Source organism: Xanthomonas sp. 3307, from assembly GCF_014199735.1.
Classification (GTDB): Bacteria; Pseudomonadota; Gammaproteobacteria; order Xanthomonadales; family Xanthomonadaceae; genus Xanthomonas_A; species Xanthomonas_A rydalmerensis.
This window is the reverse complement of record NZ_JACHOG010000003.1, coordinates 516,998-573,911: the sequence shown is the minus strand read 5'-3', so window position 1 is coordinate 573,911 and position 56,914 is coordinate 516,998. Positions and strand designations below refer to the sequence as shown.

Sequence of the window (56,914 nt, the reverse complement as noted above, 5' to 3'; positions counted from 1 at the left end):
CCCGGCAGCTGCGCGATCTGGTCGGCGTAGTGGACCATGCCGGTGCTGTTCTCGTGCGCGCGGATCGCCGGATCCAGGGTGCGGTAGTCCGCGGGACGGAACTTGGCGTACAGGCGCGTGGTCTCCTGCAGCACGAACGGGTTGAGGTCGATCGCGTACAGGCGCCGTCCCTGCGTATCGGTGCGCGGCATGGTCGCTGCCTGCAGCATGCGCTTGGCCGGGAACTTGCCGCCGCCGGCGGCTTGCGGCTGCGCGTGCGCGGAGGCGACGGCCAGGCTCGCCAGCAGCGCGGCCAGCAGCAGCTCGGTCGATGTCTTCTTCATGGACTCATCCTTTGACTGGGAGATGCCCCGCGCGTCGGGGCACCGGAACAGGGGTTCCACCATCAAGGACGAGGAGCGCATGCGCCTCCCCTACCGAGTGCGCGGCATCGTCTACTCAGGCAGACGCTGCGCGCTGTGCATCACAGTCCGCACGTTCGTCGCATCGATGCGGCAGCGTCGGCAAGGCGATATGGGGTGGGCACCGATGTCGCGATGCAACGACGCAACTCACGCGTTCATGCACACGCGCGGAGCGCACAAACCCAAGGCGCGCGCCGCCGCACCCGCGTGTGTGCGGGCACGGCACGCGGCGCATCACGCGACGCGGTCTGCCGGCGTCTCGCTGCTCCACAGCAGCATCGCGTCGCCGTAGCTGAAGAAGCGGTAGCGCTCGGCGATGGCGTGGCGATAGGCGGCGAAGATGCGCTCGCGGCCGGCGAAGGCCGAGACCATCATCAGCAGCGTGCTTTCCGGCAGATGGAAATTGGTCACCATCGCGTCGACGCTGCGGATGCGGTAGCCCGGCAGGATGAAGATCTGCGTCTCGCCGGCGAACGGATGCAGTTCGCCATCCTTGGACGCGCTTTCCAGCGCGCGCACCACGGTGGTCCCCACGGCGATCACGCGGCCGCCGGCCGCGCGCGTGCGCCGCACCTGCTCGACCAGGCTGGCGCCGACGTTGAGCCACTCGCGGTGCATCTGGTGCTGCTCCAGCGCTTCCACCCGCACCGGCTGGAAGGTGCCGGCACCCACGTGCAAGGTCACATGCCCCACCTCGACCCCGCGGTCCTGCAGCGCCTGCAGCAGCGGCGCGTCGAAATGCAGTCCGGCGGTCGGTGCGGCGACTGCGCCGGCCTCGCGCGCGAACACGGTCTGGTAGCGCTCGCGGTCGTCCAGGCCCGGCTCGCGGCGGATGTACGGCGGCAACGGCAAGCGCCCGGCCTGCTGCAGCCAGTGCTCCAGCGCGCCGTCCACATGGAACTGCAACTGGTAGAACTCGCCGTCGCGGCCCAGCACCTCGGCCTCGCCGCCGGCGTCCAGGGCGATGCGCGCACCGGCCTTGGGCGACTTGCTCACGCCCAACTGCGCCCGCGCGCGCTGGCCGCCGAGCAGCCGCTCGATCAGGATCTCGACCCGCCCGCCGGTGCGCTTCTGCCCGAACAGCCGCGCCGGGATCACCCGCGTATCGTTGAAGATCAGCAGATCGCCGGCACGCAGCAGCTCCGGCAGATCGCGCACGTGCCAGTCGGCGAAGGGCGCCGGCGCCGGCGGTACCAGCAGCAGCCGGCTGGCCGAACGCTCGGCCAGCGGCGCCTGCGCAATCAGCTCTTCGGGCAGGTCGTAGTGGAAATCGGACTTCTTCACGGCGCCGGGAGAGATCGGGAATGGGGCCGGCCATTGTAGCGGCGCCAGGATTGGGGATTCGGGAGTGGAGATTCGCCAAGGCAGGCAGGACCGCGCTCTTGCGAATCCCCAATCCCCAATCCCGAATCCCAGCCCCTCAGCGCTCGAACTTGGTGGACAGAATGATCGACGACGTCGTGCGCTCCACCCCGTCCAGCGCACCGATGCGGTCGGTCAGTTCGTCCATGTCGTTGACGCCCGGCACCACGCCGAGCGCGATCAGGTCGAAGGAACCGCTGACCGAATGCAGCACGCGCACCGCCTCGATCTCGCGCAGCGCCTTGACCACCGAGGTCATCTTCTTCGGCAGCACGGTGATCAGGATGTGCGCACGGATATGGCCCTGCTCGTAGTCGTCGCGGGTGCGCACGGTGTAGCCGCAGATCACGCCCTCGCGCTCCAGGCGCTCGATCCGGCTCTGCACGGTGGTCCGCGACACCCCCAGGCGACGGGCGATCTGGGCGGTGGAGGCGCGCGCATCCTCGCGCAGCAGCGACAGCAGGGCGTCGTCGGAAGCGGTGATCTTCATGGCCGGGGATTTTCGTCGAATCGACGAAATTGCGTCAATTCCTGCACGGATTCACGCTGCCATTCGACGATCCTGTCCTGATAATAGACAGGATCGTCGCCAGACAGCCCGCCTTCAGGAGATCCCTCATGACCGTACTCGGCCCCCTCGCCCCGCTCCGTGCCCACGCCGGCGACCGCCTGACCCACGGCCTGGATGACGCCAGCATCGAGCGCCTGGCCGCCTCGCACCCCGCGTTGCGCGCGGCGATCGAGGCGGCGGGTGCGGAACATGCACGCATCGCCACCGAGTTCGCCGACCTGCTCGACCTCGACGAGGCCGAGCAGATCCGCCACCTGCAGGCCGGTTTCGTCAATTTCTACGCCGACGACGCGGTGACCCCGTACGTGGCGCTGAGCGCGCGCGGCCCATGGGTGGTCACGCTGAAGGGCGCGGTGCTGTACGACGCCGGCGGCTACGGCATGCTCGGCTTCGGCCACACACCCGAGGCGGTGCTGGAGGTGATGGCGCGGCCGCAGGTGATGGCGAACGTGATGACCCCCAATCTGTCGCAACTGCGCTTCGAGCGCGCGCTGCGCGCGGAGATCGGCCACCGCCGCGGCGGCTGTCCGTACAGCCGCTTCATGTGCCTCAACTCCGGTTCCGAAGCGGTGGGCCTGGCCGCGCGCATCGTCGACATCAACGCCAAGCTGCAGACCGATCCGGGCGCGCGCCACGCCGGCGCCAAGATCAAGCGCCTGGTGGTCAAGGGCAGCTTCCACGGCCGTACCGACCGGCCGGGCATGTATTCCGATTCCAGTCGCAAGACCTATCAGCAGCACCTGGCCAGCTACCGCGGCGACGACGCGCTGATCGCCATCGCGCCCTACGACGTGGACGCGCTGCGTCGCGCCTTTGCCGAGGCCGAGCAGCACGGCTGTTTCATCGAGGCAGTGTTCCTGGAGCCGGTGATGGGCGAAGGCGACCCCGGCCGTGCGCTGCCGCCGGCGTTCTACGCCGCCGCGCGCGAACTGACCCGCAGCCACGGCAGCCTGCTGCTGGTCGACTCGATCCAGGCCGGCCTGCGCGCGCACGGCGTGCTGTCGGTGGTGGACTATCCCGGCTTCGAGCAGCTCGACGCACCCGACCTGGAAACCTACTCGAAGGCCCTCAACGCCGCGCAGTACCCGCTGTCGGTGCTGGCGGTGACCGAGCATGCGGCGCAGGTGTACCGCAAGGGCACCTACGGCAACACCATGACCAGCAACCCGCGCGCGCTCGACGTGGCCACCGCGACCCTGGCGCAACTGACCCCGCAAGTGCGCGCCAACATCCGCGAGCGCGGCGCCGAGGCGGTGCAGAAGCTGGAGAAGCTCAAGGCCGAGCTCGGCGGCGCCATCACCCAGGTGCAGGGCACCGGCCTGCTGTTCTCCTGCGCGCTGGCCCCGCAGTACAAGTGCTACGGCGCCGGTTCCACCGAAGAGTGGCTGCGCCAGCACGGCGTCAACGTGATCCACGGCGGCGAGAACTCGCTGCGCTTCACCCCGCACTTCGCGATGGACGGCGAAGAGCTGGACCTGCTGGTCGGCCTGATCGGCCGTGCGCTGCGCGAAGGTCCGCGCGTGGCGCAGGCTGCTGCGGCCTGAACCACACTGTCAGCGGCGCCGAAGGACGGCGCCGCGAAGCGGCCGATCTCCGGGAGCACAGCCGCTTGCCGGCACTGGCACAGAGGGCGTGCACCGGCCGACTTGATGGTCGCCGATGCCGGCGCCTCTGGCGGCATGTCGTGTGACACCCCACCCGTTCCCTCGGTGTATGTCGAAGCGCCCGTAGTAAGCGCGTCCGGCTACGGCAATGTGCCGTCGCCACCATGGCGTCTTCGGAAAGCATCGGCAGCCTGACACCGGCGCCCTTCGCCCTCGCCCCTGCCTCCCCGGACGTCGCCGCATCCGCCTCGCTGGCGTCCGGCGTCGCACGCCTGCACAGACCCGCATCTCTCACCTCGGCGCCCGGTCATCGGGCCGACAGCGTGCCTCCGTAGCCCCGTGCTGTTCCTGACGAATCACGGCGTCCGAACAGTGGCGGATCTGCTTCGACGACAAAGATATTGCAAACAATTCGCATTTGCATGGAAAATGAACGTACTGCCCGCATCGCACTCGCGGCAGACACCCTTTCGCACTGCCGCCCGACCCCGGCGCCGCGCCCGCTCCTGATGAGGGACGGCCGGTGGTCGCGGCCGGGGCGTCATCCATCCTGCAAATCGAACCGCCCATGACCTCTCCGATCAAGCGCCGCAAACACCCCGTCACCCGCCAGGCCGCCGCACCGACCCTCACCACGGCCATGCTGCTCGGTGGGCTGAGCCTGCTCTCCTCCGCGCACGCGGCGGCGGCGGATCAGCCGACCACCCTGGACAAGGTCGACGTGCAGGCCCAGCGCGCCAAGCGCTACCTGGTGGAAACGCCGGATTCGCCGAAGTTCACGCAGCCGCTGATCGACACCCCGCAGACCCTCAACATCATCGGCAAGGACCTGTTCAACGAGCAGGGCGCCACCACCCTCACCGAAGCGCTGCGCAACAGCCCGGGCGTGGGCACGTTCTATGTCGGCGAGAACGGCAACACCAGCACCGGCGATGCGCTGTACATGCGCGGCTTCGACAGCTCCAGCAGCATCTTCGTCGACGGGCTGCGCGACCTCGGCTCGATCTCGCGCGACGTGTTCAACATCGAGCAGATCGAGGTCGAAAAGGGCCCTGCCGGCACCGACAACGGCCGCAGCGCGCCGACCGGCGCGATCAACCTGGTGAGCAAGCAGGCGCACCTGGAGGATGCCAGCAGCGGCACCCTGTCCGGCGGCGACCATGGCCAGCGCCGCGCGACCGCGGACTGGAACCAGCACCTGGGCACCAGCAGCGCGCTGCGGGTGAACGTGATGGGCCAGGACAGCGACGCCATCGGCCGCGACCATGTCGCCAACAAGCGCTGGGGCCTGGCCTCGTCGCTGGCGTTCGGCCTGGGCACCGACACGCGTTACCTGCTCGACCTGCTGTACGTGAAGCAGGACAACGTGCCCGATGGCGGGGTGCCGACCATCGGTCTGCCTGGCTACAGCTCGCCCGATCCCGCGCGGCCGTGGCTCGGTGGCGCCGCGCGCGTGGACAGCGCCAATTTCTACGGCACCCGCGACGACCACGACGACGTGACCGCGAAGATGGCGACCTTCCGCATCGAGCACGACGTGTCCGACACGGTCAAGCTGACCAATACCGCACGCTGGGGCCTCAACGACCAGGACTACCTGCTGTTCGCGTTCATGCCCAACGCCGCCAACCTGCGCACGCCGAATCCGGCGGATCCGTCGACCTGGACGGTGCTGCGCAGCCTGCCGACCTTCAAGGACCAGCAGTACACCACCCTCGCCGATCAATTGAATCTACGTGTGGACTTCGCCACCGGCGCGGTGCGGCACAACCTCAGCACCGGCGTGGAAGCGTCGCGCGAGGAACTGCGCAGCTGGGGCCACAACATCGTCGACCGCGCGGCCTGGCTGGCGGCCAATCCGGCCAACCTGTACGCGCCGGACTGGAACACCACGCCGCTGCGCACCGCGCGCAACGGCGCGCGCAGCCATGGCACCACCACCACCTACTCGGCCTATGCCTTCGACACGCTGAAGTTCGGCGACAGCTTCCTGGTCACCGCCGGCGTGCGTGCGGACCGCTACAAGACCGACTTCGACAGCCTGGTGTGCAACTCCGCCACCTCCACCGCCGCGCCCTGCACCACCGTAGTCGGCCTGGACACCGATATCGCCGACACGCTGTTCAGCTGGAAACTCGGTGCGGTCTACAAGGCCAACGAGGACGTGAGCGTGTACGCGAATTTCGCCACCTCGCAGCAGCCGCCCGGCGGCAGCACGCTGGAACTGAGCAGTTCGGCCAACAACGCCAACAATCCGCGCTTCGACCCGCAGAAGGCCAAGACCGCGGAGGTGGGCACCAAGTGGAACTTCCTCGACGATGCGCTGTTCGCGACCCTGGCGCTGTTCCGCACCGACGTGGACAACGAGATCGTGCAGGGCAGCGACGGGCTTTACTACCAGAGCGGCGCCAAGCGCGTGCAAGGCATCGAACTGTCGGCAGTCGGCAAGCTGACCGAGCGCTGGTCGCTGTCCAGCGGCTACACCAAGCTGGATGCGCGGGTGCGGCAAGGCACGACGGTCTCGCAGGACGGCAGCCAGGACCTGGCCTACACCCCGGACAGCGCGTTCACCGCCTGGAGCACCTATACCCTGCCGTTCGGGCTGACCGTCGGTGGTGGCGTCCGCTATTCGGGGCAGATGCAGCGCGGCCGCGACAGCGCGGTCGGCACGCCGGCGTTCGTGAAGTCGTACACGGTGTGGGATGCGGTGCTGAGCTACCCGGTCAACGATCACGTGGCGCTGCGCCTGAACGCCTACAACCTGTTCGACAAGGACTACGTCGCCGCGATCAACAAGAGCGGCTTCCGCTACACGCCCGGCGCGCCGCGCTCGGTACTGCTGACCGCCGAGGTCCGGTTCTGACCGACCGCGCCTGCCAACGTGCGGTGGACGCCCTATCCTGGGCGTCCACCGCCGGAGCGCCCCATGCTGTTGCACATTCCCGACATCCTCACGGCCGATGAGGTCGCGCGGTTCCGCCAGGCACTGCAGTCCGCCGACTGGGTGGACGGCCGCGAAACCGTCGGCGCGCAGGGCGCGCAGGTCAAGCGCAACCTGCAGCTGGCCGACGCGTCGCCACTGAAGCAGGAACTCGGCCAGGCGGTGCTGAGCGCCCTGGCGCGCAGCCCGCTGTACTTCGCCGCGGCGCTGCCGCTGCGCACCATCCCGCCGCGCTTCAACCGCTATACCGGCGGCGGCAGTTATGGCCTGCACGTCGACGGCGCGGTGATGACCCAGGCCGCCAGCGCCGCACAGCCGGCGCTGACCGTGCGCAGCGATCTGTCCTGCACCCTGTTCCTGAGTGCGCCGGAGGAGTACGACGGCGGCGAATTGCTGATCCACGACACCTACGGCGAGCACGAGGTCAAGCTGCCCGCGGGCGACCTGATCCTGTATCCGTCCAGCAGCCTGCACCGGGTGGCACCGGTGACCCGCGGCGCGCGGCTGGCCTCGTTCTTCTGGGTGCAGAGCCTGGTGCGCGACGCCGGACGGCGGCAGACGCTGCTCGACCTGGACACCGCGATCCAGGCGCTGACCGCCAGCGGTGCCGACGCAGCGGCGTTGCTGCGCCTGACCAACGTCTACCACAACCTGCTGCGCGACTGGTCGGAGACATGAACCGACTCGGCGACCAAAGCGCCGAGCACTCGGCCCACGCACGGCTGCGTAGCACCGCACGCCTCCGCCCTGGCGTGGTAACGCCGCGCCCAGTCGACGCGTGAACCACCCTGCTTCACCCACCGCATCGCGCTCCAGCGCCGGCATCGCCACGCTGCACGGCAGCAGCATGGGCACGCGCTGGAGCGTCAGGCTATTGCCACCCCTTGGCAGCGACCTGCACGCACTGCGCGACGCGATCCAGGCGCAGCTCGATCTGGTCGTCGCGCAGATGAGCACCTGGGACGCGCAATCGGACCTCAGCCGCTACAACCGCGCCGATACCGACACCTGGCACGCCTTGCCCGCCGCGCTCGACACGGTGCTGCGCTGCGCACTGGACGTGGCACAACGCAGCGGCGGCGCCTTCGATCCCACCATCGGCGCCCTGGTCGGCGTGTGGGGGTTCGGCGCCATGGCAGGAGATCGGCGCGTGCCCGACGCGGGGGCATTGCGCCAGGCGCGCGCTGCCGGCGATTGGCGGCGGCTGCGCGTCGATGACGATGGCCGTTGGCAGCAGCCCGGCGGGCTGCACCTGGATCTGTCGGCGATCGCCAAGGGTTATGGCGTCGACCTGGCAGTCCGAGCACTGCAGGCACGCGGCGTGGAAAGCGCGCTGGTGGAGGTCGGCGGCGATCTCTACGGCTATGGCCGCAAGCCGGATGGGCAGGCGTGGCGTGTGCTGCTCGAGGCGGCCCCGGAGGACGGCCTGCGTGGCGATGCATCCCCGCGCACGCTCGCGGTCGACGGCTTGGCCGTGGCAACCTCCGGCGACCGCTGGCAGCACTTCGAACAGGACGGCCACCGCTACGGACACCTGCTGGATCCACGCAGCGGCCAGCCGATCGCCGCGACGCTCGCCGCGGTCAGCGTCGTGGCCGCCGATACCATGCGCGCCGATGCCTGGGCCACCGCGCTCAGCGTGCTGGGCGCCGACGCTGGCATGGCCTGTGCCGAACGCGAAGGGCTGGCGGTGCGCTTCGTGCTGCGCCAGCGCGGCGGCCTGCAGGAACGGGTCAGCCGCGCGTTCGCTGAACTGCCAGAGGCGTGACGGCCGAGCACTGCTCCAGGATCTGCGGTCGCGGAGACCGGCCAGTGCACCGGGCGACACAACGCGGCGGTGAGCGGGACGACGAGCGGGCGTGGCACCGCTGACCGCCCGCAGCTGCGGCGGCTACGGCTACGGCTACGGCGGCGATACGGTGCGACACGCAAGGGAATGCTTATCGGCCCAAGGACAAACGCTTGCCGCAGGGTGAGGGCCACATTGCGAGGAAGCCTTCGGCAACACGACGGTGTGCGATCGGTCATCCGGCTGCGTTACGCATGCACTCGGCGATGAAGATGCACATTGGAAGGTGCGAACGGACCGCCTCGCGGCCAGGCCGTTTTCGGTAAAGGCACGGTGTGCAATCGGCTACCCGGTCGCGTCGCGCATGCGCTTGGCGATGACGATGCGCGTCGGAAGGCGCGAACGGAGCGACGCGACCTGAGGCAGTGCCTCGCCAGGCGCTACCGCGCCCAAGCGACGATCTGGAACACGCGCTGTCGAGACGCACCAGCCATTCGGCGGACAGGGCACACGCGTCGCCTTGCATCCCGCGCGTGGCCGGGCATATGCGGACGCGGCGTCCGCCGCGACGGGCATGGCAGGAGCGCCCGAGCCCGACCGTCACGCCATCAGCGCGCGGTCGGCAACCCCATGCGCTGCAGCTCGAACACATAGCCCTTGCCGCGCACCGTGCGGATCCATTGCGGCACGAGCGGGTCGTCGCCGAGCTTCTGGCGCAGCCGCGAGACCTGCAGATCGATGCCGCGGCTGCTCGGCGGCACGCTGGCCTCGCCGTCGCCCAACGCCGTCCGCAGCACCTCGCGGCTGAGCACTTCGCCGGGCTGTTCGAGGAACACCGCCATCAGTCGCAGTTCGCCAGGGGACAGCGGGATCGTCCGCCCGTCCGGCGCCACCGCCTGGTGACGCGCGGCATCGACCTGCCAGCCACCGTGCGCAGCCGGCGGCGGCTGCGTCGCACGCACCCGGCGCAGCACCGCGTTGAGCCGCGCCACCAGTTCGCGCAGATCGGGCGGCCGCACCAGGAAATCGTCAGCGCCCAGGTCCAGGCCGATCACCCGGTCCACCGGCTCGGCGCGGTCGCCCATCATCACGATGGCGATGTCACCGCGGTCGCGCAGCTGCCGGCACAGGCGCAGGCCCTCGGCGCCGTCGAGGCCGGCGTCGAGTACCACCGCGTCGTAATGCCCGGCCGCCAGTTGCGCCTGCAGTTGCGGCGCGCTGTCGGCGTCGTGCGTCTGCAGGTTGAAACAGGCCAGGTAATCGCGAACCCGGCCGCGCAAGGCCGCGTCCGCGTCCGCCACCAGAATTTTCGCCAACCACCTGTTGTCCGAGACCACCTGTCGGCTTCCGCTGTGCGACCCGGATGGCCGCGTTCGCGCATTGGACGCGGTCGGCGCCGACGCCGCAAGACCCGCGCGCGCGGTCGCGCAGGCTCAGTCCGCGGACGTCGGTGCGGCCTCGATGCGCATCGCCAACAATTCCCCGCCCCCGCTCAAAGCGAAGCGGCGTCTGCCATCGGCGGCCAGCCAGGCGCTGTCGCCGGCCGCCAATGGCGGCAGTCCGCTGGCCGCATCGAACTGCGCTTGCCCTGCCAGAAGATGAACGGCCCAGGCGACACCCGGTTCGGCGAAGAACAACATCGGCCCGACCAGTGGCCGGTGCAGCAGTTGCGTGCGCAGCCGGTCGCGACGCCACATGAGGTTGAAATCGTGGGTCGGCCCATCGAACAGCTCGCCGCGCAGCGGCCGCTCGCCGGCAAAGCGCAGGCGCGCGTACGGGTCCTGCAGCACCTGCTCCTCGCCATCGTCGAAACGCAGACGCACACCGTTGCCACGCAACAGCACCAGTTCGCGGTCGATCCCGGGAAAAGCGGAGAACGCGGCGTCCTGCTCGATCTCGGCGATGGACAGGCGCAGCAGCCAGTCGTCGCCGGACATCGGCAAGCGCAGGATCTCCCGGGTCCAGCCCAGGCCGTTGCGCCAGCGTTCGCGGCGGTACTCGTTGGCGGGAATCACCCGCGCGGGCAGCGTGTGCAAATCCATGCGCGCATTCTGCACGATCATGGCAACGGCGCCTGTCCCTGGCGCGCCCGCGGTTGCCAGGCAAGACGCACCTTGGCCCAAAAAAAACATCGCCCGGCTGCACGTCACTGTGCAACGCCGGGCGACGATGTACCTCCCTGTCGGCTTCCTGCCTTCCCCCCTCGCATCCTGCTCAGTGAGGCTGCGGCCGCGCGTCCAGCGCCGGCCCTATCCTTTCGTTGCAAATCCCTTTAACGCCTTTCCACCGGCTTGGCAGCTGCCTGCTTGGCGGCTGTCGGCGCGGGTGCCTTCGTGGCGCCCACTTCGATCCGGTCGCGGTTCCGTTCGACCGTCTTGAGTCCGATGCCTTTCACCAGTGCCAGTTCCTCGGCGCTCTTGAAAGGTCCGTGCGCCTGCCGGTAGTCGACGATCGCCTGAGCCTTGGAGGCTCCCACGTTCACCAACACCTGGTCGATTTCCTCCGCTCCAGCGGAGTTGATGTTGACCTTGTCCGCGGCGAGCGCGGAACCGGACAGCATCAGGGCAACGACCAGCGACTTCAGGACCACGATAAAAGACTGCATGGCAACGCTCCTTGTGACTTGGATGGGGACTTCGCCGGCCTTTCCTGCCGGCGTTGTCAGCATCGCTCGCCACATGGGTACAGCCTATCGTCGGAGCGCGTCACAAACAGCAGGTAAACGGCGCGTCGCCGTGTAGGAAAAACCCTACACGGGCACCGGGGCGTAGAATGGATGCACACGTGTGCAATCACCTCGGAGTTTTTCATGGACAGTGCCAAGATCGACCGTTTCCTGAGCGAAAAGTGGGATGACGACATCGTCCCGCAACTGGTCGATTACATCCGCATCCCCAACAAATCGCCGATGTTCGACGCCGATTGGGTCGCACACGGCTATATGGCCGATGCGGTGGCGCTGATGGAGCGCTGGGCGCGGGCCCAGGCCATCCCCGGCCTGCAGGTGGAGGTGGTGCAACTGGAAGGCCGCACCCCCTTGATCTACCTGGAGGTGCCGGCCAGCAGCGAGGCGACCGGCGAGGACACCGTGCTGCTGTATGGGCACCTGGACAAGCAGCCCGAAATGACCGGCTGGGACGCCGATCTGGGCCCGTGGACGCCGGTGCTCAAGGGCGACCGCCTGTACGGCCGCGGTGGCGCCGACGATGGCTATGCGCTGTTCGGTTCGCTGGCGGCGATCCAGGCGCTGCAGGACCAGGGCATCCCGCACGCGCGTTGCGTGGTGCTGATCGAGGCCTGCGAGGAATCGGGCAGCTACGACCTGCCTGCCTACGTCGATCACCTGGCGGCGCGGATCGGCAAGCCGTCGCTGGTGGTGTGCCTGGATTCGGGCTGCGGGAACTACGAACAACTGTGGTGCACGACCTCGCTGCGCGGCCTGGCCGGCGGCAACTTCAGCGTCAAGGTGCTCAGCGAAGGCGTGCATTCGGGCGACGCCTCCGGCGTGGTGCCGTCGAGCTTCCGCGTGCTGCGCGACCTGCTGTCGCGGCTGGAGGACGAGGCCACCGGCAAGATCAAGGTCGAGGGCCTGTATGCCGACGTCCCCGAGGAGCGGCTGGCGCAGGCGCGCAAGGTCGCCGAGGTGCTGGGCGATGAGGTCTACAGCAAGTTCCCGTTCCTGCCCGGCATGCGGCCGATGCACGAGGACCTGTCCGAGCTGGTGCTCAACCGCACCTGGCGCCCGGCGCTGTCGGTGACCGGTGCCGACGGCCTGCCGCCGCTGGCCTCGGCCGGCAACGTGCTGCGCCCGGAGACCGCGGTGAAGCTGTCGCTGCGCCTGCCGCCGACGCTGGACGGCAAGCGCGCCGGCGAACTGCTGAAAGAGGTGCTGCTGCGCGACCCGCCGTATGGCGCCGAAGTGTCGCTGGCGCTGGAGAAGTCCTCCTCCGGCTGGAACGCGCCGGCGCAGTCGCCGTGGCTGACCGACGCGATCGAATCGGCCTCGCAGGCGGCGTTCGGCAAGCCGGCGATGTACATGGGCGAAGGCGGCTCGATCCCGTTCATGGGCATGCTCGGCGAGAAGTTCCCCGGCGCGCAGTTCATGATCACCGGCGTGCTCGGCCCGCATTCCAATGCGCACGGTCCGAACGAGTTCCTGCACATCCCGATGGGCAAGCGGGTCACCGCCTGCGTGTCGCGGGTGATCGCCGCCCACCATGCCGCCAGCCTGCGCGGCGAGACTACCGGCAGCGCGGCGGTGGCCGGCGGCGAGCAACATGGCGGGCACGGTTGCTGTTGATGGGGCCGGGATTTGGGAGGCGGGATTGGGGATTGGCGAAGCCGGTTTCCTGAGTGCCTGACGCCCTGTTTGCGCTGGGACGGGCGTCGGCTCCGACACGGCGCCTTCCGATGGGCGTGATCGCTGGGTAGCGCGGGCGGCCGGCCTTCCATGGCTGTGCCGCCTGCATCGTGCACGCAAGCATCGACGCCGTGACGGTCGATCTGGCACGATCCGACGCTGATCTCCCCTCCGCGCTCGGAACGCTCTCCATGCACACTCTGTTCGGCAGTGACAGCTGGCTCTACATCATCCTGGTGGGCTTCGTGGTCGGCCTGCTGGCGCGGTTCCTCGGCCCCAGCAGCGGGCGCTCCGGCTGCCTGTTCACCGTGTTGCTGGGCATCGCCGGCGCGCTGCTGGCCGGCTGGTTCGGCCACTACATGGGCTGGTACAGCCGCGGCGAGCCGGCCGGCTTCCTCGGCGCGCTGCTCGGCGCCATCGCCCTGCTCGCGCTGTTGCGGCTGTTCTCCAGCAAGCGCTGAGGCACGTGGCGCCGCTCGCCACGGCGGCGGCGCCCGTTTACGCTGTGCGGCTCGTTTCCGCCGCAGCCTGCCGATGAGCGCCAGTCCGACCGTTCCCGATGTCCTTGCGGCACGCGCCGCGCACCGCCTGGCCTGGGCGCGCATGGCCCTGGACGATGCGCAGGCGACGCTGGAGCGCGCCTCGGTGGACGCCGGCCAGCGCAGCTACTGGCGCAGCCACGGCCGCGGCATCAGCCGCATCGTGATGGATTCGCCACCGGACCTGGAAGACGTGCGGCCGTGGCTGCGCATGCACGCCCTGCTGCACGGCGGCGGCGTGCGGGTGCCGGCGATCCTGGCGCAGGACGCGGAGGCCGGCTTCCTGCTGCTGGAAGACCTGGGGCAACCGACGCTGGCGCAAAGCCTCGATACGACCACCGCGGACGCGCACTTCGACGCCGCGCTCGGCCAGTTGCTGCGCCTGCAGGCGATCGCGCCGCCGCCGGGCATGGGCGTGTTCGGCGAGGCGCTGCTGCAGCGCGATGCCGGGCTGTTCGAGGAGTGGTTCCTGCAACGCCACCTGGGAATCACTCTGGGGGACGACGAGCGCGCGGCCCTGCACGGGGTGCAGCGCCAGCTCATGGACAACGCGCTGGCACAGCCGCAGGTGCTGGTGCACCGCGACTTCATGCCGCGCAACCTGATGCCGGCAGCCGACGGCCCGGCGGTGCTGGATTTCCAGGACTGCGTGGTGGGGCCGGTGGCCTACGACCCGGTGAGCCTGTTCAAGGACACCACGGTGAGCTGGCCGCTGGCGCGGGTGGACGCCTGGCTGGCCGGGTACCACGCACGGGCGTTGCAGGCTGGGATCCCGGTGCCGCCGCTGGCGCAATTCCTGCGCGACGCCGAATGGATGGGCGTGCAGCGCCATCTGAAGAACCTGGGCATCTTCGCGCGGCTGAACTACCGCGACGGCAAGGCCTGGTACCTGGACAACGTGCCGCGCTTCATCGCCTACCTCGACGAGGCATTGCCGCGGCACCCCAGCCTGCAGCCGTTGGCGCAGCTGCTGCAGACGCGGATCAAGCCGGCCCTGGCGCAGCGCGCGGCGGCCGACGCATGAAGGCGCTGATCTTCGCCGCCGGCCTCGGCGAGCGCATGCGTCCGTTGACTGCGCACACGCCCAAGCCGCTGCTCGCGGTGGGCGGCACGCCGCTGATCGTCTGGCACCTGCGCAAGCTCGCCGCATTGGGCGTGCGCGAGGTGGTGATCAACACCTCGTGGCTGGCCGAACAGTTCCCGCAGACGCTCGGCGACGGTAGCGCGTTCGGGCTGCGCATCGCCTATTCCTACGAAGGCGCCACGCCGCTGGAGACCGGCGGCGGCATGCTGCACGCGCTGCCGCTGCTCGGCGAGGCGCCGTTCCTGCTGGTCAACGGCGACATCTGGACCGACTTCGATTTCGCTCGGCTCGCGCCGGAGCCGCCCGGCCTGGCGCAACTGGTGCTGGTGGATCCGCCGGCCTATGCGGCGCGCGGCGATTTCGCCCTGCGCGACGACGGACACGTGCACAACACCGGCGAACCGCTGCTGACCTATGCCGGCATCGGCATGTACCGCCCCGCCCTGCTGCGCGACTGGCAGACCATCGCCGCCCCGGCGCCCACCGCGCCGGGCGTGCCGCCACGCTTCTCGGTGGTGCCGCTGCTGCGCGCACAGGCCGAACACGGCCAGCTGCACGGCCTGCATCATCGTGGCCGCTGGACCGACGTGGGGACGCCGCAGCGGTTGGCGGAATTGAATGAGGTGCTGGGATTGGGGAGTGGGGATTCGGGATTGGTCAAGCGCTGAGCGCTCGAACTCTTTGCCAAATCCCGCAAACGCGTGCGCCAGCCAGGCCGAGCGACCGCCTAGCTCTTCTCGAATCCCGAATCCCCACTCGCCAATCCCCGCCCCTCCAACACCCTGCGCAGGAACGGCACCGTCACCCGCCGCTGCGCCGCCAGCGATTCGCGGTCCAGGCGCTCCAGCAGGCCGATCAGGCCGGCCAGGTCGCGTCCGGCGTGGGTGAGCAGCCAGTCGATCGCCGCATCCTCCAGCACCAGGCCGCGGCGCTGGGCGCGTTCGCGCAGCACGGCGGCGCGGCCGGCGTCGTCCAGCGGCGCCAGCGCGATGCGGGTGCACTGCGAGAGCCGCGAGCGCAGATCCGGCAGGGACAGGGCGAGACCGTCGGGCATGGCCTGCGCGGTGTACAGCAAGGTCACCCCGGCGCTGCGCGCACGGTTGTGGAAATCGAACAGCGCCACCTCGTCCTCGCGCTGCCCGGCGATCGCGTCCAGGCCGTCGAGCGCGACCAGATCGCGACCTTCCAGCGCTTCCAGCGCATCGCGCAGGCGGCCGGCGGCGGCCTGCAGCGGCAGGTAGGCGGCGCTGCGCCCGGCCTGTTCGGCGGCCGCGCACAGCGCCAGGGCCAGGTGGGTCTTGCCGGTGCCGGCGGGGCCGGACAGGTACACCCAGTCGTCGGCGGTGCCATCGGCGACTGCCTGCAGCTGCGCCAGCAGCCCGTCCGGCGCGCCCAGATAACGGTCCAGGCGCTGTTCCGGCGGATAGCGCAGGGCCAGCGGCAGTTGCGGCACGCTCACGGCTGATCGGGGCTGCGCGGCGGCAGTTCGATGATGGTGGTGCGCTCGGTGACCGTATCCAGCAGGATCGCCGACTTCTCGCCCGCGTACAGGTCGCTCTGCCGGTACTGCTCGTGCAGGTAGTGCAGCAGCACATTGGCCACCGCCGCCACCGGCAGCGCCAGCAGCATGCCGAGGAAGCCGAACAATTGGCCGCCGGCCATCACCGCGAAGATCACCGCCACCGGATGCAGGCCGATCTTGTCGCCGACGATGCGCGGGGTCAGCACGTAGCTCTCCAGCAGCTGGCCGACGGTGAACACCACGCCGACCAGGATCAGCAACTGCAGGTCGAAGCCCTTGGCCTGCACCAGCGCGGCCAGCACCGCCAGCAGGATGCCGGTGGTCGCGCCCAGGTAGGGAATGAAGCTGATCAGGCCGGCGACGATGCCGATCAACAGGCCGAGCTTGAGGCCAACCAGGGTCAGGCCGCCGGCGTAGATCACGCCCAGCGCCAGCATCACCAGGAACTGGCCGCGGATGAACGCGCCCAGCACCTCGTTGGACTGCTGCGCCAGGCGGGTGATGGTGCCGACATGGTTGCGCGGGATGGTGACCGCCACGCGCGCGACCAGCAGGTCCCAGTCGCGCAGGAAGTAGAAGGTCAGGATCGGCAGCAGCACCAGGTTGACCACCCAGGTCACCATCGCGAAGCCCGAGCGCGACAGGTAGCCGAAGAAGGTCGCGGCGACGCCGCCGGCCTGCTGCCAGTGCCCGCGGATCCAGTCGATCAGCCGCTCTGGATCCAGCCAGGTCATCAGCTCCAGCCCGGTCTTCTGCTCGGCCCACGGGATCGCGGTGCCGATGAACCAGTCGCGCGCCTGCGGCAACACGTCGATGAAGGTGACGATCTGCCGCTCCAGCATCGGCACGAGGATCACCAGCGCCAGCACCAGCAGCAGCACCATCAGCACGAACACCAGGGTCACCGCCATGTTGCGCGAGCGCCCGGCGCGCTCCAGGCGATCCACCAGCGGGTCGCCGAGCCAGCCGAGCAGCAGCGCCAGCACGAACGGGGTCAGGATCGGCGCCAGCAGCCACACCACCCACAGCACGCCGAGGATCACCGCCGTCCATTTCAGGCGGCGCAGGAACAGCGCGATCTCGGCTTCGGGCGACAACGTCATTTCAGGCGGTACTCCGTCGGCTCGCTGTTGAGGATCACCGGACCCTCGACCGGCGCGACCACCGGCTGCAGCGCGCCGTCCGGGCCGAGCATGCGGTTCAGCCCGGACACGCCGCTGAGCAGGTCCAGGTCCAGTTCCAGGCGATCGCCGTCGGCGCGGATCGGCACGATGCGCCTTACCACCGAGGCGTTCTGCAGCGCGGCGGAGGCGCGCAGGTAGTCGTCGGCGCTGCGGATGCCGGTGATCACCACCCGGTAGATGCCGGCCGGGCCGGCGCTGACCGCCTTGGCGTAGCGCTTGACCAGGGCATCGGCGGCGCCATCGGCACCGCTGGCCATCGCGCGACGCGCGTCGGCGTCGCTGGACGACCAGGTCGACAGCACCTTGCCGCCGTCCACGAAGGTCCAGTCCGCGGTCCAGCCACCGGCCTTGCCGCGGTACAGCTTGCCGATCAGTTGCATCGGCGGGCTGTAGCGCGACGAGGCGCTGGCCACCGCGGCGGTGTCCTGGCGCCAGATCGCGCCGGCCAGCGCCTGCTCGGCGGCGCTGCCGGTCGGCAGGCCGAGGCGGAAACCGCGCTCGATCGCACGGTCGAGCAGGCTGCGGGCGGCATTGGACTGCTGCACACCGACCAGGCGCGGGCCGCTGCCATCGTCGATCGCCAGCCACACCACCGGCTTGGGCCGCGGCTGCGGCCACACCGGCAGGCCCAGCGCCGCGGCCAGGCCATCCACGTCCTGCGGGCGGAAGCGCGCCACCAGGATGGTGCGGAAGGTCGGGGCGCCGCTCGTCGAGGTGCCCTGGTCCTGGCGGTAGTCGAAGGTGTCGACCAGATTCTTGGCGTTGCGCAGCGCCTGGCTCACCCCCGGCCGCGACATCACACCCTTGTCGCCGGAGATCTTGCCCAGCACCACGCCGAGCGCGCGGGCCAGGGCGCCGTTGCGGTCGCCCTCGCTCTGGCTGTTGACCGGCACCTCGGCATCGTAGGGGCCGGTGGCGCCGGCCACGTCGCCCTCGGTGCGCAGATCGGCCTGAGCCAGGGCGCTCGCGGCAGGCAGGCACAGTGCGAAAGACAGGAGGAAGGCAAGGCTGCGGCGCATGAAGGGTCCAGTACTCGGCGTATCCGGGGCGAATTGTTGCCCGAATGCGGGCCTAGCGCCAATGCGGCCTGTTAAAATCGCCGCCTTTCCGCCCGACCCCGCCGCCCGTGACCACTTCCCAGCCCCCCGCCGCCGCCCCGTTGACCTACCGCGACGCCGGCGTCGACATCGATGCCGGCAATGCCGTCGTCGAACGCATCAAGCCCCTGGTCAAGCGCAGTTTCCGCCCCGAGGTGATGGGCGGGCTGGGCGGCTTCGGCGCGCTGTTCGACCTGTCCGGCAAGTACCGCGAGCCGGTGCTGGTGTCCGGCACCGACGGCGTCGGCACCAAGCTGAAGCTGGCGCAGCAGCTCGGCCGCCACGACACCATCGGCATCGACCTGGTCGGCATGTGCGTCAACGACGTGCTGGTGCAGGGCGCCGAGCCGCTGTTCTTCCTGGACTACTTCGCCACCGGCAAGCTCGACGTGGAGACCACCGTGGCGGTGGTCGGTGGCATCGCCCGCGGCTGCGAACTGGCCGGCTGCGCGCTGATCGGCGGCGAGACCGCGGAAATGCCCGACATGTACCCGCCGGGCGAATACGATCTGGCCGGCTTCACCGTCGGCGCGGTGGAGAAGTCGCAGCTGCTCGACGGCGCCAAGGTGCGCCAGGGCGACGTGTTGATCGGCATCGCCTCCTCCGGCCCGCACTCCAACGGCTACTCGCTGATCCGCCGCATCTACGACCGCGCCGGGCGCCCCGACGCGCTGCAGGTCGGCGGCGTGGCCCTGGCCGACGCGCTGATGGCGCCGACCGCGCTGTACGTCAAGCCGATCCTGTCGCTGCTGCGCGAACAGGGCGACGGCATCCACGCCATGGCGCACATCACCGGCGGCGGCCTGACCGAGAACATCATCCGGGTGATCCCCGACGGCCTGGGCCTGGACATCCGCGCCAGCGCCTGGACCCTGCCGCCGGTGTTCGAGTGGCTGCAGCGCGAAGGCGCGGTGGCCGACAGCGAGATGTGGCGCACCTTCAACTGCGGCATCGGCTTCGTGCTGGTCGCCGCGCCGGAGCAGGTGGCGGCACTGGAGCGCAGCCTGGACACGCTGGGCCTGGCGCACTGGCAGATCGGCGCGGTGACGCCGGCCGGCGCCGGCGAACGCGTGCACATCGGCTAAAGGCGCATGGCGGCGGCCAAGCGCGCCTGGCTGGCACTGGCGCTGGCGGTGTTCGCCGCCAGTTGGATACGGCCGCTATGGCCGGCGGAACAGGCCATGCACAGCTCCCTGGCGGTGCTGGGCCTGGCCTGGCTGGTCTGGCACGACCGGCGCTGGCCGCTGCGCACCGGCCACTTCGCCGCCATCTGCATGTTCATCAGCGTGCACAACGTCGCCGCGCACTGGCTCTATTCGAATGTGCCCTACGACCAATGGTTGCGCACGCTGACCGGCGGTTGGTCGCCGAGCGCGGCCTTCGGCTGGCAGCGCAACCACACCGACCGGCTGATCCACCTGCTATTCGGCGTGTGCGTCGCGCCGGCGCTGCGCGAGCACGCGCGCCAGCGCTGGCCGGCGTTGTCGGCGCGCCAGGCCTTCGTCCTGGCGACGATGGCGATCATGTGCGTCAGCCTGGTCTACGAATGGCTGGAATGGCTGATCGCGCTGCTGCTGTCGCCGCAGCAGGCCGAGTCCTACAACGGCCAGCAGGGCGATCCCTGGGATGCGCACATGGACATGCTGCTGGCCACCCTGGGCTGCGCCAGCGCCTGGCCGTGGCGGCGCGCCGCGCCCCCGCTTCCTTCCGCGCCGCGCTGAGACCGACGATGTCGCTGCCACCGCCCCTCCCCGTCTCCGGCGGCCGTGCCGCCGAAGTGACGCGTGCCACCACCGACCTGGACAATCTGGCGAGGCTGTACGCGGTGATGGCCGGGCTGCAGTTCTTCGTGGTGCTGTTGGTGGGCGCCGTGCTGGGCTACGGCGTGCACGAGGAGGCGCGGCTCAACGCCGTCGGCCAGAGTCCGGACCAGGCCCAGGGCGGCGTCATCGCGATCGTGATGCTGTCGGTGCTGCTCGGCTTCGGCCTGCTTTCACTGGTAATCAAGGTGCTGCTTGCGCGCGCCTTGCGCCAGCGTCGCCAGTTGGGGCTGTGCTACACCGGCGCCGCGATCACCTGCCTGGGCTTTCCGCTGGGCACCGCGCTGGGCATCGCCACCTTGCTGACACTGCAACGCCCTGGCGTGGGCGACCTGTTCCGGAACCCTGCCCGATGACGCTTCGCCTCGCTGTGCTCGCCTCCGGCCGCGGTTCCAACCTGCAGGCCATCCTCGCCGCGATCGCCGCCGGCACCCTCGATGCCGAGGTGGTCGGCGTGTTCAGCGATCGCCCCGAGGCGCCGGCGCTGACGATGGTGGCGCCGGAGCGGCGCTGGTCGGCGCGGCCCAAGACCTTCCCCGACCGCGCCGCGTTCGAGCAGGCGCTGGGCGACGCAGTCGCCGCGGCACGGCCGGACTGGGTGGTCTGCGCCGGCTACATGCGCATTCTCGGCGCCGCCATCGTGCAGCGCTTCGGCGGGCGCCTGCTCAACATCCACCCCTCGCTGCTGCCCAAGTACCGTGGCCTGCACACGCATGCGCAGGCCTTGGCTGCGGGAGACGCCGAGCACGGCGCCAGCGTGCATTTCGTGGTGCCGGAGCTGGACGCCGGCGCGGTGATCGCGCAGGTGCGGGTGCCGGTGCAGGCCGGCGACGGCCCCGACGAGCTGGCGCAGCGGCTGCTGCCGCGCGAACACCGGCTGCTGTGCGCGGTGCTGCGGCTGGCCGCGGCGGGTCGCCTGGCTGAACGGGACGGCAAGGTCTTGCTGGACGGTCAGTGCCGGTTTAGTCCGCTACGCCTAGATTGCGACGACGTGCTGCTTCCCTGAATGCGCTGCGGCACCTTCCGCGACCCCTCCCCTCTTCCCTCCCGCCCACGCCAGCCGATCCCATGAAGCTCGCTCCGCGTCCGTTCGCCCTCCTCGTTGCGTCCGGCCTCGGCCTGCTGGCGCCCATCGTCGCTGCGCAGGTCGCGCCGGCGCCCGCCGCGCAACCGGCCCCGCAGACCGTCCCCGCTCCGACCACGCCCGCACCGGCCGCCGCGGCGTCGCCGGCGCTGCCCGCAGAGGCGTGGACGCCACCTCCGCTGCAGCCGTTCGTGGCCACCTACGACGCCCTGTACAAGGGCAAGCCGGCCGGCGACGCGCGCATGGACGTGGTGCACACCGGCGGCGACCAGTGGCGGGTCGACCTGGGCGTGCATGGACGCAGCGGTTTCGCCAGCATCCTCGGCCTGAACATCGAGCAGAGCACGGTGTTCACCGTGCAGGACGGCCGCTACGTCCCGCAGAGCCAGAGCACGGTCAAGAAGGCGGTGTTCTTCGGCAAGAAGGTCACCGGCGTGTACGACTGGAAACAGGGCGTGGCGCGCTGGGACGGCGACCTGAAGAAGGACCGGCAGGCGCCGATCCCGCTGCAGCCCGGCGACCAGAGCGCGCTGCTGCTCAACCTCTCGCTGATGCGCGACGCGCAGCCGGGCAAGACCATGACCTACCGCTTCGTCGACGTCGGCCGGGTGCGCGAACATATCTACCGCGCCGCCGACCAGACCGAGACCGTGCAGGTGGGCGACATCAGCTACGACGCATTGCGGGTGTCGCGTACCAACGGCGGCCGCAATGAGACCATCCTGTGGATCGCCAACGGCGTGCCGACGCCGGTGCGCATCCTGCAGCGCGAAGACGGCGAAGACCGCATCGACCTGCGCCTGACCGAATACCAAGGAGCCTGACCATGACCCGCATCGCCCGCCCGCTGACCGCCCTCGCTGCCGCCCTGCTGGCCACGGCGAGCCTGCCCGCCCTGGCCCTAGAGCCGTTCACCGCGGACTACCAGGCCAGCTACATGGGCATGCAGGCCAACGGCGTGATGACCCTGGCCAAGCAGGGCGGCGACCGCTGGCGCTACAGCCTGGCGATCAAGAACCAGGTCGCCGACCTCAGCCAGAGCACCGTGTTCGAGGAAAAGGGCGGGCAGCTGCGTCCGCTCAGCAGCGACGACCGCTCGGTGTTCCTGATCAAGAAGAAGGCGGTGACCGCCAACTATGACTGGAGCACCGGCCAGGCGACCTGGGGCGGCGACCTCAAGGCCGACCGCCGCGGCCCGGTGAAGCTGCAGCCGGGCGACATGGACGCACTGTTGATCAACCTGGCGATCGCGCGCGACGTCAATGCCGGCAAGACCCCGAGCTACCGCATGGTCGACGAGGGCCGCGCCAAGCCGATGACCTACCACGTCGCCGGCAAGGAAGCGGTCACCGTCAACGGCAAGACCGAGCAGGCGACCAAGGTCACCCGCACCGACGGTTCCAAGGAGATCGTGGCCTGGATCGTGCCGGACATGCCGGTGCCGGTGCGCATCCTGCAGCGCGAGAACGGCCAGGACGCGCTGGACCTGACCATCAAGTCGTTGCGCTGAGGGGCTGGGATTGGGGAATCGCAACGGCGGTTCCGCCGTGGGAATGGGGAATTGGGATTGGGGAATCGCAAAAGCGGCTCCCCGCTCGTGGCGGTTCCCATGTAGGAGCGGCTTCAGCCGCGACCCGGTGAGCCGGGATTGGGGGACCGCAACAGCAGCCCGCCAGCGCGTGGTGTCCCCATGTGGGAGGGGCTTCAGCCCCGACGCGAGGATGCAAATCGTCCTACGGAAACCGGCCGGCGATTTGCAGCAGACCCCAAAGCCAAGGCGCGCGTCAATTCCTCTCCATGAAACATGGAAGTATGGCGACCGACGCGCGTTGCTGATGCACTCCCAACGCGGGCGCCACCCATGCAGCGCCCTGCCCCACGCCCTTACTTCTTCTCCGCCGGCGCGGCCTTGAACGTGGTGCGGCAATCCACGCGGATCTGGGCGCCGCTGCTGCGCCAGTAGAACGTACTGCACTCGCGCGGGCCGTTCTGGGTGCGGCTCACGCCGACCGCGTAGAACGATTGCCAGATCTCGTCGCGGGTGACCTGGCCGTCGCCGTTCCAGTCCATGTCGCGCTCCTCGATGCCCTGGGTGATGGCGATGCCGGTGTACCAGGCATAGCCGACCCAGGCCAGCAGCACCACGACGATCGCCAGCAACACCTTGCGCCGACGGGTGAAGCGGCCGCTGAGGATCATGCGACGCGCCGGATGGACGCGCCCAGCGCCCCCAGCTTCTCCTCGATGTTCTCGTACCCCCGATCCAGGTGGTAGATGCGGTCGATGGTGGTGTCGCCGTCGGCGACCAGGCCGGCCAGGATCAGCGAGGCCGAGGCGCGCAGGTCGGTCGCCATCACCGGCGCGCCGCTCAGCCGCTCGGTGCCGCGCACGATCGCGGTGTGCCCTTCGATCTGGATGTCCGCGCCCAGGCGCAGCAGTTCGTTGACGTGCATGAAACGGTTCTCGAAGATCGTTTCGTTGATCACGCCGACGCCGTCGGCCACGCAGTTGAGCGCCATGAACTGCGCCTGCATGTCGGTGGGAAACGCGGGATACGGCGCGGTGGTCAGGCTGACCGCACGCGGGCGCTTGCCGTGCATGTCCAGGCGGATCCAGTCCTCGCCGGTCTCGATGCTGGCGCCGGCCTCGGTGAGCTTGTCCAGCACCGCGTCGAGGGTGTCGGCACGCGCGCGGCGCACGGTGACGCTACCGCCGGTCATCGCCGCGGCGACCAGGAAGGTGCCGGTCTCGATGCGGTCCGGCAGCACCGCGTGGCGGCCGCCGGACAGGCGTTCCACACCGTGCACGACGATGCGCGAGGTGCCCGCGCCTTCGATCTTCGCGCCCAGCGCGATCAGGCAGTCGGCCAGGTCGCTGACCTCCGGCTCCATCGCCGCGTTCTCCAGCACGGTGGTGCCGTCGGCCAGGGCTGCGGCCATCAGCACGTTCTCGGTGCCGGTGACGCTGACCATGTCGAACACGTAGCGGCCGCCCTTGAGCCGGCCGTTGCTGCTGGCCTTGATGTAGCCGTTCTCGACGCTGATCTCCGCGCCCAGCGCCTGCAGGCCCTTGATGTGCTGGTCGACCGGCCGCGAGCCGATCGCGCAGCCGCCGGGCAGCGACACTTCGGCCGCGCCGAACTTGGCCAGCAGCGGGCCCAGCACCAGGATCGAGGCGCGCATGGTGCGCACCAGCTCGTACGGGGCGACGTGCTGGTGGACCTTGCGCGGGTCGACGGTGATGGCGCTGCCGCGCGACAGCGTGCCTTCGTCGATGGTGACTTCCGCGCCCAGCTCGCCGAGCAGCTTCACCGTGGTGATCACGTCGTGCAGTTGCGGCACGTTGGTGATCTCCACCGGCGCATCGGCCAGCAGGGTCGCGCAGAGGATCGGCAGCACGGCGTTCTTGGCGCCGGAAATGTTCACTTCACCGTGCAGCGCGTTGCCGCCGGTCACTACGATTTTGGCCATGGGTCTCGTGGGGGAAGGAAAGAAGGGGAATGACGGGCACGCGGCGGCTCAGCCGGCGACGCGCCCGGCCTGCTCGGGGGTCAGGGTGTTCAGCGCCAGCGCGTGGATCGCGCCGCCCATCAGGTCGCCCAGGGTGGCGTAGACCATGCGGTGGCGGGCCAGCGGCAGCTTGCCGGCGAAGGCGGCGCTGACCACGGTGGCTTCGAAGTGCACGCCGTCGTCGCCCTGCACCTGCACCTGCGCGTCCGGCAGGCCGGCCTCGATGAGTTTACGGATGGTTTCGGCGTCCACCGGGCTTTCCTCATAAAATGATCGGCCATTCTACCCTCCGACCGGCACCCGCATGGATGTATCGCCCCTGTCTCCCACGACGCCCGACGACGCCGGCCTGGTCGCCAGCGGCCGCCGTGTGGTCGAGATCGAGCAGGCCGCGCTGGCGGCGGTCGGCGCCCGCATCGGCGCCGACTTCGCCGCCGCCTGCCGGCTGATCCTGGGTTCGCACGGGCGCGTGGTCGCCACCGGCATGGGCAAGTCCGGCCACGTGGCGCGCAAGATCGCCGCCACCCTCGCCTCCACCGGCACCCCGGCGTTCTTCGTGCACCCGGGCGAGGCCGGGCACGGCGACCTGGGCATGATCACCGATGCCGACGTGGTCCTGGCGCTGTCCTATTCCGGCGAATCCGACGAGATCCTGATGCTGCTGCCGGTGCTCAAGCGCCAGGGCAACGCGGTGATCGCGATGACCGGCCGCCCGCAGTCCACGCTGGCGCGCGAAGCCGACCTGCACCTGGACGTCAGCGTGCCGGCCGAGGCCTGCCCGCTGGACCTGGCGCCGACCTCCAGCACCACCGCCTCGCTGGCGCTGGGCGATGCGCTGGCGGTGGCGCTGCTGGACGCGCGCGGCTTCACCGCCGACGACTTCGCCCGCTCGCACCCGGCCGGCAGCCTCGGCCGCCGCCTGCTGCTGCACATCACCGACATCATGCATCGCGGCGACGAACTGCCCAAGGTGCGCGAGGACGCCAGCCTCAGCGAGGCGCTGGTGGAGATGAGCCGCAAGCGCCTGGGCATGACCGCGGTGGTGGACGCCGACGACCGCCTGCTCGGGCTGTTCACCGACGGCGACCTGCGCCGCGCCCTGGACAGCGCGCTGGACGTGCGCCAGACCCGCATCGCCGAGGTGATGACCCGGCAGCCGCGTACCATCGGCGCCGACCAGCTCGCCGCCGAGGCCGCACGGCTGATGGAGACCCACAAGATCACCGGCCTGATCGTGGTCGATGCGGCCGGCCGCGCGGTCGGCGCACTCAACATTCACGACCTGTTGCGCGCCAGAGTGGTTTAACAGGCTGAACCCGTTCACCGCCCGCCGGCGTCCCCACGCCGCTGGCCCTGGCCGCTGGAAAGCCGGCCTCCCCGCCCCGATATCCCGAACATGCCCTATTCCCCGCTGGCCGACCTCCCCGCCGACCTGATCGACCGCGCCGCCCGGATCCGCCTGGCGTGCTTCGACGTGGACGGCACGCTGACCGACGGCCGCCTGTACTACGACCGCGACGGCAACGAGAGCAAGGCCTTCAACGTGCTCGACGGCCAGGGACTGGTGCAGTTGCGCCGGCACGGCATCGACGTGGCGCTGATCACCGCCCGACCCAGCCTGGCCGCGGAGAAGCGCGGCCAGGAGCTGGGCCTGCTGGTGCAGATCGGGGTCAAGGACAAGCGCGCCGGGGTGCAGGCGCTGTGCGACGAGCGCGGCATCGGCCTGGAGCAGGTCTGCTTCATGGGCGACGACCTGCCCGACCTGGCGCCGCTGCGCGTGGTCGGCCTGGCGGTGGCCCCGGCCAACGCCCACCCCTGGACCGCCGAACACGTGCACTGGACCACCCGCGCCCGCGGCGGCGAAGGCGCGGCGCGCGAACTGTGCGACGTGCTGCTGGCCGCGCAGGGCCACGTCCCATCCCTGCTGCAGGAGCATGGCGCATGAACTGGCGCACCACCCTTGGCACCCTGTTGCTGGTCGGGGCGCTGATCAGCGGCTGGTCGGCCTGGAACCAGCGCAGCAAGCCCACCCGCAATCCTTCCGACGAAGCCAGCGTGGACTACATCGCCCGCGACTTCGAGATCGTCAGCCTGGACAAGCAGGGCAAGGAAGCGATGACCCTGCGCGCGCCGCAGATGGAACGCAGCCGCGCCGACCAGACGATGTCGATCGTGACCCCGCTGTTCCTGCTGCCCGACGCCAACGGCCAGCACTGGGAGATGCGCAGCAAGACCGGCTGGGTCAGCGCCGACGGCGACGAACTGCGCCTGCGCGACGACGTCGCCGGCGACAGCCCAAAGGTGCCCAGCATCCCGCCCACCACCTTCCGTACGCAGAGCCTGGACGTCTTCCCGCAGACCAACAGCGCGCGCACCGCCGCCCCGGTCACCATGACCCGGCCCGGTATGATGCAGACCGGCGTCGGCTTCGAAGTCGACTTGAAATCCCGGCAGTACAAGCTCCTTTCACAGGTCAAGACCCGTTATGAACCGAATGCTGCCCGCTAAGCTCGCCCTGCTCGCCCTGCTGCTGCCGACCCTGGCGCTGGCCAAGTCGACCGACCGCAACCAGCCGATGGATATCAAGTCCGACGCGCAGGACGGCAACATGATGGCCGACGATGGCAAGGTCCGTTTCTTTGGAAACGTCGTCATCATCCAGGGCACGCTGGAAATCCATGCCGATACCGCCGACCTGTTTCGCAGCAACGGCGATATCGACCGTGTCGTGCTGACCGGCAAGCAGGCGACGCTGAAGCAGGAGCTGGACGACGGCTCGCCGATGGACGCGGTCGCCGACAACATCGACTACAAGGTGCCGACCGACACGGTGATCCTCACCGGCAACTACCGCATGACCTCGCCCAAAGGCACCAACGCTGGCCAGCGCATGGTCTACAACACCAAGACCGGCGACATGCAGGGCGGCGGTGATGGCAGCCGCGTGCACACGGTGATCCAGCCGAAGAATGCCGCCGCGGCGCCGGCCGGCACGCCCGCGAACGGCGCCAAGCCCGCCGCCAAGCCGGCCGCGACGCCAGCCAAGCCCGCCAAGCCGACCAAGCAAGGAGGCCAGTGATGCTGCTCGCCGAAGGCCTGCGCAAGCGCTACAAGCAGCGTGAAGTGGTGCGCGACTTCGCGCTGACCCTGGAGGCCGGCGAAGTGGTCGGCCTGCTCGGCCCCAACGGTGCCGGCAAGACCACCTGCTTCTATATGATCGTCGGCCTGGTCGATGCCGATGCCGGGCGCATCGTGCTCGACGGCAACGACATCACCGCGCTGCCGATGTACAAGCGCGCCAAGCTCGGCGTCGGCTACCTGCCGCAGGAACCGTCGGTGTTCCGCAAGCTCAGCGTCGCCGACAACATCCGCCTGGTGCTTGAACTGCGCGAGGATCTGGACAACGCCGGACAGGAACGCGAACTGGCGGCGCTGCTGGACGAACTGCAGATCAGCCATGTCGCCGACCAGCTCGGCGCCAGCCTCTCCGGCGGCGAGCGCCGCCGCTGCGAGATCGCCCGCGCGCTGGCGGCCAAGCCGCGGCTGATGCTGCTCGACGAACCCTTCGCCGGCGTCGACCCGATCTCGGTCGGCGAAATCCAGCGCATCGTCACCCACCTCAAGCAGCGCGGCATCGGCGTGTTGATCACCGACCACAACGTGCGCGAAACCTTGGGAATCTGCGACCGGGCGTATATCCTCAACGAGGGCAGCGTGTTGGCGCAGGGGGCGCCGGAAGCGCTGCTGGCCAACAGCGACGTGCGCCGCGTCTACCTCGGGGAAACCTTCAGGCTCTGACCGCGCACGCGCCGGCTACGCTCCTTCCGCGCTCGGTACAGGCATGAAAGCACGGCTGCAGACATCGCTGGGACAGCACCTGGTCATGACGCCGCAGTTGCGGCAGGCGATCAAGCTGTTGCAGATGTCCAGCGCCGAGCTGGAGGTGGAGATCGCCGAGGCGGTGGAAAGCAATCCGCTGCTGGAATGGTCCGAGGACGCTGCGCCCACCCTGGATGTGACCAGCCACGGCAGCGCCGAGGGCGAGGTCGAGGTCACGCCGCCGGCCGGCGACACCCTGGACGACGTTCCGCAGCACAACGGCGACGAATGGTCCACTGCCGAATCGGCCTGGAGCGGCGGCAACGGCGGCTCGTTCGATGACGACGACCTGGGCAGCGCGGCCGAACGCGTGGCCGAACCGGACACCTTGATCGACCACCTGCTGTGGCAGTTGCACCTGTCGCCGCTGTCCGCGCGCGACCGCAGCATCGGCGCGGCGCTGATCGACGCGCTCGACGACGATGGTTACCTGCGCGAGCCGCTGACCGCGATCGCCGAGACCCTGCGCCCGGACATCGCCGCCGAGGAGGACGAGATCCTCACCGTGCTGCACCAGATCCAGCGCTTCGACCCGGCCGGCATCGCCGCGCGCAGCCTGGGCGAGTGCCTGACCCTGCAGCTGGACACCCTGCCCGAGGACACGCCGGGGCTGGCGCTGGCACGCACCATCGCCAACGGACCGCTGGAACGGCTGCCGCGCAGCGGCGTGGCCGGCCTGGCGCACGAACTCAAGCGCCCGACGGCGGAGGTCGACACCGCGGTCGCGCTGCTGCGCTCGCTGGACCCGCGCCCGGGCAAGCAGATCGGCGAGCTGGGCAGCGACACCTATGTGGTGCCGGACTGCGTGGTCTGGCGCCAGCGCGGGGTGTGGCATGCGGCGCTGTCCGCGCACGCCCAGCCCAAGGTCACCATCCACCGCGGCTACGAGCGGCTGATCCGCCAGTGCGGCGAAAGCGACGCCGGCTATCTGCGCGGGCAACTGCAGGAAGCGCGCTGGCTGCTGAAGAGCCTGGAGGCGCGCGGCGAGACCCTGCTCAAGGTGACCCGCTGCCTGCTGAAGCAGCAGGCCGGTTTCCTGGAGTTCGGCGAACAGGCGCTGCGGCCGCTGACCCTGCGCGAGATCGCCGGCGAACTGGGCCTGCACGAGAGCACCATCTCCCGCGCCATCGCCCGCAAATACGTGCGCACCCCGCGCGGCACCATCCCGCTGCGCGCCTTCTTCGCCTCCGGCATCGACACCGACAGCGGCGGCGAAGCCTCCAGCACCGCGATCCAGGCGATGATCCGCCGGCTGATCGATGCGGAGAATCCGCGCAAGCCGCTTTCTGACGCCAAGCTGGCCGACCTGCTGAAAAGTGCCGGCGTCCCTGTAGCGCGCCGCACCGTGGCGAAGTATCGTGAGGCCATGAACATTTCCGCCTCCCACGAACGCGTCCGGATCGGCTAGCGGCGGCGGCAATGGTTCATAGGTGAAACCCGAACCAAGGAGTATCCGATGCGTATCGAGACCTACGGCCAGCAGATCGAAGTCACCCCCGCCCTGCGCGAGTATGTGGAGACCAAGCTGCAACGGCTGAAGCGGCACTACGAGGAAACCATTGAGGTCCGCGCCCAACTGGCGCTGCGCAAGCCCGACCATCACGTCGAGGCCACGGTCAACGTCCCCGGCCGCACCCTGCACGCCGACGCCAGCGCACAGACCATGTACGCGGCGATCGACCTGCTCGCCGACAAGCTGGACCGGCTGATCATCAAGCACAAGGAAAAGAAGCACGACCACCATGCGGCCGAGGTGCGCGACAATCTCGCGTGATCCTCCCCACGTTGCGCCACCATGCCCTTGACCGATCTGATGGCGGCCGTCAGCACCCAGGTGCTTCCGGCCGCCGATCGCGACACCCTGCTGCACACCGCCGCCGGTCTGCTGGCCTGCCAGCAGGCCGGCGCCGATGAACTCTTCGCCAGCCTGCGCGAGCGCGAACAGCTCGGCAGCACCGCCATCGGCCACGGCATCGCCATCCCGCACGGCCGCGCGCCGGACCTGGACGCCCCACGCGGCGCGCTCCTGCGCCTGCACCAGCCAATCGATTTCGACGGCCAGGGCACCCAGGTCGATCTGATCTTCGCCATGGCCGTCCCGGCGCACTACACCCACCAACACCTGATGCTGCTGTCCGAACTGGCCGAGCAGTTCTCCATCGAGGAATTCCGCGACGCCCTGCGCAATGCGCCGGACGCCGCCGCGCTGTATGCGCTGCTCGGCGGCGCGCCACGGGCCGCCGCATGAACACCAGCATCGACGCACGCGAACTGTTCGACCAGCAACGCGACCGCCTGAGCCTGCGCTGGATTGCAGGGCACAAGGGCGAACACCGGGTGCTGGAGGCCGGCAATGCGGTCTCGCGGCGCCCGTCGCTGGCCGGGTATCTCAACACCATCTACCCCAACAAGGTGCAGATCCTCGGCACCGAGGAACTGGCCTGGCTGGACTCGCTGGACGCGCGCCAGCGCTGGGAGACCATCGAGAAGATCGTGCAGGTGCGGCCGCTGGCGCTGGTGGTCACCAAGAACCAGTCGTGCCCGGAAGACCTGCGCGCGGCCGCCGACGAATCCGACACGCCGCTGTGGATCTCGCCCAAGCGCGGCCACGAACTGCTCAATCACCTGTCCTACCACCTGGCACGCACGCTGGCGCCGCGGGTGATCCTGCATGGCGTGTTCATGGAGATCTACTCGATCGGCGTGCTGATCACCGGCGAGGCCGGCTCGGGCAAGAGCGAGCTGGCGCTGGAACTGCTCAGCCGCGGCCACCGCCTGGTCGCCGACGACGCCCCCGAATTCACCCAGATCGCCCCCGACGTGCTCGACGGCACCTGCCCGGAACTGCTGCAGGACCTGCTGGAAGTGCGCGGGCTGGGCGTGCTCAACGTGCGCGAGATGTTCGGCGATACGGCTGTAAAGAAGAACAAGTACCTTCGGCTCATCGTGCACCTGACCCGGCCCATGACCGAGCCCACGCCCCACGGCTACGAGCGCCTCACCGGCGATTCCGGTACCCGCCACGTGCTGGACCTGGACGTGCCGCTGATCACCCTGCCGGTGATGCCGGGCCGCAACCTGGCGGTGCTGACCGAGGCCGCCACGCGTCTGCACATCCTGCGCACCAAGGGCATCGACCCGGCGGCGATGTTCATCGCCCGCCACAGCAACCTGCTGGAGCGGCGCAGCCCATGACCACCGGCGCCAACACCTCCACGCTGGTCATCGTCAGCGGCCTGTCCGGCTCCGGCAAGTCGGTGGCGCTGAAGACCTTCGAGGACCTGGACTACTACTGCGTCGACAACCTGCCGGTGGAACTGCTGCCGGCCTTCGTCAAGAGCCTGGTGCGCGAGGATGCCGGCCCCAGCAAGCTGGCGGTGGGCATCGACGTGCGCAGCCGCCACAGCGACCTGACCCAACTCTCGCGCTGGCGCGAGGCGGTGGCGCAGTTCGGCCTGGACGCACGGCTGTTGTTCTTCGACGCCAACGACGAGGCGCTGATCAAGCGCTACGCCGACACCCGCCGGCGCCACCCGCTGTCGCGCCAGGGTCTGTCGCTGCCGGAAGCGATCGAGCGCGAGCGCGCCCTGACCGAGCCGCTGCGCGAAGCGGCCGATGCGGTGATCGACACCAGCGCGCTCAACGTGCACCAGCTGCGCCGGCGGGTCACCACCGAGTTCGCGCTGTCCGCCGAGAACACGCTGTCGCTGCTGTTCGAGTCCTTCGCCTACAAGCGCGGCGTCCCGGCCGAAGCGGATTTCGTGTTCGACGCGCGGGTGCTGCCGAATCCGCACTGGGACCCGGAGCTGCGCCCGATGACCGGCCGCGACAGCGGCGTGCGCGAGTACCTGGATGCGCAACCGGACGTGCAGCGCTACACCGCGCAACTGATCGATTTTCTCGACACCTGGCTGCCGCGGCTGCGCAACGACACCCGCAGCTACGTGACCATCGCCTTCGGCTGCACCGGCGGCAAGCACCGCTCGGTGTACCTGGCCGAACGCCTGGCCCGCCATGCCCGCGAACAAGGCTGGCCGGAAGTGGCGACCTTCCATCGCGAGCAGGATTGATCGAAACGCCGGGATTGGGGATTGGGGATTGGGGATTGGCAAACGTGGGGCATTGCTCTGGCTCTTGCTAATCCCCAATCCCAAATTCCCAATCCCCGCTCCCCACAGCCATTCCCTGCGCCCTGCCTGACCTGTTAACGTTCTCCCATGGCCTGTGGCATTCTCCTCATCACTCATCCCGGGATCGGCGCGGCGCTGCTGAGCGTGGCGACCCGGCTGTTGCGGCAGTTGCCGCTGAAGACCGAAGCGTTCGAAGTGCCGTTCGATGCTGATCTGGAGGCGCTGCTGCCGCAGGCGTCGGCCGCGTTGCGGCGGGTGGACGACGGCGATGGCGTGCTGGTGGTGACGGATCTGTACGGAGCCAGCCCGAGCAACCTCGCCGCACGCCTGGCACGCCTGGGCACGCCGGTGCGGCGCGTTTCGGCGTTGAGTCTGCCGATGCTGCTGCGGATCATGAATTATCCCGAACAAGGACTGGAGCAGTTGCCCGCGACCGCGGCAGCCGGCTCGCGCAACGGCGTGGTGATCGACGATGCTTGAACGCGAATTGCTGGTCTCCAATCGCCTCGGCCTGCACGCCCGCGCCACTGCCAAGCTGGTGCAGACGCTGTCCTCGTTCCGTTGCAACGCCACGCTGGCGGCCAAGGGCCGCGAAGTCAACGCCAAGAGCATCATGGGCGTGATGCTGCTGGCCGCCGCACAGGGCACCCCGGTGACGGTGCGGGTGGACGGCGCCGACGAAGCCGAGGCACTCAAGGCCGTGGTCGACCTGTTCGAGCGGCGCTTCGACGAGGACAGCTGAGCATGCGCCGCCGGCGGCCGCAGGCAGGGACGCGGTGCCGCCGCACGGGGCACGCGCGGTGAGCGTGCGCATCGCCGGCCATGGCGCCTCGCGCGGCAATGCCCTGGGCCGCGCGCGGGTGCGCCTGCCGCATGCGCTGGAGGTGGCCGAGCAACGCATCGCCGCCGCGCAGATTCCCGAGGAACTCGATCGCCTGCACCGGGCGGTGGACGCCGCGCGCGAGGAGATGCACGGCCTGCGCCAGCGCCTGCACGGCGCCCTGGCCAAGGAGGTCGGCGAATTCCTCGACCTGCACGCGCTGCTGCTCGACGACCCGGAACTGCTGCATGGCCTGGACGAACTGATCCGCACCGGCCGCTACAGCGCCGACTATGCGCTGCGCCTGCAGCGCGACCGCCTGGCGACCGTGTTCGACGACATGGAAGACGCCTACCTGAAGAGCCGCATGGACGATCTGGACCATGTGATCGGGCGGATCCATGCGTTCCTGCAGAAGCGTCAGCCGGACAGCGAAGGCCTGGCCGGCGAGATCCTGGTGTGCGAAAACGTGGCGCCGTCGGAGCTGGCGCAACTGCAGGCGCAGGGCGTGGTCGGCATCGTCACCAGCGCCGGCAGCACGCTGTCGCACAGCGCGATCCTGGCGCGCAGCCTGCACCTGCCGCTGGTGGTCGGTGTCGCCGACGCATTGCAGAAGATCAACGACGGCGACGTGCTGATCATCGACGGCACCCAGGGCGCGGTGCTGGTCGATCCGACCCCGGACGACCTGCGCGACTATCGCAGCCGCGTGCGCGAGCAGGCCAAGCTGCAGCGCAGCCTGGGCAAGCTGCGCTCCAAGCCCAGCCGGACCCGCGACGGCGTGGACATCACCCTGCTGGCCAACGCCGAGTCGCGCGACGACGTCACCCGCGCGCACGCGCTCGGCGCCGACGGCCTGGGCCTGTACCGCACCGAATTCCTGTTCCTGCAGCGCGACGCCCTGCCCGACGAGGAAGAACAGTTCCACACCTACCGCGACGCGGTGCTGGGCATGAGCGGCCGACCGGTGACCATCCGCACGCTGGACCTGGGCGCGGACAAGGCCGATCGCACCGGCCTGACCATGAGCAACGAAGAAAACCCGGCGCTGGGACTACGCGGCGTGCGCCTGTCGCTGGCCCGGCCCAAGGTCTCCGATACGCAGTTGCGTGCGCTGCTGCGCGCCTCCGCCTACGGCCCGGTGCGGGTGCTGGTACCGATGGTCAGCGCGCGCGAGGAACTGCTGGCGATGCGCCGGCATCTCAAGCGCATCGGCGCGCAGTTGCGCCGCGACGGCCATGCCATCGCCGAGCAGGTGCCACTCGGCGCGATGATCGAGGTACCGGCGGCGGCGCTCGCCCTGGACACCTTCATCGACGTCATCGACTTCCTGTCGATCGGCACCAACGACCTGGTGCAGTACCTGCTCGCCGCCGACCGCAACAACGAGGCGGTGGCCGACCTGTATTCGCCGCTGCATCCGGCGGTGCTGCGGCTGATCGCGCAGGTGATCGCCACCGGCCAGGCCCACGGCAAGCCGGTGGCGGTGTGCGGCGAAATCGCCGGCGACCCGGCGCTGACCCGCATGCTGTTGGCCCTGGGGCTGCGCGAGTTCAGCCTGCATCCGGCGACGATGCTGGAAGTGCGCCAGGTGATCCGCGACAGCGACCTGCAGACCCTGCGCCAACGCGGCGCCAAACTGCTGCAGGCGCGCGACCGCAAGGGCATCGAGCGCTGGCTGGCGTGAGAGCCGGGATTGGGGAGTCGGGATTGGGGATTGGGATGAAGCCGTTCGGCTGCGGAACGCAGGGATTCGATTGAAGGATGCCGGTTGCGGCATCCTGCGCCGCGCGCTTCGATGAAAAAATCGCCAACCCTCTGGGCAGCAACCGCACGGTTCCGACAGCGCCTGCCCCGCCGCTTTTTTGTGGCAGGGGCTTCAGCCCCGCCCACAGAGGAGCGCAGCGCCTCACGCTCGCGCAGAAGCATCGACTCCCCAATCCCGAATCCCCAATCCCGGCCTTCCACTGTGCTTCCAGCAACATGCAGGCGATAATGTTGGGATGAACATCTGACCGACCGCGTTTCTCCGGAGCGCGGCCTCTACCGAAGGGAGCAGCGCATGGCCGACGCCGTCCGCCACGACAAGACCGCGCGGCAGCTGCGCATGCTGTCCGATGCGCTGGACAGCGGGCGCCTGGGTCCGGTGCGGCGACTGGTCAATACGCTGGCGCCGGCCGAGATCGGCAACCTGCTGGAGTCGCTGCCGCCGGGCAAGCGCGAGGTGGTGTGGGGCCTGGTCGATCCGGAGGACGACGGCGAGGTGCTGGTCCACGTCGGCGAGGAAGTGCGCGAGAGCCTGCTCGCGGACATGGACCCGGACGAAATCGTCGCCGCGGTCGAAGACCTGGACATCGACGATCTCGCCAACCTGGTCGAGGACCTGCCGGACACGGTCATCGACGAAGTGCTCAAGTCGATGGACCGCGAGAACCGCGAGCGGCTGGAACAGGTGCTGTCGTATCCCGAAGACAGCGCCGGCCGTCTGATGAACCCGGACGTGGTCACCGTGCGCGCCGACGTCAACGTCGACGTGGTGCTGCGCTACCTGCGCCTGCGCGGCGAACTGCCGGACCACACCGACCACCTGTTCGTGGTCAGCCGCCGCCACCAGTACCTGGGGCGGGTGTCGCTGGCGGCGCTGGTGACCCACGAGGACTCCACCCCGATCAACCGGCTGATCGACGACGAGCAGCCGGCCATCGACGTTGGCGAAGGCGCCGACGAGGTCGCGCGGCAGTTCTCCGACCACGACTGGATCTCCGCGCCGGTGGTGGACGACAACAACATCCTGCTCGGCCGCATCACCATCGACGACGTGGTCGACATCATCCGCGATCAGGCCGAGCACCAGGCGATGAGCGCCGCCGGCCTGGACGAGGACGAAGACCTGTTCAGCCCGGTGCGGCGCGCGTTCCGGCGCCGCCTGATCTGGCTGACGATCAACCTGGGCACCGCCTTCATCGCCTCCAGCGTGGTCAGCCAGTTCGAGGGCACCATCGCCAAACTGGTGGCGCTGGCCGCGTTGATGCCGATCGTGGCCGGCATGGGCGGCAACGCCGGCACCCAGGTGCTGGCGCTGATGGTGCGCGGCCTGGCGCTGGGCCAGATCGGCGCGTCCAACGTCGGCGTGCTGCTGCGCAAGGAGCTGACGGTGGCGCTGATCAACGGCCTGTCTCTGGGCATCGGCCTGGGCCTGATCGTGCTGCTGTGGTTCAAGCAGCCGCTGCTGTCGCTGGTGATCGGTTCGGCGCTGACCATCAACCTGCTCACCGCCGCCCTCGGCGGCGTGCTGGTGCCGTTGACGCTCAAGCGCCTGGGCTTCGATCCGGCGCTGGCCGGCGGAGTGATCCTGACCACGCTGACCGACGTGATGGGCTTCCTCAGCTTCCTCGGCCTGGCCACCCTGGTCCTGCTGTAGGGCGTGTCCGTGCGGCGGGGGCGGTTCCGCCGGCCCGCCGTGCGACACAGCAACGGTGATCCGCGCGGCGCAGATCCCGCCATCCGCCCGGTACGCGGCAGGCCCGCCGCACCAGCACGCGCCGCGGCCGGCGGCTGACTGGCGCATGTCCGCTCCCCCTGCCCGGGTTGTGGTGGAGACGCCCAGCCCACGATACTGCGGCCTTCCCATCCGAGGGCCGGCCATGTCGATGCGTTCGTTGCTGCTTCTGCTGTGCCTGTCGATGGTCGGATGCAGCAGCTTGCCCAGCGACCCGGCCACCGGCCACTTCGTCAGCCGCCAGCTCACCCTCGACGGGCGCGTCTACCGCTACCAGGTGTTCGTGCCGGCGCCGGCGCATCGCCAGGGCCCAGTGCCGGTGGTGCTGTTCCTGCACGGGTCGGGCGAGCGCGGCGACGATGGCCGCGACCAGACCACGGCCGGACTGGGTCCGTACCTGCGCCGCCACCTGGCCGATTTCCCGGCCCTGGTGGTGATGCCGCAGGCGCCCGACGGCGAGGAATGGAACGGCGCCAACGCGACCATGGCACTGCAGGCACTGGACGACAGCAGCGCCGAGTTCAACGGCGACCCGCAGCGCACCTACCTCACCGGCATGTCCATGGGAGGCTACGGCACCTGGGAAATCGCCTTGAAGCAGCCACAACGCTTCGCCGCGCTGGTGCCGATCTGCGGTGCGATCCTGTCCCCGCACGAGGACCGTGAATACCTGGTGGTGACGCCGGTGGCGTATCTGGCCGATCCGTACAGCGCGCTGGCGCAGCGCCTGCGGCACGTGCCGGTGTGGATCTTCCATGGCGCCCAGGACGACGTGGTGCTGCCGCACGACGACCGCAAGATCGTCCGTGCGTTCAAGAACCTCGATGCCGACGTGCGCTACACCGAGTACCCGCAGGGCAACCACAACGCCTGGGATGCCACCTATCGCGATCCGAAGATGTGGCAGTGGCTGTTCGCGCAGAAGCGCAACGACGCCGGCAATGAGACCACCGCCGACAAGTAAGCCGTTTCCAGGAAAGGCTGCGCGATCGGGTAGTCAGCTCGCGCTTACGGCGTTCTGCCCTCAGTCCTACGCCGCATCCTTACGGGAGGAACTTTAGTCCCGACGTCTGACCCCAACCGCGTCGGGACTGAAGTCCCTCCCACAAAAAAACCCGTGGCGCTCGGCATGCGACGCGGCGCGCGGCCAACGCCAGGCTATGCAAGCCAGGCTGCATCGACGCCAGGCTCAGCGTTCGCCGACAGGGGCGTCCACGGCGATTGGCGCCAACGCGTCGTCGCTGCCTGCGCAGCACCCCACCAAACCGCGTACAGTCCGCGCTTTCGTGCACAGGTTAGGCATGTCCACCGCCCTTCCCTCATCGCAGTCCGTTTTCCACGCCCACCTGCGCGGCCTGGACCCGAGCGCCGCGGCTATCGCCGGCGCGGCGATTCCACCGCTGCTGGTGCCGGCACGCGACGACCCCGCGGCACTGCAGCTCAGCGACAGCGGACGCTGGCTGTTGCAGGTGCTGGATGCGCTGGATGCCGTGGACCACGCCACCCAGGCCACCGGCCTGTCCGCCGACGCGCTGCGCCGCGACCAGAAGTTCGCGCCGCCCGGGCGGCCCTCGCTGCACTTGGTGCAGTTGCGCCAGCAGCAGGCAGCCGCGCAGCAGGCCCTGCGCCGCGCCAATCAGGCGCTGGCCCAAGCCGCCACCGGCTTCGTGCGCAGCGCCGGGCTGACGCCGCCGCCACGGATCGGGCCGGTGGCGTTCGTGCAAGGATGGATTGCGCGCCATCTGGGATAGCCGCACCGCAGTGCGACGCGTGTCTGGCGTCCCTTGGGCGGCGCACCGAGGATGAAGCGGGCGAACGTCAAGGAGATCTCGCATCGCGCCATTCGGAATCAGCCACGATCGCGGCTGGCAAAGGACGATGCCAGCCACTCGCCTACCGGCATGCGACGCGCGTTGGCCGCACTGCATCGCGTCGCGAAGCCGATGTGCAAACACGCCACGCCGCGCGTCTACGCAAGCTAAACCGCGAGCGCCAGGCCGCTCACACGGGCCAGGGTTGCGCCTGTCCCGCTGCTATCCTGCACGCCCCTCGGACTCCGCTGCCCGACGCCCCATGCCCGCGCCCTCCCTCACTGCCCTCCCCTGCCCCACTCCCGCGGCACCTTCGCGCATGTGCCTTCGCGCCCGCGCCAAGGCAGCGGCGGCATGAGCATGCCCGGCGCGAACACGGCCAATCTCGCCACCTGGGGCATCTGCGCGCTGGCCACCGCCGGGGTGATCACGCGGCCGTTCAAGCTGCCGGAGGCGTGCTGGGCGGTCGGCGGGGCGCTGCTGCTGATGGCGCTGGGGCTAATGCCCGGCGGCGAGGCCTGGCACGCGGTACTGAAGGGCCTGGACGTCTATCTGTTCCTGATCGGCATGATGCTGCTGTCGGAAACCGCACGCGCCGAAGGCCTGTTCGACTGGGTGGCGATGCATGCGGTGAACCTGGCCAAGGGTTCGACCCAGCGCCTGTTCGCGCTGGTGTTCGGCGTCGGCATCGTGGTCACCGCGTTCCTGTCCAACGACGCCACCGCGGTGGTGCTGACCCCGGCGGTGTACGCGGCCGCACGCAAGGCCGGGGCCAAGCCGCTGCCGCTGCTGTTCGCCTGCGCGCTGATTGCCAACGCCGCCAGCTTCGTGCTGCCGATCTCCAACCCCGCCAACCTGGTGCTGTACGGCGGAAAGATGCCAACGCTCGGCGCGTGGATGGCCGCGTTCGCGCTGCCGTCGCTGCTGGCGATCGGGGTGACCTTCGTGATGCTGCGCTGGGCCGAACGCAAGGACCTGACCGGCCGCTGCGCCGCGCGCGTGGACACGGTGCCGCTGACCCGCGGCGGCACCTTCGCCCTGGTCGGCATCCTCGCCACGGCGGTGCTGCTGGTCGGCGTCTCCGCGCTCGGCCTGGACCTGGGCCTGCCGACCTGCCTGGCCGGCCTGGCCACCCTCGGCGTGGTCTGCCTGGGCGGCCGGCAGTCGCCGCTGCCGATGGCCAAGGCGGTGTCGTGGTCGGTGCTGCCGCTGGTGGCCGGGCTGTTCGTGCTGGTGGAAGCACTGTCGCGCACCGGCGTGATCGGCCTGCTCGCGCGCACCCTGGCCGACGCCGCCGCGCACTCGCCGCAGGCCACCGCCGGCATCGCCGGCACGCTGCTGGCGTTCGGCTCCAACCTGATGAACAACCTGCCGGCCGGCCTGATCGCCAGCACCACCGTCGCCCAGGCGCAGCCGCCGCAGCTGGTGGTGGACGCGCTGCTGATCGGCGTGGACCTGGGCCCGAACCTGTCGATCACCGGCTCGCTGGCGACCATCCTGTGGCTGACCGCGATCCGCCGCGAAGGCGAGGACGTGGGCTTCTGGCGCTTCCTCAAGGTCGGCGCGCTGGTGATGCCGCCGGCACTGCTGTGCGCGCTGGGCGCGCGGCTGCTGCTGGGCTGAGTAGCGCGCGCCCACGTCGTGGATTGCCCATGGCGGTCAAGCCCGCGGGATGGGCGCCCAGGCTCCGCCTGCAGCGATCGCGGATCGGTCGCGGTGTCTTCCATCGCAACGCGTCGCGGCTGAAGCCGCTCCTACAAGGGCATGCCTGCGAGCTGTCGGTGCCGTTGTAGGAGCGGCTTCAGCCGCGACAGGCCTTACCGTGGACACCTGCCGCGGTTGATCCATGAAAGGCAACAAGCGCCACTGCTACGGCAGCACACGTGACGCGCGCGGAGCCCCCTCTTGTGGGAGCGACTTCAGTCGCGACGCGCGACGCCACCGGCCATCGGCACCCCGTCGGGACTGAAGTCCCTCCCACCAAGGCACGACGCTCCCGATGGAGCGCGCGCGCCCTACCCCGCGCGCAACCGCCGCGCCACGCCGCTGACCAGGGCGATGGCCGCAGTCAGCGCCGCCATCGACAGGAACTGCGTGCGGGTGTCCGGCGAGGCCACCAGCAGGCCGAAGATCAATGCCAGGATCGCCAGCGCCAGCACGGTGAGCACCGGATAGCCGCGCATGCGGAACGGCAGGCGGGTGCCGGCGCGGTCGGCACGCGCGCGCAGGATCAGCTGCGACAGCAGCGAGATCGTCCACACCAGCAGGCAGGTGGCGCCGACGATGTTCAGCAGCACCGGCAGCACCCGGTTGGGATACAGCAACTCCAGCACCGCGGCGACGAAGCCGAACAGCACGCTGGCCAGCACCGCCAGCCACGGCACCTGTTGGCGACTGGACGCGGCCAGTGCGCGCGGCGCTTCGCCGCGCTGGGCCAGCGAGAAGATCATCCGCGAGGCGCCGTACAGATTGGCGTTGAGCGCCGACAGCAGCGCGATCACCGCGATCAGGGTGATGCCAGTGGCGGCGCCGGGAATCCGGGCCACCTGCAGCACCGCCGCGAACGGCGAGCTCAGCGCCTGGCTCTGCCACGGCACCACCGCGATGATCACGCTCAGCGAGCCGATGTAGAACACCAGGATGCGCCAGGCGACGGTGCGGATGGCGCGGGCGATGCTGCGCTCCGGGTCGGCGGTCTCGGCCGCGGCCACCGCCACGATCTCGGTGCCGCCGAACGCGAACACCACCACCAGCAGCGCGGCGCCGATGCCGGCCATGCCCTTCGGCGCGAAGCCGCCGTTGCCGGTGACGTTGGACAGGCCCGGCGAGGCCACCCCCGGCAACCAGCCGGCCAGCAAGGCCACGCCGACCAGGATGAAGCCGACGATCGCCGCCACCTTGAGGATGGCGAACCAGAATTCGAACTCGCCGAAGTTGCGCACGCCCAGCAGGTTGATCGCAGTGAACGCGGCCATGAACGCGATCGCGGCCAGCGGCACCGGCAAGCCCGGCCACACCGTCGCCAGCAGGCCGGCGGCACCCACCGCCTCGGCGGCGATCACGATCACCAGCTGCAGCCACCACAGCCAGCCCACGGTGGCGCCGGCGGTCGGCCCCATCGCGTCGGCGGCGTACACCGAAAACGCGCCGCTGGCCGGCTTGGCCGCCGCCATCTCGCCCAGCGCGTTCATCACGATGATCACCAGCGCGCCGGCGACCAGGTAGGAAATCAGCACCGCCGGCCCCGCGGCGTGCACGCCGACGCCGGAACCCAGGAACAGGCCGGCGCCGATCGCGCTGCCCAATCCCATCATGATCAGTTGCCGCGGTTTCAGCGCATGGCGCAAGGCGGGTGCGGCGGCGGGCGGGACAGGCGCGGACGGATGCGGCATCGGCTCGGTCGGGTGCGGAAAACGCGACACGATACAGGCTGACGGCGGCGGCGTGCGGCTGCGCCCGTGTTTGGCCGCCCGGGAGCGCGGATCGGCCCGCCGCCGCGGAATGGCTGCTGCAACGCAGCGCGGATCCGCGCACGCGGCCGCGATGGGAGACCGCCCGCTGCGTGCGGGCGAACACGGTCCCGGCATTACGGCTTGCCCGGCAACACGCCAGCGCCAACCAGGCTGCGGAAAGTACGGAATCACCTTACATCCGAAGCAACGGCGAATTTCTCGGATCACTGTGATTTTGCATATTGACAGCGATACTAACGTCAGAAATACTGAACTCGACGCCAGCAAAGTCTCCTATCTCCGCACCTGCCGATGAGGGCGCACACGCGGAGCCAGGAGGACGGCAGGCGACGACGGACCGGGAGACGGCCCGTTGCGGGCGCTCCGGCCGGAAAGGACCACGGCTGCCGCTCGTCCCATGGCGTACAGGTCCGTACATCCAGACAAGGAGAGACACCATGATCAAACCGCTACTGACGCTGACGATGCTGGCGGCCGCGCTGGCCGTGCCCTGCCTGCAGGCCGCCGAGCGCGCACCGCTGAACGCCGCCGATGCCATCCAGGGCATGGGCGAACGCCTGCCCATCGGCAAGCAGAACGTCAGCCTGTCGCCGCTGTTCAAGGTCTACACGTTCGAGAAGGCCGGCCTGCGTTTCGTGCAGATCAACTCGTTGAAGGACGAGGTCATCACCGTGCTCACCGCCACGCCGGGCACCGAGGCACGGCTGCCGATCGGCACAGCCGCCGAGGAGCAGATGATCGCGGTCAACGATGCGAAGAACCAGCCGCTGGGCATGGTCACCGCCGCGGCGAGCTGCCCGTGCAACGCCACGGTGGTCTACCGCGACGCCAACACCACCATCGTGGTGGTCTACGGCTCCAACGGCGAGTACATCACCTCGTACGTGATCAAGAGCCCGCAGACCAAGCCGCCGCAGTAAGCGCCAGCTGTGCGTCGCGGCCGCAGCCTGCGGCCGCGACGTGGCCAATGGCCGTCGACCGGCGGCCGCTGGCCGCTGGTACCCGAATCGGGCCACGTCGCCGATCGCCCGATCGCCAAACGTAGGCGGCCGCCTTCCAAAGAAGGCGGCCGCGCAAGCGCAACAGCAGTCCGGGTCCCGGACCGTTGCGACTTAGAACTCCTGCCAATCCTTGTCCAGCGCCACCGCCGCCGCGAACGACGGCGCGCGTCGTGCCGGGGCAGCCGCTGCCGCAGCCAGCGGGCGCGGGCTGCGCGTGGCCACAGGCGTCACGCTCCTGCCGCGTGGCGACTGCACTGGCGACGGCGCTGCCACGGGCGCGCCCTCCAGTTTGAACAGCGCCACCGCCTGGGTCAGCTCCACCGATTGCTGCTCCATCGAACGTGCGGCCGCCGTGGCTTCTTCCACCAGCGCCGCGTTCTGCTGCGTGCTCTCGTCCATCTGCGTCACGGTCTGGTTGACCTGTTCGATGCCGGCGGACTGTTCCTGCGACGCGGCCGAGATCTCGCCCATGATGTCGGTGACGCGCTGCACCGATGCGACGATCTCCTGCATGGTGCTGCCGGCCTGGTCGACTAGCGCCGAGCCTTCGGCGACGCGGCTCACCGAGTCGTCGATCAGGCCCTTGATCTCCTTGGCGGCATTGGCCGAGCGCTGCGCAAGGGTGCGCACTTCGCTTGCGACCACGGCAAAGCCGCGGCCCTGCTCGCCCGCACGTGCCGCTTCCACTGCGGCGTTGAGCGCCAGGATATTGGTCTGGAAGGCGATACCGTCGATCACGCCGATGATGTCGGCGATCTTCTTCGACGACGCTTCGATGCCGCTCATGGTGGCGACCACCTGACCCACCACCGCCCCGCCCTGCGAGGCGACCGACGCCGCGCCGCTGGCGAGCTGGTTGGCCTGGCGCGCATGCTCGGCGTTCTGCCTGACGGTGGAGGTCAACTCTTCCATCGACGCTGCGGTTTCCTCGAGACTGGCGGCCTGCTGCTCGGTGCGGCGCGACAGGTCGTCGTTGCCGGTGGCGATTTCGCTGGCCGCGGCATTGATGCTGACCGCCGCGCTCTGGATGCGGCCGACGATGCCGGTCAACTGGTCGGCGGTGGCGTTGGCGTCGTCGCGCATGGTCGCAAACACGCCATGGAACTCGCCGTCCATGCGCGCGGTCAGGTCGCCCGCGGCAATGGCCTGCAGCAACGCCGACAGCTTGCCCAGGTTGCGGTCACTGACCTCCATCATCGCGTTGAGGTCCTGCACCATCAGCCGGAAGTCGTACTGGAAGTGGGCGGCATCGCCACGTGCGCTGAAGTCGCCGGCGGCGGCCGCAGCGGCCAGGCGCTTGATCTCGGTGTTGATCGCCAGCAGGCTGGACTTGGCCGCGTCCATCGATTCGTGCAGCACCGCACGGCTGCCGGGCAGGCGCCGGGCGTCGCGGCGCAGGTCGCCGTTGGCGTATTGGTTGAGGATCTCGACCGCCTCGACGATGGCGTCCAGGTGCTCGAACATCATGGTGTTGATGCCCTTGCTCAGCTCGCCATAGACGCCGGGGAAGTCCTGCGGCATGCGGTGACTGATGTCCTTGTCGGCGTGCAACTCGATCATCAGCGTGGTTTCGCGGGAGAAGCGCTGCAGCTGGTGCTGCATGCGGCCCATCGCCAGCAGCAGGCGGCCGGGCTCGTCGCGCGCATCGGTGACCACGTCGTTGTCCAGGCGGCCGTCGGCGATGGCCTCGGCGGCGCGGGTGGCGCGGGCCAACGGCAGCGTGAGGCTGCGGGTGATCATCCACGCCAGCAGGCTGCTGACCAGCACCACCGCCAGGCCGCCGGCGATGAGCATCGCGCGCCCACGCGCCATCGCCGCCGTCGCGTCCGCGTAGGCTTCGCTGCTGCGCGTGGCCTGCAGATCGGCATAGCGGGCGATGGCGTCCTGCCATTTCTGCGTCAGCGGCGCGGACTCGGCCATCAGCAGGGCCAGCGCCTGGTCCGACTTGTCGTGCATGCCCAGATCCATGACCCGGTTGTTGACGTCCACGGTCATCTGCCGGGCGCGATCGACCTCTTCCAGCACGGCCTGGCTCTGCGCACCGCTGGGAATGGCGCCCGCCCGCTTGCGTGCCTCCTGGTAGCGCGCGCGTTGCTCGGCCACGATCTTGGAGAAGCGGACGTTGTCCTCTTGCGAGGTCGGCAACACGATGTTGCGGACATTGATGGCCACGACCGAACTGGCGTTGAGCATGTCGCTGGACGCGCGGATGGCGGCGATGTTGCGGTTGACGATGCCGTCCAGCCGTTCGCGTGCCTGGAACAGGGTCAGCAGCCCGGCAACGACCAGGGCCGAGGACAGCAGGATGAGGATGCCGAATGCGGTGGCGAGCCGGGCGCCAACGTTGTAGCGCTGAAGGAATGCAATCATGGAAGAGGCCTGTTTGGGGGAATGGCTGGGGCAATGGAGCGGCCGGGACCACGCGCGCCGACCAGCCGCCGGTGCGTGCGTCCGAATGGAACCGGGATGAAGAGAGCGTGAAAAAGCGTTCTGAATCAAACGCTTGATGACGCTTCCCGCTCAATGTGCGGGCGGTGTAACGGCTTCCCGCGGAGAGACTTGAGAGGCGATTGCGGAAAATTTATTGAACAGCCTCAGGCAGATGACGGATGTGTCGAAGGCGCATTCGCGCAGCGGCCGGATCGGCCGTTTTGCGTGAAAGATGCGTGCATGCAGGGTTACAAATGCCGGCATGGCACTTGCTTGCGATGAAAGGGCGAGAGGTGGAAAAACTTTCCGTTGGCCGCGGTGCGCGGCATGCCAAAAGCGCGCGACGCCCACAAGAAGTGCGATCGCAGTCGCGTCGCAGCATCGACAGGAAGAGATGGGGCATGCAATGACGCGCGGATACGGTCGTGCAAGCGGCACATGCCCCTTTGCACGAAAGCGCACGCACGCGGCAGCGGCGAACATGACGCAGGTCAGCAACACGCTATGCGGCTATACGTCCGCGTGAGCGTGGCGGTGTTGAGGGCGGCACACGGTGCCGCGCGCACATGGGGTGCGGCTTTCTCAGGAGCGCAGGCGCCGCGCCCCTGCAGGCACGGCATCATCGACTGCAACAGCAAACGCCTGGATCAGCGCGCCGTGGCGCCGGCAGCAGCGTGGCTGCCGGCCGTGTGGAGCGGGCGGCGCGTTGCGCCACGCCGCCCGATGCAGCACAACCTCTGGATCAGAACTCCTGCCAATCCTTGTCCGAAGCCAACGCCAGCGCCGCGGCGGGCTGCGCCGCACGCCGCGCCGGTGCGGCATTCGCCACCACCGCACGGACACTGCGCTTGCCTGCGGGTGCCGCGTTGGCGTGATGACGCGGTGCGTGCACCAACGGCGCGGCCGCCGAGGCGTCCAGCTTGAACAGCGCGACCGCCTGGCTCAGTTCCACCGCCTGCTGCTCCATCGAGCGCGCCGCCGCACTGGCCTCTTCCACCAACGCCGCGTTCTGCTGTGTGCTCTCGTCCATCTGCGTCACGGTCTGGTTGACCTGTTCGATGCCGGCCGACTGCTCCTGCGACGCAGCCGAGATCTCGCCCATGATGTCGGTGACGCGCTGCACCGAGGTCACGATCTCGGTCATGGTCTTGCCGGCCTGATCGACCAGGGCCGAGCCTTCGGCCACACGGCTCACCGAGTCGTCGATCAGGCTCTTGATCTCCTTGGCGGCACTGGCCGAGCGCTGCGCCAAGGTGCGCACCTCGCTGGCGACCACGGCGAAACCGCGGCCCTGGTCGCCGGCACGCGCCGCTTCCACCGCCGCGTTGAGCGCGAGGATGTTGGTCTGGAAGGCGATGCCGTCGATCACCGAGATGATGTCGCCGATCTTCTTCGAGGAGGCTTCGATGCCGCTCATGGTGGTCACCACCTCACCGACCACGCTGCCGCCCTGCGCGGCGACCGAGGCCGCGCCGGCCGCCAGCTGATTGGCCTGACGCGCGTGCTCGGCGTTCTGGCGGACGGTGGAGGTCAGCTCCTCCATCGAGGCGGCGGTCTCTTCCAGGCTGGCGGCCTGCTGCTCGGTACGGCGCGACAGGTCGTCGTTGCCGGCGGCGATCTCGGTGGCCGCGGCATTGATCAACACCGCCGAGTGCTTGATGCGGCCGACGATGCCGGCCAGTTGTTCGGCGGTGGCATTGGCGTCGTCGCGCATCTGTGCGAACACGCCACGGAAATCGCCGTGCATGCGCGCGGTCAGGTCGCCCGCCGCGATCGCCTGCAGCAGCGTCGACAGCGCCTGCAGGTTGCCGTCGGCGGTGGCCATCAGTTGGTTCAGGCTCTCCACCATCACCCGGAAGTCGTACTGGAAGCGCTCGGCGTCGCCGCGCGCGCTGAAGTCGCCGTCGGCGGCCGAGGTGGCCAGTTGCTTGATCTGCTCGTTCATCGCCGACAGGTTGGCCTTGACCTCGTCCATGGTCTGGCTCAACACCGCTTCCTCGCCGGGCAGGCGGTCCATGTCCTGCGACAGGTCGCCGATCGCATAGCGGCCCATGATCTGCGCAAGGCGCGTCTTGACCGCCAGGTGCGAGGCCACCAGCGCATTGGTCTCGGCCGCCATGCGCCCGTAGTCGCCGGGGAACGCCTCTGCGTCGATGCGATGGCTGACTTCGCCGGCGTCGTGGCGCTTGGCCATCTCCAGTTGCGCACCGATCAGGTTACTGACCTGCTGCTGCATGCCCTGCATCGCGACCAGCAGGCGGCCGGTCTCGTCGCGGGCGTCGGTGCGCACGTCGTTGTCCAGCTTGCCGCTGGCGATGGCCTCGGCGACGCGGGTGGCGCGGGTCAGCGGCAGGGTCAGGCTGCGGGTGATCAGCCAGGCCAGCAGGCCGCTGACGAGCACCACGATGGCGCCGCCTGCGATCAACAAGGCACGGCCGCGATCCATGGCTGCTTCGGCGCTCGCATATGCCTGAGCGCCCTGTTCGCGCTGCCGGTTCGCATAGACGTTGAGCGCCTCCTGCCATCGCTGGGTGGCCGGCGCGGCCTGGGCAATCAGCACCTTCAGCGCCTCGGCGTCCTTGTCCTGCATGCCCAGATCCAGCACCTCCTGGTTGGCGACCCGCGTCCGCGCGTAGGCATCGTCGATCGCCTTGCGCATCTGCGCGCCGACAGCATTGGTGACCGGAATCGCGTAGAGCTTGTCGTGGATCTCGCCGTAGTAGCGGCGCTGCTCGTCGACGACCTTGGCGAAGCGCTCGTTCTCCTCACGCGTGGTTGGCAGCACGATGTTGCGCAGATTGATCGCGATCAACGCGCTGGCGTTGCGCATTTCGCCGGTGTAATCGAGGATCTGCATGCGCCGATTGACGATGGTATCCATCATGTCGCGTGACTGTTTCAACGTCAGCAGGCCGGCGCCGACGAGGGCGCAGGACAGCAGGATAAGGACGCCGAAGGCGGACGCGAGCCGCGTCCCGACGTTGTAGCGCTGCAGGAAACCGATCATGGATGGGGTACCGAGTGAGAATGGGGGGAGCCCCGCGTCACGACCTGGGATCGCGCACGACACTGCCAGGCGGAAGGCCTGGGACGCGATGCGACGGAGAAGAAGACGAAGACACTTCCAGCACCGACCGCCTCGGGGATGTCACGTGCGGGGACTCGCTTTATGTAGCGGCGGCCGCCCGCGATTCTTGATGCGTAACTGAGCACACTTTTTGAAGCCCCTCAGCATCGTGACCGCGGCGTGTACGGCAGCACCCGCAGTCGCTCAATAGCGTCAAATCCATGTGAAACAATCTACCCATAGCGCTCCCAGGCTAAGAGCGCAGCGCCGAACGCACCGTTTTGGGGCTTTCGCGCCGCAGCCTATAAATGCCGCAAACGGCACACATTGTGTGACGGATATATAACAGGACCACGACTGCCTCCGCACCCCGGCATGCGGAGGCAGCGCGTCTCATTCGGCCAGGTTGGTGCCGGCGCCCGCGGTGGCGATGACCTTGGCCTTGACCTGCGCGGCGGGGATCGCCGTGTACAGATAGCCCAACGGCTCCGGATAGGTCTTGGACGAGATCCAGGTGGTGGCGTTGGCGTAGGGCTTGCTGGTGCTCTCCGGCGCGGTCCAGCTGATGCCGCTGCCGACGTAGTTGTTGATCAGGTCCCAGTAGCCGATCTCGCTGCTGTCGCGCGAGGTGACCGGGTTCTTGATGTTCTCGAAGTAGTTGGCTTCGATCAGCGCCACCCCGCCCATGCGCACGTTGATGCCGGAGGTGAAGACGTTGTTGAAGTAGTTGTTGTAGATGTGGCTCAGCCCGCGCCGCTGCAGCGGCAGGCGCGATTCCACGTTCTCGAAGCGGTTGTGGTGGTAGGTGGTGCGCGCGGCGGCGTTCTGGGTGTCGCTGTCGCTGTAGCCGTTGAGCGCGACCTTCTGGTAGTCGTGGATGTAGTTGTACGACACGGTGACGTGGTTGACGCCCTTCTTCATGTCGATGCCGCCGTCGAAGGAGGCGTCGCCGGCGCCGGGGCACTTGGTCAGCGAGGCGAAGATGGTGTTGTGGTCCACCCAGATGTTGGACGGCTGGCCGCTGGAATTGCCCTCCAGCGAAATCGAATCGGCATCCTCGCCGCCTGGCAGCAGGCCGATGGTCATGTTGCGGATGATGACGTTGTGCGCGTTGCCGACCACGCGCACGCCGAAGTTGGCCGAGGACCCGTTGGCGCCCTTGATGGTGATGTCGCGCTTGTTCTTGATCTGCACGGTCTTGGCCGGCAGCTTCCATTGCGTGCACACGTCGGTGATGCCGGCGTAGTTGAAGGTACCGGTGTAGTTGAGCACCAGGCCGCCGGAACCTGCGTAGTTGTCGATCGCCGCCTGCATCGCCTCCATCGTGGCGACGTTGACCGGGATGGCACTGCCGCCGCCGGTGGTGTTGGCCCCGTAGCCGACCGGGCCGGCGAAGGCCGGGGTGGCGGCGACGGCCAGCGCGAGCGCCAGTGCGCCCATGCGGAATTGCTGCTGCATGATGTTTCTCCCATCTGTCGCGATGAGTGCAGGACGCATGGCGGTGCGCGCATGCGCCGGCACGGGGCGTGGGGGCCGGCGGCATTCTTGGAATGCGCGCTGTGGCCCACGCAATCGCCGCGATGCCGAACTGGAACCCTCCGCCCCGTTCGCCGCGTGGGACAGGACAAGCGGACACCCACGGTCCGCAGGAGACAGACAGCGACAGCCAGGGACAGGCTGTCTACACGCGCGCCGCGTTGGGCACAGGGCGTCGGCAATGACGGCGAACGCACGCGCATCGCACGCATCGGCATCGCCGCCGGGGCACTGCATCGGGACAAGCCCACGCCGGCGGCACGCGGCGGCGAATGTTGCGGCCGCAGCACGTTTGCGCCGGCCATCCGACGCCGACGACGGCGCGGATGGCCGCGGCGCGATCAGCTCACCGTATCGAGGCGGTTGTCGCTGCGGTCGGCGTCGGGCAGCACGTGATCCGGATCCAGGGTCACGTGCAGCACCTTCTGCGTGCTCGGCACGCGGATCTGCGGCTGGGTCTGCTGCATCCACGTCTCCACCGGCACGCGCTGGTCCAGATGGCTGCCGTCGGCGAAGTCGATGCGCAAGGTCGCCGGCATCACCAGCTTCTGGCGGCTGCGCAAGGTCACCAGCAGGCCCTTGGCCGGGTCGTGGTCGACGTAGGCGGCCGCGCGCACGCCCATGTCCAGCTGCCAGTTGTTGAAGTACCAGCCGCGCCACCACCAACTCAGGTCCTCGCCGGACTCGCTCTCCATCAGCCGGAAGAAATCCGACGGCGTGGGATGCTTGTATGCCCACGTGGCGATGTACTTGCGGAACGCCGGATCGAAGCGCGCCGGCCCGAGGATCTGTTCGCGCAACAGCACCAGGCCCAGCGCGCCCTTGAAGTAGGTCAGCGGATGCCGGTAGGTCTCGCTGGTGGCATCGGCGCGGTCGAGCAGGGTCGGCGCTTTCGCGTCGGCCAGCAGCGGCAGGATCTCGTCCACCGGGTTGCCGCCGCCGGGCGCGTACTCGCCATCGCGCTTGGGCGCGAATTCGCCATGGTTGATCGCGTCGGAGGCATAGACGTCGATGAAGGTATTGAAGCCCTCGTCCATGAACGCGTGGCGGCGCTCGTTGGAGCCGACGATCATCGGGAACCAGCCGTGGCCCAGTTCGTGCGCGGTGATCCAGAACAGTTGCTTGCCGCCGTCCTCCATGTCGTCGAAGACGATGCCCGGATACTCCATGCCGGCGCCGTGGCCGCCCAGGTTCACCGCCGCCGGCCACGGGTACGGATACCACTGCGAGAAGTGCTCGATCGAAGCCTTCACGAACTCGGTGGAGCGGCCCCACTTGTCGCTGCCGACCGCACTGCGCGGATACACCGACATCGCCAGCGCGTGCTTGCCCGCGGGCAGGTTGATCCGCGCCGCGTCCCAGACGAAGGCCGGCGAAGCAGCGAAGGCCACATCGCGGGTGTGGTCCATGTGGAAGCGCCAGGTCTGGGTGCCGCTGGCGCTGGGCCGGCTGGCCGGGTTGCCCACTTCATCGGCACCGCGAATGGTCACCGTCGTGTCGCTGGCGGCCGCTTGCGCCAGGCGCTGGCGCTGGGTGGCGGTGAGTACCTGCGCCGGATTCACCAGTTCACCGGAACCGGCCACCAGATAGTTCCACGGCACCGTCACCGCGTAGTCGAAATCGCCGTACTCCAGGTAGAACTCCGCGCCCAGGTAGGGCTGGGTGTCCCAGCCGCGCAGGTCGTCGTACACCGCCATGCGCGGATACCACTGCGCGATCTCGTAGATGTCGCCATCAGGGGTGGGCGTGACCGCGGTGCGGCCACCCCAGGTGCCGGGCACGGTATAGGCGTAGTCGATGTGCAGCTTCAGCGCCTTGCCGCTGGCCAGCGGTTGCGGCAGGTCCACGCGCATGCGCGTGTCGTCGATCAGGAAGGTCGCCGGCACGCGCTTGCCGCCCTGCTCCAGTTCCACCTTGGCGATGCGGACGCCATCGGTGCTCTGCGGCGCGGGTCGGTCGGCACGCGCGGCGCGCAGCGTACGGCCGCGGGCATCGGCGCGGTACAGGTTCTGGTCCAACTGCAGCCACAGCACGTCCAGCGTGTCCGGGCTGCGGTTGCTGTAGGTGATGGTCTCCTGGCCACGCAGCGTATGCGTGGCCGGCTCCAGGGTGGCGTGCAGGTCGTAGTCGGCGCGGTTCTGCCAGTATTGCGGGCCGGGCACGCCGCCGCCGCTGCGGTAGGCGTTGGCCGGCTGCGGCAGTTGCAACGGCGCGAACAGCGCCTGCGGATCGTAGGCGCCGGCGCCATCCGCGGCAGCAGCAGTGGCTGCATTGGTCTGAGCGGCGGCGACAAGGGAAAAACAGGCCGCGGCGAACGCAGCGCGGCGCAGAACAGGAATCATGGTGACGTCCGTGGGGAGGATCGCCACCGATGGTAGGCCGAATCGCGGTGGCGCGGATGTGCCGATCGCCACCTGCGGGCGTGATGCCGCCTCAGAGGCGGCTCAGGGCACATCCCGTCGCGACCGGACGTGTCCTGTAGGAGCGGCTTCAGCCGCGACAGAGAGCCGGGAATGCTCGTCGCGGCTGAAGCCGCTCCTACGAGAGTGCGAAGCGCCAGCGCTCAGCCCAGCAAGGTCTCCAGCACCGCCATGCGCACCGCCACGCCGTTGGCGACTTGGCGCAGGATGCACGACTGGGCGCCGTCGGCGACCTCGTCGGTGATCTCCACACCGCGGTTGATCGGGCCCGGGTGCAGCACCACCGCGTCCTTTGACGCGCGGCGCAGGCGCTCGGCGGTCAGACCGTACACGCCGTGGTAATCCTCCAGCGAGGTCACCAGGCCTTCCTCCATGCGTTCGCGCTGCAGGCGCAGCATCATCACCGCGTCCACGCCGTCGAGCATGGCGTCGAAGTCCTCGCCGACCACGCAGCCGTCCAGGGTGTCGTCGTCGGGCAGCAGCGCGCGCGGGCCGCACACCCGCACTTCGCCGGCACCGAGGGTGCGCAGCGCATGCAGGTCCGAGCGCGCCACCCGCGAATGCTTGACGTCGCCGACGATGACCAGCTTGAGCTTGGAGAAGTCGCCGCCCTTGGCGTGGCGCAGGGTCAGCATGTCGAGCAGGCCCTGGGTGGGATGCGCGCTGCGGCCGTCGCCGGCGTTGATCAGCGCGGTGCCCTCGCCCGCCGCCTCGGCCAGGCGCTCCACTGCACCGTCCTCGGGGTGGCGCACGACGAAGCCGCGCACGCCCATCGCTTCGAGGTTCTTCAGCGTGTCGCGCGCGGTCTCGCCCTTGCGCGTGGACGAGGTGGAGGCGTCGAAGTTCAGCACGTCGGCACCGAGCCGCTGCGCGGCCAGCTGGAACGAGCTGCGGGTGCGCGTGGACGGTTCGAAGAACAGCGTGCACACCGCGGTGCCGGCCAGCACGCTGCGCTTGCCGACCCGGCCCACCGCCGCGTCGCGGATCTGTCCGGCGCGGTCCAGCAGTTGCAGCAGCGTGGCGCGCGGCAGCCCTTCCAGGGTCAGCAGGTGGCGCAGGCGCCCGTTCGAATCGAGTTGCGGATCAGTCATGGCAGGTCCGGGCAGTGGATCAGGGAGGGGGAAGGGCGTCGTCGGGCGCGGCCAGCCAGCGCTCCACGATCACCGCGGCGGCCACCGCGTCCAGCGCGGCGGCGTCGCGGCGGCGCTTGCGGCCGGCGGCACGGTCCACCGCGAAGCGTTGCGCGGCCTCGACCGAACTGGAGCGTTCGTCGACCAGCACCACCGGCAGGCGGTAGCGCGCGCCGAGTTCGCGGGCGAAGGCATGCGCGCGCTTGCGGTTGGGCTGGTCGGCGCCGTCGAGGGTGAGCGGATCGCCGACCACCAGGCCGTGCGGCCGCCATTCGGCATGCAGGCGATCCAGCGCCGGCCAGTCCGGCCCCTGCGCGTGCACGTCGATCACCGCCAGCGCCCGCGCGCCGTTGCCGAACGGGCTGCCGACGGCCACGCCGATGCGGCGGTGGCCGACGTCGAAACCGAGCACGGTGCCGTCGCGGCGGATCGTCGCGGGCGCGGCGCTGGCGGGCGCCGGCGCGCCAGGCTCGGGCAGGCCGGACTCAGGCATGCCCGCTGTAGTCGGTGAGGCGGAACAGGTCCACGCCGATGCGCCCGGCCGCGGTCTGCCAGCGCCGCTCCAGCGGCAGTTCGAACAGCAATTCGGCGTCGGCCGGCGCGGTCAGCCAGCTGTTCTCGCCCAGTTCGTATTCCAGCTGGCCGGCGCCCCAGCCGGCGCAGCCCAGCGCGACCACCGCATTGCGCGGCCCTTCGCCGCGCGCCATCGCCTCGAGCACGTCGCGCGAGGTGGTCAGGAACAGGCCGTCGGCGAACGCCAGGCTGGAATCCCAGCCGTGCGCGCCGTCGTGGATGACGAAGCCGCGTTCCGGATGCACCGGCCCGCCGCTGAGTACCACCTGCTCGCGCAGCACGGCGTCGATGGTTTCGATGCCCATCTGTTCCAGCACTTCGCCCAGCGTGTATTCGGAGGCGCGGTTGACCACCACGCCCATCGCGCCGTTCTCATCGTGCTGGCAGATCAGCGCCACGCTGCGGGCGAAGTTGGGATCGGACAGCGCCGGCAGCGCGATCAGCAGTTGGTTGGCCAGAGGCGTGGGCAAAGCGGACATGGCCCCATTCTATCGTCCCTCCCGCATGCGCGCTGCGCCGGGCTGCGGCGGGCTGCCATAATCCGCCCGATCGCGGCCCCGACCGATCGCCCAGGAGCAAGCACGCATGGACACGCCCCCCGACCTGCCACGCCAGACCCGCGCCTTCATCGTGCTGGTGGCCTTGCTGCAAGGCGCGCTGCTGTACCTGGCGCAGCGCGGCGCCGAGAGCGGCCTGTGGCCGTTCGGCTCCCTGGGCGGACAGGTGTGCTGGTACACCCTGGTGCTGACCGTGCCGACCATGACCCTGCTGTCGGTGCGGCACCTGGGCGCGCCGCGCCTGTGGCAGCACACCATCGCGCTGGCGGTGCTGGTGACGGCCCTGTCCGCCTGGGCGGTCTGGAACGCCACCGGCGCGCCCGGCCTGCGCCCCGGCCAGGTGCTGGGCCCGTTCGGTGCCACCGTGGCGCTGGCGATGTTCGTGCTGCTGCCGTGGCTGCAGTGCCGGCTGCAGCACGGGCGCTGGCAGGCGCCGTACCGCGACCTGTTCGAACACGCCTGGCAGAACGCGCTGACCCTGGCGCTGGCGCTGCTGTTCGTGGGGATCTGCTGGCTGGTGCTATGGCTGTGGGGCGCCTTGTTCGCGCTGGTCAAGCTGACCCTGTTCTACGACCTGTTCCGGCAGACGGCCTTCATCTACCTGGCCACCGGCACCATGTTCGGCCTGGGCATCCTGATCGGCCGCACCCAACAGCGTGCGGTGCAGGTGATGCGGCAGATCCTGTTCGCGATCTGCACCGGGCTGCTGCCGCTGCTGGCATTCGTGGCGGTGCTGTTCGCGTTGAGCCTGCCGTTCACCGGCCTGCAGACGCTGTGGGAGACCCGCGCCGCAGCCAGCATCCTGATCGCGGTGGTGGCCACGCTGGTGGTCTTCGTCAATGCGGTGTACCAGGACGGCACGGCCGACGTGCCCTACCCGGCCTGGCTGCAACGGGTGATCGACGCCGGGCTGCTGAGCCTGCCGCTGTATTCAGGGCTGGCGCTGTACGCGTTGTGGCTGCGCATCGGGCAGTACGGCTGGAGTACCGAGCGCTTTGCCGGGGTGCTGGTCGCGGTGGTCGCCTGCGGCTACGCATGCGGTTATGCCTGGGCGGTGCTGCGGCCGGGTGCGCGCTGGCTGCAGCCACTGGCGCCGGTGAACCGGGTGCTGTCATGGGTGGTGATCGGCCTGGCACTGGCGGCCTGCTCGCCGCTGCTGGACCCCTACCGCATCGTCGTCGGCAACCAGCTGCAGCGCCTGGCCGACGGCCGCACCAGCGCGGCGCAACTGGATCTGGCCTACCTGCGCTTCGACAGCGGCCGCCGCGGCTACCGCGCCGTGCAATCGCTGCGCGAAGTGCCTGCGTTCGCCGACGACCCGGTGCAGCGCGAGCGCCTGCAGCGCATGCTGCAGCGCCAGCAGCGCTGGGGCGGCGACAACGACGATGCACCGCGCAGCGCCGATCCGCTGCAGGTGCGCCAGCGCATCGCGCTGGCCGCGGGCAGCGCCGACCCCGGCGCCGCGTGGTGGCAGGCACTGCTGGCCGGAAAGATCGAGGACGGCAACTGCCGACGCGAGGGCGCGCAGTGCGTGGCGCTGCGCCGCGACCTGGACGGCGATGGCCACGACGACGTGCTGCTGTGCGACGCCAGCGTCGGCTACGGCGTCGAATGCCGCATCCACACCGACGTGGGCAACGGCTGGAGCGACGTGGCGCGAACCCACTTCTTCCCGCGCCGCGGCGACAACGCCGATGCGCTTTACCAGGCGTTGCGCG

General features: G+C 69.5%; 53 protein-coding genes (2 of these 53 cut by a window edge). 33 read left to right on the top strand and 20 right to left on the bottom strand.

Annotation, left to right across the window (positions count from 1 at the left end):
• The 3 genes from GGR64_RS11000 to GGR64_RS10990 form a co-directional block, all read right to left on the bottom strand.
• Positions 1-323: the 5' end (the start) of a S8/S53 family peptidase gene (locus GGR64_RS11000; RefSeq protein WP_184645785.1), read on the bottom strand. The gene continues 1,525 nt to the left of window position 1, outside the view; 323 of the gene's 1,848 nt are visible here — the first part of the coding sequence; its start codon is at positions 321-323; its stop codon lies off the left edge, out of view.
• A gap of 315 nt (positions 324-638) precedes the next feature.
• Positions 639-1,688: a tRNA preQ1(34) S-adenosylmethionine ribosyltransferase-isomerase QueA gene (gene queA, locus GGR64_RS10995; RefSeq protein WP_184645783.1), complete on the bottom strand. Its 1,050-nt coding sequence runs from the start codon at positions 1,686-1,688 to the stop codon at positions 639-641.
• 136 nt (positions 1,689-1,824) lie between these two features.
• Positions 1,825-2,256 (bottom strand): Lrp/AsnC family transcriptional regulator, encoded by a 432-nt coding sequence (locus GGR64_RS10990; RefSeq protein ID WP_160969980.1) that lies wholly within the window; start codon positions 2,254-2,256, stop codon positions 1,825-1,827.
• A gap of 128 nt (positions 2,257-2,384) precedes the next feature.
• Between GGR64_RS10990 and GGR64_RS10985 the strand changes: the two genes are divergently transcribed.
• The 4 genes from GGR64_RS10985 (at position 2,385) to GGR64_RS10970 (ending at position 8,650) form a co-directional block, all read left to right on the top strand.
• Positions 2,385-3,881: an aminotransferase class III-fold pyridoxal phosphate-dependent enzyme gene (locus tag GGR64_RS10985; RefSeq protein WP_184645781.1), complete on the top strand. Its 1,497-nt coding sequence runs from the start codon at positions 2,385-2,387 to the stop codon at positions 3,879-3,881.
• Between the two features lie 628 nt (positions 3,882-4,509).
• Positions 4,510-6,804, top strand: a complete 2,295-nt coding sequence (locus GGR64_RS10980; protein ID WP_184645779.1) for a catecholate siderophore receptor Fiu — start codon at positions 4,510-4,512, stop codon at positions 6,802-6,804.
• A 63-nt stretch (positions 6,805-6,867) separates the two neighbouring features.
• Positions 6,868-7,560, top strand: a complete 693-nt coding sequence (locus tag GGR64_RS10975; RefSeq protein WP_184645777.1) for a Fe2+-dependent dioxygenase — start codon at positions 6,868-6,870, stop codon at positions 7,558-7,560.
• Between the two features lie 169 nt (positions 7,561-7,729).
• Complete coding sequence (locus tag GGR64_RS10970) at positions 7,730-8,650, top strand: FAD:protein FMN transferase (RefSeq protein ID WP_184645916.1); 921 nt, start codon at positions 7,730-7,732, stop codon at positions 8,648-8,650.
• A gap of 629 nt (positions 8,651-9,279) precedes the next feature.
• On the opposite strand, the gene GGR64_RS10965 is transcribed toward GGR64_RS10970, so the two are convergent.
• The 3 genes from GGR64_RS10965 to GGR64_RS10955 form a co-directional block, all read right to left on the bottom strand.
• On the bottom strand, positions 9,280-9,972 hold the full coding sequence (locus tag GGR64_RS10965) for a response regulator transcription factor (protein ID WP_160970010.1): 693 nt from the start codon (positions 9,970-9,972) through the stop codon (positions 9,280-9,282).
• A 132-nt stretch (positions 9,973-10,104) separates the two neighbouring features.
• Positions 10,105-10,734 carry a HutD family protein gene (locus GGR64_RS10960; protein WP_184645775.1) on the bottom strand — a complete coding sequence of 210 codons (630 nt, stop codon included), beginning with the start codon at positions 10,732-10,734 and terminating at the stop codon, positions 10,105-10,107.
• 209 nt (positions 10,735-10,943) lie between these two features.
• Entirely contained in the window at positions 10,944-11,276 is a 333-nt protein-coding gene (locus GGR64_RS10955; RefSeq protein ID WP_160969990.1) for a ComEA family DNA-binding protein, read from the bottom strand.
• A 204-nt stretch (positions 11,277-11,480) separates the two neighbouring features.
• Here GGR64_RS10955 and GGR64_RS10950 point away from each other — a divergent pair, with 204 nt between their 5' ends.
• The 4 genes from GGR64_RS10950 to murU all read left to right on the top strand — a co-directional run bounded on the left by GGR64_RS10950 (position 11,481) and on the right by murU (position 15,322).
• The gene (locus tag GGR64_RS10950; RefSeq protein ID WP_160969992.1) at positions 11,481-12,971 is read left to right on the top strand and encodes a M20 family metallopeptidase; all 1,491 of its coding nucleotides are present in this window, start codon (positions 11,481-11,483) and stop codon (positions 12,969-12,971) included.
• 251 nt (positions 12,972-13,222) lie between these two features.
• Positions 13,223-13,492 carry a GlsB/YeaQ/YmgE family stress response membrane protein gene (locus tag GGR64_RS10945; protein WP_010344083.1) on the top strand — a complete coding sequence of 90 codons (270 nt, stop codon included), beginning with the start codon at positions 13,223-13,225 and terminating at the stop codon, positions 13,490-13,492.
• A gap of 73 nt (positions 13,493-13,565) precedes the next feature.
• Positions 13,566-14,594, top strand: a complete 1,029-nt coding sequence (locus tag GGR64_RS10940; protein ID WP_184645773.1) for a phosphotransferase — start codon at positions 13,566-13,568, stop codon at positions 14,592-14,594.
• Positions 14,591-15,322: an N-acetylmuramate alpha-1-phosphate uridylyltransferase MurU gene (gene murU / locus GGR64_RS10935; protein WP_184645770.1), complete on the top strand. Its 732-nt coding sequence runs from the start codon at positions 14,591-14,593 to the stop codon at positions 15,320-15,322. The genes GGR64_RS10940 and murU overlap by 4 nt, the downstream gene beginning before the upstream one ends.
• A 59-nt stretch (positions 15,323-15,381) precedes the next feature.
• Here the strand turns inward: murU and hda are convergent, their stop codons facing one another.
• From hda to GGR64_RS10920, 3 genes are read right to left on the bottom strand one after another with little or no spacing between them, the layout of a single operon-like run.
• Positions 15,382-16,113, bottom strand: coding sequence for a DnaA regulatory inactivator Hda (gene hda, locus GGR64_RS10930; RefSeq protein ID WP_184645768.1), 732 nt, complete (start codon positions 16,111-16,113; stop codon positions 15,382-15,384).
• On the bottom strand, positions 16,110-17,279 hold the full coding sequence (locus GGR64_RS10925) for an AI-2E family transporter (protein ID WP_184446832.1): 1,170 nt from the start codon (positions 17,277-17,279) through the stop codon (positions 16,110-16,112). Before GGR64_RS10925 ends, hda begins: the two co-directional genes overlap by 4 nt.
• Positions 17,276-18,379: a DUF2066 domain-containing protein gene (locus GGR64_RS10920; protein WP_184645766.1), complete on the bottom strand. Its 1,104-nt coding sequence runs from the start codon at positions 18,377-18,379 to the stop codon at positions 17,276-17,278. Before GGR64_RS10920 ends, GGR64_RS10925 begins: the two co-directional genes overlap by 4 nt.
• Positions 18,380-18,519: 140 nt before the next feature.
• Here GGR64_RS10920 and purM point away from each other — a divergent pair, with 140 nt between their 5' ends.
• From purM to GGR64_RS10890, 6 genes are all read left to right on the top strand, one after another.
• A complete protein-coding gene (gene purM / locus GGR64_RS10915; protein ID WP_184645914.1) occupies positions 18,520-19,542 on the top strand; it encodes a phosphoribosylformylglycinamidine cyclo-ligase in 1,023 nt (340 codons plus the stop codon).
• 6 nt (positions 19,543-19,548) lie between these two features.
• Positions 19,549-20,178 carry a DUF2238 domain-containing protein gene (locus GGR64_RS10910; protein WP_184645764.1) on the top strand — a complete coding sequence of 210 codons (630 nt, stop codon included), beginning with the start codon at positions 19,549-19,551 and terminating at the stop codon, positions 20,176-20,178.
• Positions 20,179-20,186: 8 nt separating this feature from the next.
• Positions 20,187-20,633: a hypothetical protein gene (locus GGR64_RS10905; RefSeq protein WP_184645762.1), complete on the top strand. Its 447-nt coding sequence runs from the start codon at positions 20,187-20,189 to the stop codon at positions 20,631-20,633.
• Positions 20,630-21,283: a phosphoribosylglycinamide formyltransferase gene (gene purN / locus GGR64_RS10900; RefSeq protein ID WP_184645760.1), complete on the top strand. Its 654-nt coding sequence runs from the start codon at positions 20,630-20,632 to the stop codon at positions 21,281-21,283. Before GGR64_RS10905 ends, purN begins: the two co-directional genes overlap by 4 nt.
• A gap of 62 nt (positions 21,284-21,345) precedes the next feature.
• Entirely contained in the window at positions 21,346-22,185 is an 840-nt protein-coding gene (locus GGR64_RS10895; RefSeq protein WP_184645758.1) for a DUF3108 domain-containing protein, read from the top strand.
• A gap of 2 nt (positions 22,186-22,187) precedes the next feature.
• On the top strand, positions 22,188-22,871 hold the full coding sequence (locus GGR64_RS10890) for a DUF3108 domain-containing protein (RefSeq protein ID WP_184446838.1): 684 nt from the start codon (positions 22,188-22,190) through the stop codon (positions 22,869-22,871).
• 374 nt (positions 22,872-23,245) lie between these two features.
• On the opposite strand, the gene GGR64_RS10885 is transcribed toward GGR64_RS10890, so the two are convergent.
• Genes GGR64_RS10885 through GGR64_RS10875 form a run of 3 tightly spaced genes read right to left on the bottom strand, consistent with a single transcriptional unit; the run spans position 23,246 to position 25,122 of the window.
• Positions 23,246-23,560 carry an EF-hand domain-containing protein gene (locus tag GGR64_RS10885; protein ID WP_160970868.1) on the bottom strand — a complete coding sequence of 105 codons (315 nt, stop codon included), beginning with the start codon at positions 23,558-23,560 and terminating at the stop codon, positions 23,246-23,248.
• Positions 23,557-24,831, bottom strand: coding sequence for a UDP-N-acetylglucosamine 1-carboxyvinyltransferase (gene murA, locus GGR64_RS10880; RefSeq protein ID WP_160970870.1), 1,275 nt, complete (start codon positions 24,829-24,831; stop codon positions 23,557-23,559). The genes GGR64_RS10885 and murA overlap by 4 nt, the downstream gene beginning before the upstream one ends.
• A gap of 48 nt (positions 24,832-24,879) precedes the next feature.
• Positions 24,880-25,122, bottom strand: a complete 243-nt coding sequence (locus tag GGR64_RS10875; RefSeq protein ID WP_184446840.1) for a BolA/IbaG family iron-sulfur metabolism protein — start codon at positions 25,120-25,122, stop codon at positions 24,880-24,882.
• Between the two features lie 52 nt (positions 25,123-25,174).
• Between GGR64_RS10875 and GGR64_RS10870 the strand changes: the two genes are divergently transcribed.
• From GGR64_RS10870 to GGR64_RS10790, 17 genes are all read left to right on the top strand, one after another.
• The gene (locus GGR64_RS10870; RefSeq protein ID WP_184645756.1) at positions 25,175-26,176 is read left to right on the top strand and encodes a KpsF/GutQ family sugar-phosphate isomerase; all 1,002 of its coding nucleotides are present in this window, start codon (positions 25,175-25,177) and stop codon (positions 26,174-26,176) included.
• A gap of 90 nt (positions 26,177-26,266) precedes the next feature.
• A complete protein-coding gene (locus GGR64_RS10865; protein ID WP_017910666.1) occupies positions 26,267-26,815 on the top strand; it encodes an HAD hydrolase family protein in 549 nt (182 codons plus the stop codon).
• A complete protein-coding gene (gene lptC, locus GGR64_RS10860) occupies positions 26,812-27,378 on the top strand; it encodes an LPS export ABC transporter periplasmic protein LptC (protein ID WP_160970876.1) in 567 nt (188 codons plus the stop codon). Before GGR64_RS10865 ends, lptC begins: the two co-directional genes overlap by 4 nt.
• Complete coding sequence (gene lptA, locus GGR64_RS10855) at positions 27,356-27,949, top strand: lipopolysaccharide transport periplasmic protein LptA (RefSeq protein WP_184645754.1); 594 nt, start codon at positions 27,356-27,358, stop codon at positions 27,947-27,949. The genes lptC and lptA overlap by 23 nt, the downstream gene beginning before the upstream one ends.
• Positions 27,949-28,668 carry an LPS export ABC transporter ATP-binding protein gene (gene lptB / locus GGR64_RS10850; protein ID WP_160970880.1) on the top strand — a complete coding sequence of 240 codons (720 nt, stop codon included), beginning with the start codon at positions 27,949-27,951 and terminating at the stop codon, positions 28,666-28,668. The genes lptA and lptB overlap by 1 nt, the downstream gene beginning before the upstream one ends.
• Positions 28,669-28,711: 43 nt before the next feature.
• Entirely contained in the window at positions 28,712-30,157 is a 1,446-nt protein-coding gene (locus GGR64_RS10845) for an RNA polymerase factor sigma-54 (RefSeq protein ID WP_184645752.1), read from the top strand.
• 48 nt (positions 30,158-30,205) lie between these two features.
• A complete protein-coding gene (gene raiA, locus GGR64_RS10840; RefSeq protein ID WP_010344105.1) occupies positions 30,206-30,523 on the top strand; it encodes a ribosome-associated translation inhibitor RaiA in 318 nt (105 codons plus the stop codon).
• A 21-nt stretch (positions 30,524-30,544) separates the two neighbouring features.
• A complete protein-coding gene (locus GGR64_RS10835; RefSeq protein ID WP_160970884.1) occupies positions 30,545-30,997 on the top strand; it encodes a PTS sugar transporter subunit IIA in 453 nt (150 codons plus the stop codon).
• The gene (gene hprK / locus GGR64_RS10830; protein WP_160970886.1) at positions 30,994-31,944 is read left to right on the top strand and encodes an HPr(Ser) kinase/phosphatase; all 951 of its coding nucleotides are present in this window, start codon (positions 30,994-30,996) and stop codon (positions 31,942-31,944) included. The genes GGR64_RS10835 and hprK overlap by 4 nt, the downstream gene beginning before the upstream one ends.
• Complete coding sequence (gene rapZ, locus GGR64_RS10825; RefSeq protein WP_184645750.1) at positions 31,941-32,819, top strand: RNase adapter RapZ; 879 nt, start codon at positions 31,941-31,943, stop codon at positions 32,817-32,819. The genes hprK and rapZ overlap by 4 nt, the downstream gene beginning before the upstream one ends.
• A gap of 147 nt (positions 32,820-32,966) precedes the next feature.
• Positions 32,967-33,359 (top strand): PTS fructose IIA subunit family protein, encoded by a 393-nt coding sequence (locus tag GGR64_RS10820; RefSeq protein ID WP_184645748.1) that lies wholly within the window; start codon positions 32,967-32,969, stop codon positions 33,357-33,359.
• Positions 33,352-33,621: an HPr family phosphocarrier protein gene (locus GGR64_RS10815; RefSeq protein ID WP_010344110.1), complete on the top strand. Its 270-nt coding sequence runs from the start codon at positions 33,352-33,354 to the stop codon at positions 33,619-33,621. Before GGR64_RS10820 ends, GGR64_RS10815 begins: the two co-directional genes overlap by 8 nt.
• Positions 33,622-33,679: 58 nt before the next feature.
• A complete protein-coding gene (gene ptsP / locus GGR64_RS10810) occupies positions 33,680-35,386 on the top strand; it encodes a phosphoenolpyruvate--protein phosphotransferase (protein ID WP_184645746.1) in 1,707 nt (568 codons plus the stop codon).
• 375 nt (positions 35,387-35,761) lie between these two features.
• Positions 35,762-37,120, top strand: a complete 1,359-nt coding sequence (gene mgtE / locus GGR64_RS10805; protein WP_160970894.1) for a magnesium transporter — start codon at positions 35,762-35,764, stop codon at positions 37,118-37,120.
• 223 nt (positions 37,121-37,343) lie between these two features.
• Positions 37,344-38,162, top strand: a complete 819-nt coding sequence (locus GGR64_RS10800; protein WP_184645744.1) for a prolyl oligopeptidase family serine peptidase — start codon at positions 37,344-37,346, stop codon at positions 38,160-38,162.
• 337 nt (positions 38,163-38,499) lie between these two features.
• Positions 38,500-38,949, top strand: a complete 450-nt coding sequence (locus tag GGR64_RS10795; RefSeq protein ID WP_184645742.1) for a hypothetical protein — start codon at positions 38,500-38,502, stop codon at positions 38,947-38,949.
• Between the two features lie 414 nt (positions 38,950-39,363).
• Positions 39,364-40,632 (top strand): arsenic transporter, encoded by a 1,269-nt coding sequence (locus tag GGR64_RS10790; RefSeq protein ID WP_184645740.1) that lies wholly within the window; start codon positions 39,364-39,366, stop codon positions 40,630-40,632.
• Between the two features lie 392 nt (positions 40,633-41,024).
• Here GGR64_RS10790 and GGR64_RS10785 read toward each other — a convergent pair whose 3' ends face one another.
• The gene (locus tag GGR64_RS10785; RefSeq protein ID WP_184645738.1) at positions 41,025-42,401 is read right to left on the bottom strand and encodes an amino acid permease; all 1,377 of its coding nucleotides are present in this window, start codon (positions 42,399-42,401) and stop codon (positions 41,025-41,027) included.
• A 518-nt stretch (positions 42,402-42,919) separates the two neighbouring features.
• Here GGR64_RS10785 and GGR64_RS10780 point away from each other — a divergent pair.
• On the top strand, positions 42,920-43,402 hold the full coding sequence (locus GGR64_RS10780; RefSeq protein WP_160970778.1) for a hypothetical protein: 483 nt from the start codon (positions 42,920-42,922) through the stop codon (positions 43,400-43,402).
• A 192-nt stretch (positions 43,403-43,594) separates the two neighbouring features.
• Here GGR64_RS10780 and GGR64_RS10775 read toward each other — a convergent pair whose 3' ends face one another.
• The 7 genes from GGR64_RS10775 to GGR64_RS10745 form a co-directional block, all read right to left on the bottom strand.
• Positions 43,595-45,853: a methyl-accepting chemotaxis protein gene (locus tag GGR64_RS10775; RefSeq protein ID WP_184645736.1), complete on the bottom strand. Its 2,259-nt coding sequence runs from the start codon at positions 45,851-45,853 to the stop codon at positions 43,595-43,597.
• A gap of 802 nt (positions 45,854-46,655) precedes the next feature.
• Positions 46,656-48,920, bottom strand: a complete 2,265-nt coding sequence (locus GGR64_RS10770) for a methyl-accepting chemotaxis protein (RefSeq protein ID WP_184645734.1) — start codon at positions 48,918-48,920, stop codon at positions 46,656-46,658.
• 453 nt (positions 48,921-49,373) lie between these two features.
• Positions 49,374-50,438, bottom strand: coding sequence for a pectate lyase (locus GGR64_RS10765; RefSeq protein WP_184645732.1), 1,065 nt, complete (start codon positions 50,436-50,438; stop codon positions 49,374-49,376).
• A gap of 419 nt (positions 50,439-50,857) precedes the next feature.
• Positions 50,858-52,858: a M1 family metallopeptidase gene (locus tag GGR64_RS10760; protein WP_184645730.1), complete on the bottom strand. Its 2,001-nt coding sequence runs from the start codon at positions 52,856-52,858 to the stop codon at positions 50,858-50,860.
• 221 nt (positions 52,859-53,079) lie between these two features.
• Positions 53,080-54,027, bottom strand: coding sequence for an aspartate carbamoyltransferase catalytic subunit (locus GGR64_RS10755; protein WP_184645728.1), 948 nt, complete (start codon positions 54,025-54,027; stop codon positions 53,080-53,082).
• A 19-nt stretch (positions 54,028-54,046) separates the two neighbouring features.
• A complete protein-coding gene (gene ruvX / locus GGR64_RS10750) occupies positions 54,047-54,544 on the bottom strand; it encodes a Holliday junction resolvase RuvX (RefSeq protein ID WP_184645912.1) in 498 nt (165 codons plus the stop codon).
• 7 nt (positions 54,545-54,551) lie between these two features.
• Complete coding sequence (locus GGR64_RS10745) at positions 54,552-55,118, bottom strand: YqgE/AlgH family protein (protein ID WP_184645727.1); 567 nt, start codon at positions 55,116-55,118, stop codon at positions 54,552-54,554.
• A gap of 106 nt (positions 55,119-55,224) precedes the next feature.
• Here GGR64_RS10745 and GGR64_RS10740 point away from each other — a divergent pair, with 106 nt between their 5' ends.
• On the top strand, positions 55,225-56,914 hold the 5' portion of the coding sequence (locus GGR64_RS10740; protein WP_184645725.1) for a DUF4153 domain-containing protein. It continues 104 nt past the right edge of the window; only the first 1,690 of its 1,794 coding nucleotides appear in the window; its start codon is at positions 55,225-55,227; its stop codon lies off the right edge, out of view.

Coding starts and splice junctions, on each gene's coding strand:
- GGR64_RS10990 (WP_160969980.1), bottom strand. CDS start 2,256: ATGAAGATCACCGCTTCCGACGACGCCCTGCTGTCGCTGCTGCGCGAG.
- GGR64_RS10985 (WP_184645781.1), top strand. CDS start 2,385: ATGACCGTACTCGGCCCCCTCGCCCCGCTCCGTGCCCACGCCGGCGAC.
- GGR64_RS10980 (WP_184645779.1), top strand. CDS start 4,510: ATGACCTCTCCGATCAAGCGCCGCAAACACCCCGTCACCCGCCAGGCC.
- GGR64_RS10975 (WP_184645777.1), top strand. CDS start 6,868: ATGCTGTTGCACATTCCCGACATCCTCACGGCCGATGAGGTCGCGCGG.
- GGR64_RS10970 (WP_184645916.1), top strand. CDS start 7,730: ATGGGCACGCGCTGGAGCGTCAGGCTATTGCCACCCCTTGGCAGCGAC.
- GGR64_RS10960 (WP_184645775.1), bottom strand. CDS start 10,734: ATGATCGTGCAGAATGCGCGCATGGATTTGCACACGCTGCCCGCGCGG.
- GGR64_RS10955 (WP_160969990.1), bottom strand. CDS start 11,276: ATGCAGTCTTTTATCGTGGTCCTGAAGTCGCTGGTCGTTGCCCTGATG.
- GGR64_RS10950 (WP_160969992.1), top strand. CDS start 11,481: ATGGACAGTGCCAAGATCGACCGTTTCCTGAGCGAAAAGTGGGATGAC.
- GGR64_RS10945 (WP_010344083.1), top strand. CDS start 13,223: ATGCACACTCTGTTCGGCAGTGACAGCTGGCTCTACATCATCCTGGTG.
- GGR64_RS10940 (WP_184645773.1), top strand. CDS start 13,566: ATGAGCGCCAGTCCGACCGTTCCCGATGTCCTTGCGGCACGCGCCGCG.
- murU (WP_184645770.1), top strand. CDS start 14,591: ATGAAGGCGCTGATCTTCGCCGCCGGCCTCGGCGAGCGCATGCGTCCG.
- GGR64_RS10925 (WP_184446832.1), bottom strand. CDS start 17,279: ATGACGTTGTCGCCCGAAGCCGAGATCGCGCTGTTCCTGCGCCGCCTG.
- GGR64_RS10920 (WP_184645766.1), bottom strand. CDS start 18,379: ATGCGCCGCAGCCTTGCCTTCCTCCTGTCTTTCGCACTGTGCCTGCCT.
- GGR64_RS10910 (WP_184645764.1), top strand. CDS start 19,549: ATGGCGGCGGCCAAGCGCGCCTGGCTGGCACTGGCGCTGGCGGTGTTC.
- GGR64_RS10905 (WP_184645762.1), top strand. CDS start 20,187: ATGTCGCTGCCACCGCCCCTCCCCGTCTCCGGCGGCCGTGCCGCCGAA.
- purN (WP_184645760.1), top strand. CDS start 20,630: ATGACGCTTCGCCTCGCTGTGCTCGCCTCCGGCCGCGGTTCCAACCTG.
- GGR64_RS10895 (WP_184645758.1), top strand. CDS start 21,346: ATGAAGCTCGCTCCGCGTCCGTTCGCCCTCCTCGTTGCGTCCGGCCTC.
- GGR64_RS10890 (WP_184446838.1), top strand. CDS start 22,188: ATGACCCGCATCGCCCGCCCGCTGACCGCCCTCGCTGCCGCCCTGCTG.
- GGR64_RS10885 (WP_160970868.1), bottom strand. CDS start 23,560: ATGATCCTCAGCGGCCGCTTCACCCGTCGGCGCAAGGTGTTGCTGGCG.
- murA (WP_160970870.1), bottom strand. CDS start 24,831: ATGGCCAAAATCGTAGTGACCGGCGGCAACGCGCTGCACGGTGAAGTG.
- GGR64_RS10870 (WP_184645756.1), top strand. CDS start 25,175: ATGGATGTATCGCCCCTGTCTCCCACGACGCCCGACGACGCCGGCCTG.
- GGR64_RS10865 (WP_017910666.1), top strand. CDS start 26,267: ATGCCCTATTCCCCGCTGGCCGACCTCCCCGCCGACCTGATCGACCGC.
- lptC (WP_160970876.1), top strand. CDS start 26,812: ATGAACTGGCGCACCACCCTTGGCACCCTGTTGCTGGTCGGGGCGCTG.
- lptA (WP_184645754.1), top strand. CDS start 27,356: ATGAACCGAATGCTGCCCGCTAAGCTCGCCCTGCTCGCCCTGCTGCTG.
- lptB (WP_160970880.1), top strand. CDS start 27,949: ATGCTGCTCGCCGAAGGCCTGCGCAAGCGCTACAAGCAGCGTGAAGTG.
- GGR64_RS10845 (WP_184645752.1), top strand. CDS start 28,712: ATGAAAGCACGGCTGCAGACATCGCTGGGACAGCACCTGGTCATGACG.
- raiA (WP_010344105.1), top strand. CDS start 30,206: ATGCGTATCGAGACCTACGGCCAGCAGATCGAAGTCACCCCCGCCCTG.
- GGR64_RS10835 (WP_160970884.1), top strand. CDS start 30,545: ATGCCCTTGACCGATCTGATGGCGGCCGTCAGCACCCAGGTGCTTCCG.
- hprK (WP_160970886.1), top strand. CDS start 30,994: ATGAACACCAGCATCGACGCACGCGAACTGTTCGACCAGCAACGCGAC.
- rapZ (WP_184645750.1), top strand. CDS start 31,941: ATGACCACCGGCGCCAACACCTCCACGCTGGTCATCGTCAGCGGCCTG.
- GGR64_RS10820 (WP_184645748.1), top strand. CDS start 32,967: ATGGCCTGTGGCATTCTCCTCATCACTCATCCCGGGATCGGCGCGGCG.
- GGR64_RS10815 (WP_010344110.1), top strand. CDS start 33,352: ATGCTTGAACGCGAATTGCTGGTCTCCAATCGCCTCGGCCTGCACGCC.
- mgtE (WP_160970894.1), top strand. CDS start 35,762: ATGGCCGACGCCGTCCGCCACGACAAGACCGCGCGGCAGCTGCGCATG.
- GGR64_RS10800 (WP_184645744.1), top strand. CDS start 37,344: ATGTCGATGCGTTCGTTGCTGCTTCTGCTGTGCCTGTCGATGGTCGGA.
- GGR64_RS10795 (WP_184645742.1), top strand. CDS start 38,500: ATGTCCACCGCCCTTCCCTCATCGCAGTCCGTTTTCCACGCCCACCTG.
- GGR64_RS10790 (WP_184645740.1), top strand. CDS start 39,364: ATGAGCATGCCCGGCGCGAACACGGCCAATCTCGCCACCTGGGGCATC.
- GGR64_RS10785 (WP_184645738.1), bottom strand. CDS start 42,401: ATGCCGCATCCGTCCGCGCCTGTCCCGCCCGCCGCCGCACCCGCCTTG.
- GGR64_RS10780 (WP_160970778.1), top strand. CDS start 42,920: ATGATCAAACCGCTACTGACGCTGACGATGCTGGCGGCCGCGCTGGCC.
- GGR64_RS10775 (WP_184645736.1), bottom strand. CDS start 45,853: ATGATTGCATTCCTTCAGCGCTACAACGTTGGCGCCCGGCTCGCCACC.
- GGR64_RS10770 (WP_184645734.1), bottom strand. CDS start 48,920: ATGATCGGTTTCCTGCAGCGCTACAACGTCGGGACGCGGCTCGCGTCC.
- GGR64_RS10765 (WP_184645732.1), bottom strand. CDS start 50,438: ATGCAGCAGCAATTCCGCATGGGCGCACTGGCGCTCGCGCTGGCCGTC.
- GGR64_RS10760 (WP_184645730.1), bottom strand. CDS start 52,858: ATGATTCCTGTTCTGCGCCGCGCTGCGTTCGCCGCGGCCTGTTTTTCC.
- GGR64_RS10755 (WP_184645728.1), bottom strand. CDS start 54,027: ATGACTGATCCGCAACTCGATTCGAACGGGCGCCTGCGCCACCTGCTG.
- GGR64_RS10745 (WP_184645727.1), bottom strand. CDS start 55,118: ATGTCCGCTTTGCCCACGCCTCTGGCCAACCAACTGCTGATCGCGCTG.